This window comes from Citrobacter sp. Igbk 16 (assembly GCF_028069755.1).
In the GTDB taxonomy this organism is placed as follows: Bacteria; Pseudomonadota; Gammaproteobacteria; order Enterobacterales; family Enterobacteriaceae; genus Citrobacter.
Window position 1 is genome coordinate 1 of record NZ_JANEWJ010000019.1, and the last position, 57,671, is coordinate 57,671.

Below are 57,671 nucleotides of genomic sequence, written 5' to 3' on the forward strand. Positions count from 1 at the left end.
ATGTGATATTTGTTCGTTAATTTATTAACGAGTTTATAAAAATAATGATGGTATTTAAGTGAGGTTACGGTGAGCAAATTACTCGGTGTGATCAAAGCAATAATTGGACAGGTTTATGTTGTTGACGCAAGTGGCGCACAGCGACGTGTTCATGAAGGCGACAGAGTATATAGCGGTGAAGAAATTGTGACCGGTGCCAACGGTGCGGTAAGTCTCTCTTTACCGGACGGAAAAACGCTGGATGTTGGTCGCAACAGCCACTGGGGCGATCATGGGCTACAGGCCAACTCTACTCCGGAACGTGATGCTCAGGATATTGCCGCCGTACAAAAAGCGATTGCTGATGGGGCTGACCCGACGCAGATACTGGATGCGACCGCAGCGGGTAATGAAGAGCCGGTGCAGTTGGAGGGCGGTGGGGGTGGTCACACGCTGGTCCAGTTGGCCTTAACCGGACAAGTTGTTGATCCAACAGCCGGTTTTGACACGCAAGGGCTGGGGAGCCCGACCTGGGATATCAATCAGCCGGTAGGGGGAATGGACACAGGTACAGCCAGTGTGTTCCCACCCGAAGTGCAAATTACCGAGTTTGCGGGTAACGATGGCTACATTAATAACACTGAATTCCACCGGACCCATTTAAGCGGCACCAGTAACCAAAATCACGTCACGCTCACCTTCACCGATAGCCAAAAAAACACATTCACTGTAGATGTCCCGGTAAGTAACGGTCACTGGAATATCGATACCGATCTTGGCGGACTGGTACCGGGAAATGTAACCGTGGTGGCAATAGCGACCGATGTCTCGGGGCGGACCGCACAAACTTTCGACAATGCGTTGATTGATATTACCGGTCCACGTATCGATATTACGGTCGATAGCGTGACCCCAGATAACCTGATTAACCACCAGGAGTCTCTTCTGTCGCAAACCGTGATTCACGGGTCTGTCGGGGGAGATGCAAAGCCGGGTGATGTCGTGACGCTGGTTGTCGACGGTATAACGTATACCGGCACGGTCGACGATCCGGGAACGGGCATTTTGACTTACAACATCCCGGTCCTGACCCAAGGGCTGCTGAATGACCCGACGATTCATGCCTCCCTCACCTCTACCGATGATGCCGGCAACAGCACCACCGTTTCGACCGATCACTATGTCGATAACGATTTGTATGCACAGAATGCGGTGACCATCGGGACGGTGGCAAATGATGATGTCGTCAACGCTAACGAATCTCGCATGCCGACCATCATTTCTGGCGTAGCCAGCGGTGATGCCAAAGTGGGCGATCCGGTCACCTTGACGCTTCAGGGTAAAACATTCCATGGCACGGTGTTCGACGACCATGGTCAGCTGCGTTATGAAATTGTGGTGCCTTCCTCAACGCTGAAAGAAGGTGCAAATGATGCGCAGGTGACGCTGGTCAGCCATGACGCTGTCGGTAACGAAGCGATTGCCATTACGCACAAAACTGTGGTGCTGGATACCCAGGCACACAACACCCTGACGATTGACAATGTCACCGCCGATAACACCCTGAACTTCACTGAGCTGTCGGCGAATAAGCAGGTGATTATCGGGGAAGTGCGCGGGGAAGACGCGAAAGCGGGCGACCCGGTGCTGGTGGAGATCAACGGCCACCAGTATCACGGTCAGGTGATTGATATCGGGAAAAATACCCTCGGCTACCGCATTGAAGTCGACTCTGCTACTTTTTCTGACAACGTCGGTCAGGTGCTGAAAGAGGTGACGGTACACGTCAGCGTCACTTCCCACGATGCGGCAGGTAACCTGGCAATTGCCACCGAAACCCACAGCGTACATCTCGATAACTTCGCGGAAAACGCGGTGCATATTGATACCGTCGCGGGTGATGACCTTATTAATATCAAGGAATTTTTAGCCAACGGCGGGATCACGCAAATTACCGGTACCGTGACCGGCGTGGATGCGAAAGTGGGTGATGTGGTTACCCTGGAGCTGAAGGGGGGCGCGGTGATTCACAGTTCGGTTATCGCGCTGGCGGGCGGTGGGCTGGGCTATAGCATTCCGGTAAACAGCCATAAGCTGGTAACTCATCCAGAATTTAGGGTTTCTGTTACCTCTACGGACCCAGTGGGGAACAGCGTCACGCATTCTGAAACCAAAACCATCAGCGCCGACCTGTATACGCAGTCGCATATCACCATTGATGGTGTGACCGCTGATAACTTCATCAACATCAAGGAATCGACGGACAATAACGGCAAGACCACCATCAGTGGCACGGTAAGCGGCGATGCGAAAGAGCACGATACTGTTGAGCTGGTGATTAATGGTCAACACTATTCGGGTGAAGTGGAAAAGCTGGCAAACGGCAATCTGGTCTACCATATCCCCGTAGAGACTAAGGATCTGTTAGCCAACCCGCTTATCCATGCGAGCATTCACACCACGGACGAGCATGGCAACGAAATGACGGCGGTGACGAAACATGTCGTTGGGCTGGATCTTAACGCCAGCGCCTCTATCGGCGTTGATACCGTCGCCGGTGATGACATTATCAGTAAAGCCGAGTCCGAGCTGCATAAGGCAACCATCACAGGGCCCGTCGGCGGCGATGCGCAGAAAGATGATACCGTCACCTTAACCTTCAACGGTAAAACCTATACCAGCAAGGTTATTGAACTCGCTAACCACTCGCTGGGCTACCGCATTGAGGTCGACACAGACACACTGACGGATGGCAGCGACCAGAAGATCCATGTCTCCATCTCAACCGTTGACGAACACGGCAATACAGCAGCAGCAACGTCCGAGCATATGGTGCATATCGATCTGCACGCTGAGGCGAGCATTACGATTGATAAGGTGACTGCCGATAACACCCTGAACCATGCTGAACTGAATATGGCTAAGCAAATCATCAGCGGTAGCGTTGGTGGTGATGCGAAAGTTGACGATGAAGTCACCCTCGAAATTAATGGCTACAAGTTTACCGGTAAGGTCATTTCACTAGGTAATAACCATCTGGGTTACCGAATCCCGGTCGACTCGTCGGCATTCAGTGACAACCAGGGTGACCAGGATAAACATGTCAACATCAGGGCGACGGTTACCTCCTACGATGCGGCGGGCAACCTGGCGATTGCCACCTGCGACCATAACGTGCATATCGACAACTTTGCGGTAAACCAGGTGCATATCGATACCGTCGCGGGCGATGACGTTATTAATATCAAAGAGTTTTCCGCCAACGGTGGCATTACGCCAATCACCGGCACCGTGACTGGTGTTGATGCGAAAGTGGGTGATACGGTGATCCTGAAGCTGGATGGTGTTACGGTGATGCAAGGTGCCGTTATCACGCTGGCGGGCGGTGGGCTGGGGTACCGCTTCCCGATGAATACCCATATGTTGATGAGCCATCCGGAAATTACCGTGTCTGTTACCTCCACCGATGCAGAGGGGAACAGCGTCACGCATTCAGAGATGAAAACCATCAGTAGCGATATGTACACGCAGTCGCATATCACCATTGACGGCGTGACGGCTGATAACGTCATCAACATCAAGGAGTCGACGGACAATAACGGTAAGACCACCATCAGCGGCACAGTGAGCGGCGATGCGAAAGAGCACGATACCGTGGAGCTGGTGATTGATGGTCATCCGTACTCCGGTGCGGTGGTGAAGCTGGCGAACGGTGGTCTGGGCTACTATATCCCGGTTGACACCCAGAACCTGGTCAACGATCCGATGATTCACGCGAGTATTCACACCACAGATAATCATGGTAACGAAACCACCGCCATCGCAGAACGTACCGTTGGGCTGGATCTGAACGCCAGCGCCTCTATCGGCATCGATACCGTTGCAGGTGATGACATTATCAGTAAGGCAGAGTCTATTCTGCATAAGACGACTATCACGGGGTCGGTCGGCGGCGATGCGCGGGAAGGTAATGACGTCACCTTAACCTTTAATGGCAAGACCTACCACGGCCAGGTCAGTAAGCTGCCTGACGGCTCGCTGGGCTACAACATTGAAGTCAGCACCGACAACCTGAAAGACGGCAGTGACCAAAAGGTCCATGTCTCCATCTCAACTGTTGACGAACACGGCAACCCATCAACGGTAACGCATGACCATATGGTGCATATTGATCTGCACGCTGAGGCGACGATTACGATTGATAAGGTGACTGACGACAACATACTCAACCATTTAGAGTTAGATAAGACCTGGCAGTTGGTTAGCGGCGTTGTCGGTAAAGATGCCCAGGTTAACGATGATGTGAGTGTTGAGATTAACGGTCACACGTATACCGGTAAGGTTCTCGTTCTGGGTAACGGTCAGTTGGGGTATCAAATCCCGGTCCTTTCTTCAGATTTTAGCAACAACCAGGGCAACCAGGACAACGATGTCACCTTCAAGGCTAGCGTAACGTCGCATGATGCGGTGGGTAACGAAGTTGTCGTGTCTACGACGCATAAAGTGCAGATTGATAATCACGCCCTGGCTGGAATTACCATTGATACCGTGGCGGGCGACAATATGATTAACGGCGCCGAGTCCACAAAACATACCACCGAAGTGATGGGTACCGTTTCTGGTGATGTGCATATTGGCGATAAAGTGACCGTTACCGTCAATGGTCACCACTACGACGCAACGGTACAGAAACTCCCTGAGCACAATAATGCGCTGGGTTATAAGCTGGATGTGTTGACGGGCGATCTGGTTGCCGATCCACATATCGTTGCGCAGGTGGTTGGGGTAGATAGCGTTGGCAACCTGCAGAAAGCCGAAGACACGAAAGATATGACGGTAGATTTGCATGCGAGAGCGCTACTGACTATTGATCCTGTCACCGGCGACAATATGGTTAACGGCGATGAGTCCCGCCAGCCATTCACCTTTGTGACCGGAAAAGTCGGCGGCGATGTACACGTCAATGATACCGTTTACCTTACCGTAAATGGTCATACCCTGACCGGGAAAGTGACCGATCAGGGCGGGCATCTCGGGTATAGCATTAAAGTCAGTACCGCCGATTTGCTGTCCGACCCGCATTTAACGGCTACCGTCAGCACCACCGATGTTGCAGGCAACCCGGCAACGGCCAATGCGCAGACCACGGTAGTGATTGATACCCGCGTGGACGCGACGATTACGATTGACCCCGTTACGCCAGACAACACGCTGAATGATGTTGAACAGCATCAGACCACCACCGTTGTCACCGGCACCGTGACCGGCGAGGTTCACCCAGGCGATCCGCTGGTGATGACGATCAACGGCCATTCGTATCCTGGTTTTGTTGACGTGATTAGCGGCAACCAGTTGGGTTACAAGATAGTCGTATCGACGTCCGACCTGGTGGCTAGCCCGCATATCACCGTGTCGATGGATATCACTGATGCGGCGCAGAACCATGCCCATATTGTGGAGCATCGTGACGTTAATCTGGACAATCAGGCCCTTGCCGCGATCACCATCGATCGCGTGACGGGTGATGACGTTCTGAACGGCACTGAATTGCAGGCGCCTAAAACGACCATCAGTGGTACGGTGGGCGGCGATGCACAAAAGGGGAATATCGTTCATCTGCTGATTGACGGCCATACGGTCGATGCGACGGTTGTTGAACTGCCGAAGCTGGGGACGCTGGGCTATAGCGTTGAGGTTGATACCCAGTGGCTGCAAAACAATCCGCATATCACGGCAACCATTACCACCACCGATCCTTACGGCAATACCGCCAAGGCGGATGCGACAAGCACGGTGACAATTGACGATCGCGCCGAGGCTATCGTCCATATCGACCCGCTGGTGACGGATGATAATGATGCGGTTATCAACTACAAAGAGGCGCATAACCCGCTGACCACCGTGACCGGTAGCGTGGGCGGTGATGTGAAGGTGGGCGATATGGTTGAACTGACCATTAACCATCAGACCTACTATGCGCAGGTTCATGATGACCACGGTAAGCATGTATTTAGCACCGAGGTTTCAACGCTCGATCTGTTGATGGACCCGAATATCCATGCCGAGGTGACAGCAAAAGATGCGGCAGGCAACGTTGCGCACGGGCATGATGATATGCCGGTGGTGATTGATACCGTTGCTGATGCCGGGATAACTATTGATTCCGCCTCCAGTGGTCGACCACCAGGTAACCCTATTGCGAATAACCTACATCCAGGCAGCAGACCGGACTTTATCTCTGTAACCGGACATGTTGCTCCCGATGCGGTTGTAGGCGATACGGTGACGCTTACGGTAGGTCACGGATTTGTCCTGACCACTCAAGTCATTACACTTCCCGATGGTCAACTCGGCTATCAGACGGATATTGGCTCCGATAAATTCGAAGACTATGGCGATATTCTGGTTTCTATCACCACCCATGATAGTCATGGCAACACGGCGACAGCAACAGAGCATAAATTTATCGATCTACCGTGGTTGCACAATACACCCGTGATCGGTAATACGCCTTACGGGTTCACGACGCCGCCAGTGGTCACCCCGCCGACAACGGGTACGGGAACCACACAGCCGCAGAAGCCGCATGTCCATCTCACGGTCGATCCGGTAACGGGCGATGACGTTCTCAACGGCGCTGAAGCGCAAAAACCGACCACGCCGATTCGTGGCCGGGTGACCGGCGATGCCCACGTTGGCGATGACGTGACCGTTATCATCAATAATCAGTCTCACACTGGCAAAGTGTTTGAGATTCCGGGGCTGCCGGGGGAAATGGCCTGGCGGGTTGATGTTCCTTCGTCCGAGCTTAAGGCGCATCCGACGTTTGAGGTATCCATTACCGTCAATAACGCTGCGGGCAGCGACACCTCGAGCGTACCGAAAACTATTCAGGTCGATACCGATAACCCGGTCCATATCACCATAGACAAGGTTGCCGGCGATGACGTTATCAACGGCAAAGAAGCGCAAAGCGGTAAAACAACGATCAGCGGTACGGTCAGCGGTGAAGGCATTCATGACGGCAGCGTAGTCTCGCTGCTGGTGAATGGTAATACCTTAACCGCCGAGGTGCATGCCGATCACGGCCAATGGGTTTGGTCGAAGGAAGTCAGCATCAACGATCTGCGTAATACCTCGGATATTACCGCCTCGGTAAGCGCCACCGATGCTGCCGGGAATCCCGGCACCGGCTCGACGTCAAAGCACGTTGACGTCGATCTCAAAGCCGATGCGGGCGTCACGGTCGATGATATTACCGCCGACAACGTCCTGAACGCACAGGAAACAGGGCTGCCTACGATTGCGGTGAGCGGTTTTGTTTCGGGTGATGTCCACCAGGGGGAAAGCGTGACCCTGAAGGTTAACGGTCAAACTTATACCGCGACAATTGATGCGAGTAAGCACTACACCGTTGATGTCAATACATCAGACCTGGTGGCTGATCATACTATCGAGGCTACGGTGACTGGCCACGATAATCACGGCAACGTCCAGGATGCCAATATCACCAAAGCGTTTTCTGTTGATACCACCGCGACGGCTGCGGTAACGGTTAATACCGTGGGCGGCGATGATGTGATCAATGCTGATGAGATAAAAGCCGGTACGGTCGAAGTCAGCGGCACCGTGAATGGTGACGTACACAAAAACGATAAGGTTTATATCACTGTTAATGGCAATCCGGTTGAGGCGACGGTCATTGAACTGCCGCATATGAATGGGCAGTTGGGGTATAAAGCGATCGTCAGCACCGCGGATCTGCAGGCCGATCCTACCATTCACGTCAGCGTGACGGGTCATGATGCGGCAGGTAATAGCCAGCCTGCGACGTATGACAAAACCGTGGTCATTGACGATCACGTGGATGCGACGATTGTGCTGGATACCGTATCCAATGATGACGTGTTGAATAACGTTGAAGCCGGGAAGCCGACTACCACCATCACCGGTTCTGTGACCGGCGACGTTGAGGTTGGTGATTTGGTCACCGTCACCGTCAATGGTAAAGATCTGACGGCGAAAGTGACCGACAGCGGCGGCCATAAGGTGTTCCGTGTTGAAGCCAGTACGGTTGATCTGGTTCACGACCAGCATATTACCGCCCACGTTGTCGCCCATGATGATGCCGGTAACCGCCAGCAGATTGATACTGATAAGACGATCACAGTCGATCGCGCGGCTTCTGGCACCGTTAGCGTTGATAGCGTCACAGTGGATAACGTTCTCAACCACCAGGAATTATCGGGACAGAAGGTCACCATCACCGGCCATGTCGGCGGCGATGCGCAGCTTGACGATCCGGTGACCTTAACCATCGGCAGTACTTCGGTTAATGGCAAAGTCATTACGCTGAGCAACGGTGGTTTGGGTTATCAGATTGACGTGGATTCCGCCGTTCTGCGCGCCAACACATCAATTGATGTGAAGGTTACCGGGCATGACGCGCCGGGAAACCCGTTCACCGCAACATCGACGCATACCTATTCTGTTGATGAGCAGGCCAACGGCGCTATTACCATTAATGACCACATCGCAGGCGACAACGTCGTTAACCTGAATGAATCGAAGTCAGATACGGTGATTAAATTTACGGTTTCCGGCGATACGCACCCGACCGATGTCGTTGAAGTGAGTATCAACGGCAACAATATGAAGGCTACGTTGGTGCCGGGCTCCTCGACGGTTTATCAGGTTGCGGTTCCGGGAACGTACCTGAATGAGGGCGACAATAAGGTTGAGGTGAAAACGACGTTACACGATGGTGCAGGCAACACGTTAGAGGTGCACGATCAGAAAAACGTGGTGCTGGATACGCATGCTGACGGCACGATTACCCTCACTGATGGTATCGCGGGCGACAACGTTGTGAACCAGAAAGAATCGCTAACGGATACCGTGATTCGCGGGACGGTCACGGGCGATGCGCAGGCGGGTGGAACGGTCACGATCAGCGTTAATGGCCATGACACCATTGCTACGATAGTTGCCGATCCTGCGACCCATACACTGGGTTACCAGGCGGCGATATCGAATGCGTATCTGAACGAAGGCAACAACGACGTTCAGGTGAAGACGACGTTACGTGATGCGGCGGGCAATACGCGAGATGTAAGCGATCACAAAAATCTGATCCTCGATACTCACGCCGATGCCAGCATCGTGGTCGATAAAATCGCCGGCGATAACCATATTTCACGCGCTGAAGCACAGGATACCGTCACGCACATCACCGGTAGCGTAACGGGCGATGTGCATGACGGCGAGCACATCAACGCGCTGGTTAACGGTCATTTGTATGATGCAACGCTGCATCAGGTGAATAACGAACTGCATTATGACTTTGAGGTGGATACGTCGTCATTCCGTGCCGGGCATAACCGTGTGAACGTGCTGGTTGAGGCGAACGATAACCACGGCAATACCGCACACTATGCGCAAACGCTGAATGTCATCATGGACGATCCCACGCCGATCAAAGGTCAAGCGGTGGACAAGGGGCATCATGCGGCGGTTCAGCATGCCTTGCACGATTTGTTTGACGATAGTGCGCTGTCACTCTCCTATGCCTCTTCTACGAAGGTACATGGGACGAATGTGGCGCAGGGTGTTACAGACAAAGCGAAGAGCGCTCTCGATAACGTTGATCTCAGCGATTTGGCGCGTGAACTGCACGAAGGTGTGGACATCGCGAAATACATTCACAGCGGCGACGATCATCATCTGATTGCCAGCCCGGCGAAGGTCGCGCATGGGATTGATACAGCGCTGTCGGGTCACCCTGGCGGTGATTTACATTCCACGACGTATTCGCTGGATCACCTGATCGCTAAACCTGACCAAAATCACACTCACTAACGGATGCTCACTGCCCTGTGCCAACAGGGCAGTGCATCACGCAATATGTAAGGTTACAACATGAATTCTGTTCCACCAGATGCAAACGCTCATCCTGAAAAAGAAGGGGGGAGCAAAAGCGCGGAACTTGATAATCAACAGTTCCTGGCGATGCTGCAAAAGAGCGACCTTGAAATGGTGCGCGTACTGGACGACCTGATTTACCTGCTGATCCGTAAAGGGGTCATTGCCATTACCGATCTTCCGCCAATGGCACAGGTAAAACTGATGAATCGCGCGAACGCGCGCCAGGAGCTTGGTGGGTTAGAACAACTGCTGGGTAGCGATGACCGTATTTTTTAGCGTAGGTAGGCAGTCAGCGTGCAAGCCGGATAAGCGAAGCGCCATCCGGCAAACACAGTGCTAGTGTAATTGTGACAACGGTGCGGGCTCACCCAGTAGTTGCCCCATCGCGCCATCAATGCCTAATTCCTGCAATACCGTCAGCTCGCCCTGCGTTTCAACGCGTTCAGCGATTAATGGCAGGTCAATACTGCGCGTAGCGTTGCATAACACTTCAATAAACAACCGCTTATCGCTTTCCTGATCAATATTACGAATGTAGCTACTATCGATTTTCAGCCAGGCAAGCCCCCACTGGGACAGATGACCGATCATATCGAAGCGGCTGCCAAAGTGCTGCAGACCCAGCGAGCAGCGATGCTGGCTCACGGCTTTCACAAACGCCGCCATTTGGTTTGGCCCTGGCAACTGATTTTCATCCAGTTCCAGAATCAGTTGACTGGCTAATCGTGGTGAATATTTCAATGGATTCAACAGGTCCGCCACCGTGTTTGCACTGGCGACGGAACTGCCGGAAATGCTCAGAGCGAGTTTTCCTGGCGCAGTTTTCAGCTGATTTAACGTCAGTTTCAGCATCACCCGGTCCAGACGATGGCTCCAGCCAAAACGGTGGATCCACGGCAGGAATCGACCAGCGTTAATGGTGTTGCCCTGTTCATCAACAATGCGTGACAGCACTTTGTAATGCAGAATGTTGTGCGGGTGCTGGCAGTCCACAACGGGCTGATAAACCAACTGGAATTGCTGATTTTCCAGCGCGTGTTCAAGACGCACAAACCACAGGTGCTGATCTTCGGTCGCCGTCGCCACGTCGGTGGTGGGCACGACCTGATGCTCAGTGTGTGTTTCCACTTCCACCAACAGACGATCGGCCTGAATCAGCAATGTCTGTGCATTATCTCCGGCGCTGAATGGCACCATGCTGGTATAGGCGACGGGCTGTTGGTCTGACATCCCTGTGGCATAAAAGGCCATGAGCTTTTGGCTAAGTGAATTGCTCAGTTCCAGCATTTCGCCGTGCGTGACGCCGGGGCAGAGCAGAGCAAACTCGCCCCCGCGAATACGGGCGACGGTACTGTTGAGAGACGCATATTTTTCTTTCTGTGCTGTCAGCAGGTTGGCGATATTGAGCAGTAACTTGTCGGTATGCGGCCCACCAAAACGTTGGTTTAGCCCACCTAAGTCCTGCACGCGGATTAACATCAGATATCCTGGCGCAGTATCAGCATCGCTCAGGCGTGCCTGAAGCTGCATATCGAATGCCCGGCGGTTAGCGATTCCGGTCTGGCTGTCGAGATAGGCTTCGTTGTGCAAACGTTCACTGTAGATGGCCTGCTCTTCAAATAATGACTTGAGTTTGGTTGCCATCAGATTCATCGCCCCGATAACACGACGCAACTCCGGTGTTTTGGGGAGTTCTGACAGGGTCAGAAACTCACGGCGGGTAATAGCTTCTGACTGTTTCGCCAGGTAATTGAGCGGTTGCAGCAGTTTGCGCAGCAGCAAAACACCTGCCCCCAGGCAAATGAGGCTACAGGACAGCATCCATAACAGATTACCTAACGTATTGTCCCACAGGCGTTGCACAGCAAAGATAGGGTCACTGGTGACTTCAACACGTGCCGCCTGCTGCCAGCCACGCATGATCGTCGCTTCGCCGGTTTGCGCCGTGACATCTACCAGCTCAACAAACCAGGCGGGTACATTGGGGATCGATGCTGCCGCACTCCGCTCAAGGATGATTTTGCCGTTCTTCAGATCGACAATGCGGATTTTTTTGTAGTAACCGCTATCGAAAATGGAGCTGACCATTAGCTCAATCATCGCCGGATCGTTGACATTGGGGGTCAGCGAAACCCCTAACGCTGTTGCCGCATCCTGAGCATGCGAAAGGAGCTGATTGTTGGACTGATCGCGGGAGCTTTCCAGCGTCACAATAAAATTGCCGCTGAATACCACCAGCATAAAGAGAGAGATTGCCAGGAGTAACTGTTTGAAAAGAGACACAGGCGATTCCTATTTATCCATCGGGAAGCCCTCTTCCCGCATTTTTGTGAAAACTTGCTGCCAGCGAGAAAGTCTCTTGCTGTCGCCAACGCGTTTATTGTTCTGTGTGCCCGGGAGCCAGAGACCACTGTTGTTAAAGGAGTACACGGGTAATAAATCGGTACGCTGCGTGGCCGGTGAAAGGGTGTTCGTCAGGCTGTCGAGTACCAGCGGGACTGCGTCCGGCGCGGCATACCAGGTCAATACCATGTGCGCCCGGTTATAGCTCAGGGCTTTAACGTAGGTGATGCGCAGCTTCTCTTCGGGGACACCCAACTGCCGGAGCGTAAAATATTTGGCGATTGCGTAATCTTCACAATCGGCCTCACCTTTGCGCAAAGACTCTACCGGCGTTGCCCAGTAGTCCACGCTGTGCCAGACCTCGCTATCTTCGGCGTAATGTAATTGCGTGTTGAAAAACAGGTTTACGGCGCGTAATTGTGTTTGTTCGTCTGCATTTCGTAGTGTGATCAGCAACTGCTGCCAGGCATTGATTCGCTGTTGTGCGTCTGCGCGGGCAGGACCATACAGCGCATCGGATTTCTGCTGAATAGTGGCAAAGTCCCAGGCCGCACGCAGTGAGTTGACGGTGAGTACCAGCAGCAGTGCGCCTGATATCTGCCAGAAGCGAATGACTCGCTGAAGCGTACACGAACGGAAAATGTTCAATTGCTATGCTGGCAATGGACGGCGGGTTGATGATTTATATTTTTGCAGGAATCAGGCATCAGCCATTTTTTACGCAGCTGTGCATCAAGCGGTGAGGCAAAAATATTTTTCAGCGTACTGTTAACAAAGGCCACAAACTGCGGATCGTTCTTGCGCATCATAATGGCATAGTGCATATCACTGCCGATGGTCTCAGACGACACGCTAAATTGTTCGGGTTGTTCATCGTGGTTGATCAGCGGCCAGGACAGAACATCATCGAGGAATAATGCGGCGGATTCATTATGTGCCATTTTCTCGAACGCACCGTTGATGGTGGTGGTGGTAATCGTTGAGATATTGAGATGCTTCTCTCTGTTGACTTTATTAAACTCCAGGAGATCTTTTGAGCTTCCAGTCAGGCTCACTGTCCGTCCTTTTAAATCCTCAAGTGCGTCAATATTGTTTTTGCGCAACGAGATAATGCGCATTTTGGCGATGTAATAGTCAATAGAAAATGAAACGCTGGAGGTCCGCTCCGGCGCGTTAGCATTAACGCCACAATCCATATCTATTTTGCGGGTGTTTAATGCGGAGAAACGATCCGCAAAGTTCACGGGAATATAGTGAACGGTTAAGCTGTTGAGCTTCAGATACAGGCGTAGTTTATCGGCAATGATGTTGCACAGCGCTACGGTGTAACCCGTGACTTTGCCACTTTTATCGGTGAAAGAGAAAGGCGGTAGTTGACGATAGCCGATGTTTAACACGCTGCTGTACTGGATATGGTCAAGCGTAGCGGCGTTTTGCTGCGCTATCAGTGCAGGGGATGTCGCGACGCCAACCAGCAAGATCAGCCAATGCATCGCGCGCGTTATCCTTGTCATTTCATGATTAATTATATTTTTCATAATCAAAACTGATCTTCTTCTTAGCTGCGGTGAGTGCTTTCAGGTTATCTGACATGGGAATGTTTAAATTAATGGCGCCTGGCGGTATCGGAGACTGAAACCATTTAGTGTACAGCGCGGTAAACTCTTTGCTGGTCATGAGTGACGAGAGCGCACTATCAACAAATTCTTTAAATTCTTTATCGTGTAAAGGGAGCAACAGCCCGGCCGGAAGTGGGGCACTGAGGGCAATTTTTGACAGCGCATAATCTTCGGGATTGGTGGCCTGAGCAATCATCCCTTTCAATAATACCGTGCTGGAGATCAGGGCCGAATATTCGCCATTCTTGAGTTCATTGAAGGCGGCAACATTATTCGTATCAAGTTGAATGTTGATATCAAGGGCATTAGCGGTATTGATTTTTTGCAATTGTTCCACATAAATTGTGCCGCTTTTTACCAGCACGCTATGCCCGGAAAGTTCGCCTAAATGGTTACTGCTGTCATTTTTACGCATGACATAGCGGGTACTGGAAAAGTAAAAAGGCAGTGAGAATTCGCTAATGCTGTGGCGGCTTTTCGAATAAAAGGCAGGTATACACATGATGTCTGCCATATGATTTTTCATCAGTACAAACTGTGATGCCGAATTGGTCTTCACCCATTCAATGTTTAGCTTTTTAAGCTGTAGTTTTGTTTTGAGCGCGCTGACAATATTTTTGCAAATATCAATAGAATAGCCTGCGGGGTCATTACCGTTCTGCCAGGAGAAGGGAAACGCATCATCCTGATAGCCAAGGATGATGGTTTGTGTACTGGCAATCTTCTCCAGCGCATGTAACGACGGGGGAGATGCGGCCGTGCAACGTGTGCAAAAGGCGATCAGCAAAGAAAAGGCCAGCAATACGCGTGTTGTGATGCGTAAGAAGTCAGACATTGCACGCCTCCTCTGCAAAAATCGCTTCGCTAAAGGAGGACAACACGTCATGCTCGCGGAGTGGATAGCTGAAGAAATATCCCTGAACATGCTGGCACTCAATATCGCGCAGAATGTCCCGCTGATATTCGGTTTCCACCCCTTCTGCAGTAACCGACATATTGTATTTATGGGCGAACTGGATAAGCATTACGATCAAATACTGGCTGGCATTATCTTGCTTCAGCTTCTCGACCAGCGAGCGTGCGATCTTAATGCGGGTGAAAGGGTAGATCAGTAAATAATCCAGCGCCGCGTATCCGGTTCCTAAATCGTCCATTGCGATTTCGATGCCCAGAGAACGGATCTCTTGCAGTACGGGCAAGGCAATCGCCTTATCCAGTTTCTCCGATTCAGTGATCTCTATTTCCAGGCGTTCTGCTGACAGTTGGCTGTTACGTAATGCATCTTTAATCACGTCAACCAGGCCGGGGCTATGTAGCTGATAGGCCGAGATGTTGACGGCAACCCGGATGTGTTCCGGCCATTTGGCTGCGGATTCGCAGGACTGGCGAATAATCCACTCACCTAAACGGACAATTAGGCCGGAGCTTTCGGCAATATTGATAAAATAATCAGGGTAAATCAGGCCTTTGGTCGGATGGTTCCAGCGGATCAGCGATTCATAGCCATAAACCGTTTCATCATGCAGATTCATAATCGGCTGGTAGTGAAGTTCGAACTCCTCGTTATCAATACCGTCGATGATCTCCTGGTTAATGAACAGACCGTGGGTCTGCGTCATCACCATGCCGTCTTCGAAGAAATGGAAGCAACCGCGGCCATGATGCTTGGAGGCATACATGGCAAGGTCGGCATTGATCATCAATGTGGAGGTGTTATTGCCCTGCCAGGGGGCTGTTGTAATCCCGATGCTGCAGCTAATGGAGAATGTGTGAGTGCTCCAGGTGAAGGGGGTGCTCAATGCCCGAATGATACGTTTCGATAGGCGGTTTGCTTCTTTGACGGCGTTCTCGCTGACCTGTTGCAGGATCGCAAATTCATCACCGCCCAGTCGCGCTGCCATATCGTTAGGTCCCAGTAGCAATTGCAGACGCTGGGCCACGCTGATTAACACTTCATCACCTGCTTTATGACCGAAAGTGTCATTGACCGGTTTAAAGTTATCGAGGTCGATGAGCAGCAGGTTGAACTGCTTTTCTTCCTGATGGATTTCGCTGACGCGTTTATCCAGCTCAAGACCAAACGAAACGCGGTTAGGTAATCCGGTCAGCGAATCATGATGGGCCATATGCTCCATCTTTTGCGACATCTCATGCATGCGTTGCAGATAGCCGCGTTCTTTCATTGCCACACGCAGTTTTTCAATCGCACCGGCCAGATGGCCAATCTCATCGTCCTGGTCAAGGTAGGGCGTTATGCAGTCGGTCTCTTCATGGGCAATGCGGGTAATCGAATTAATCAGTAACGGAACCGGGCGGAATAACCGGCGCATGAACAAGGTACCCAGCGCCAACGTCACCAGCAAAATGAGAACAAAGATGATGCAGCTCTTTTTCAGCATCGCATCGTAGGCTGCGTACAGGTCGCTCTTTTTACCAATGCTGCTTATCAGGCTACCGAGGATTTCGCCAGATGGCGTCAAAATAGGGACTGCGCTAATAAAGCACTCTTCACCATTAATCTGGGCGAAACCGATGTAGTAATTGGCCAGCACGTCACGCGGCAGGTGTCCGGAGAAGGAGATAATGCCTTCGCCATCTTCCGATTTATTGTTGATGCCGACGTAGCCTTTCTCCGGCGTGTAAAGAAACAGCCAGGTAGGGCTGTGTGTTTGCACCGAAGCCAGCGCCAGGACGTCTACCGGGTTATAGCCGGTTTGCAGAATGGAGTCGGTATCGCCAATTTGTCGGTCGGAGACGATACGGGAGATTTGCCCTGAATCGCTGGTTTCAACCGACACGTTGGTATACACGCTTCTGATGATGTAGGTCATGATCTGTGCATTTGCTTCCGCCCGCTGAACCCACTGCTGCCAGGAGAAGTTGTCTATCAGGCTCCAGCTGGTAAAGGCGCCAGCGCCAAAAGCAATAACGATGCCCGCCAGCAAAAATTGCGTTATTTTGCCGGTGATCGAATGTTGCCACCCCTTTATAGCTCTAAGGGAAAACCGAGACGTTGCCACAGATTTTGTTAATTCCTGAAAAGATAGTGCTAATGCTGAATTGAATTTCTGCTATTACTTAATGGAATAGTATTAGATGACAAATTTGAAACGCCAAGCGTAACAAATAACTAACATTGAACAACGGTGAGTAATGACAAAAATAACGGTATGCGAATATAAATAATGCTGTTCTTTTCGTCAATAGGTAAATTTGTACACTAAAATACATTTTTCATTATCATTTTTACATTGTATTAAAGTTGACATTAACGGTGCCGGAGAATGTGTTTTTGCCTTCCGTAAGATTCGTAGAGTAATTATCATGGCTGTTTGTTTTTGTGTTGTAGATCAGATGGTTGTTGTTTTTATCTTGACGCAAGAAGTTGTCTTTTTATCTGCAAAATGTCCATTTTTATCTATATGCGGGTGTTTATTTCCTGACTTGATGTGAATAAAATACGCGCTTCCTCATAGATCATTACTTTATGTTCTCAGTGCGCGGTCAATGTTGACAATTTTGCTACGGTTAATCGGCTGACCCAAAAGGAACTGTTTGCGACATTAGAGTCTGGATTAAAGTCCTATTGGTATAGTGTGTAGCGGATAAATTGTTTTGGACGCGATAATAAATACAATCACTGCGAAAAGCATTCGAGAATGGTGCCTGCCTCTTTTTTTACCCAGTCTTTTTTATCCGTTGGCACAATATCTTAACGGACACTGTATTTTCAATAATAATATTTTAACAGTTTACGATCTTAAGCTGGCCGTTTTTTCGGGCGCACTTGTCCTGTTTGGTTTCCGGGTCCTGCCGGGGTTTATCCTGTTTCTTGTTCTTATGTTTGCTCTCGGTCCGCAAGGTGAACACCTGGATGCGCTGTGCCTGATTCTGGCATCGACCTTAAGCTATGCGATATACCGGAAAGTGACGGGCAGACGCAGCTCAAGTAGCTTTGGCCGGGTCAAAATTAGCCTCAATCGTATTGTCTGGCTGTGTGGTTACAACATTCTGCTGTACTTAGTATTCGGCAAGCTCTTCGCTGTATTCGTGATCCACGCTTACCGCCCCGATGTCGCCAATTACCCGGTGATGAGTCTGGAAATGCTGGTGCGTGTTCAAGGGATCGTCAACGGTTGCCTGACCGGGATCCCGTTCTTCTACAAGATATTCCGTATCACTCGCCGCCCGTCTTACTTGTTTACGTTTGCTAAGTCGGTCGTCGGGCAGTGCAAAGGTAATGTGAGTTCATACGGCGTGGTTGCCTGGTGCGTGTTGCTGCTGGGCCTGATGTTTTGTTTAACGTCGCCGCCTAACCCAAACATCTTTTTCTCGTTCTATAGTCTGATTCTTCTGTTCCCGCTCATGCTGTGGGGCGCGATAAAAATTGGCCATATGTTCACCATGCCCGTATGGGCTGTGGTCCTGATTATCCTGGGTAAACATAACGAAAGTTACATCGCCAACGATGTTAACTTCATGCTGCATCAGGCGCTGGTTTCTACGCTGATCTTTGTCTTTTCACTGACTATCGTGATTATGGGGGCATTGGCCAAATTTACCCGGCAGCGGTTTAACCAGGCGTTGCTGTTGGGGTTGACCGATCCCATGACGGGGATGGCAAATTTACGCGCGCTGAAGACCGAGCTGTTTACGACGAAGAACGCGACAGTCTGTCTGATTCAGATCCCCGAGCTGGAGCTTTTTTCTCGCCGCTATGGTTTTCATTTTCGCGCGCACTATCAAAAGATTCTGGCCGATCATCTCCAGCGGTATTTGGTTGAAAGCGAGAAAGTCTATTACCACGCAGGTTATGATCTGCTGATCCGCCTTGAAGATGGTTCCTATGAGCGGCTATGCGATTTGTACCATGCCGCTAACGGTTTTCGCCTCTTTCACAATAACCAGCGGTTGGGTTTTCGCACTGGTCTGGGCTACTGCCTGATTAACGATATCAGCGATGATATCTATCAACTGGTTGGCAAGCTTGCCATGGTTGCGGGTTTGTCGCTAACCAACGGCAGACCCGAAAACCTTGAAGCCCAGCATAGCCGGATCCTTGGTGACCATATTGCCGATAAAACAGATATTCGTACCGCGCTGCAAAACGCGCTGGATAACAATGCGTTTGTACTGATGGCCCAGCCGATCGTCAGTACCCGGGGGGAGGCGCTTTATCATGAAATCCTGATCCGGATGCTCAATGATAAAGGCGAATTTATTCCTCCAAACAGTTTCCTGCCAGTGGCGCATGAAGCGGGGTTAGCTCCGGATATTGATTTATGGGTAATCGAAAATACCTTCAAAGCGATGTCCGATCGCCCCCAACGATGCTTCTCCATTAACCTGACTCCTGTCACGGTGTGTCGCTCAAATATTGTCTCGAAGATCACCCAGCTATTGCAGGATTACGGTGTGGATCCGCAGCGCGTTATTTTTGAAATAACCGAGGCGGATACGCTGTCGGACAAAGAACAAACTGTAGAAGCGCTGCATTTAATTCGTCAACTGGGGTGCCGGGTTGCAATTGATGATTTTGGTACCGGGTTTGCGAGCTATGCGCGTTTGATGAACATCGAAGCGGACATTTTGAAAATCGATGGATCTTTTATTCGCCGGATCACGGAAAGTGAAATCAGCTACTACATCGTTGAATCATTCTGTCGCGTCGCTGCAATGAAAAATATGCAGGTTGTCGCCGAGTTTGTTGAGAACGCCAGCATTCAGGCGTGCCTTGAGCAAATGGGGGTGGGGTGGTTGCAAGGGTATCACATAGGTAAGCCAACGCCGCTGCTCATGCTGGAATAGCGTGTGCAAATTTAATTATGACCAACAAGCGTAATTTCTTCTCAGGTAGAGAACAAAAATCATGAGTGATGTTATTAAAGTGAAAGAACGGTCGGCTGTGGCGTCCTCTGAGGGGTCCGGTGCACGAATAATATCCTGGCTACACAATATCCATCCCGGCGTGGCAATGAAGCTCGGTATGATTCTGGTTATCTGCATTGCGACGTTGCTGATTGGTGCTTCGTTTATATTGTCGTCTTATCTGTCGAAAGAGCTGCAAGCCAATGCGCTGGAAATGATCAAGACCAATACGCGTATTTTCCATAACAGCATCTCTAATGAATTCCAGAGGGTGACCCGGGATGCGGAACATTACAGCAATGTTTATATTAACAATTATCAGAATGTTGCCAATAAACCACTGCACTCTATGGATGCCGCTGAATTAAAAGCGGTTCTAAGTAGCCCAACGACCAACTCGCATTTCACCGAATTAACCAGCGTATTTGCCAGTACTTTTGTACTGGAAGGTGAGCAGTTTGTGCGCGTCAGCAGTACGCTGTTAGCAAACTCTGGCAACACGGCGACGGCAACGGCATTGGGCCGTGATAATCCGGCATTGCCGCTTCTTCTGAAAAACAAGCCGTTTTCTGGTGTGGTCACGCTGTTTGGAAAACAGTTTATTAGCCACTACGAGCCGATTGCCGATAAGTATGGTCAGGTGGTGGGAGCCGTTGCGGTAGGATTCGATGTTAAACAGAGTCTGCAACCGATCATTCAGCGCTTGCTGAATGTGCGTATTGGGAAAGATGGCTACGCGTATGTATTGGATGCCGGATTTGAACCCGGGCGTATGCTGGTGCACCCGTCGCTCAGTAATCAGCAGGCGATCAATATCACCGATGCCAAGGGATACAAGCTGTTTGCCGATATCCTCGAGCATAAAAACGGTATTACCTATTACGATTGGGTGAGTGGCTATGGCACTGCACCCAAAACGAAAGTCGCCGTCTATGAATATGTTGACGGGATCAATTGGGTTATCGCGACAACCAGCAATGTTGATGATGTCGCCAGGAGCAGCAACCTGGTCCGTAATGGCCTGCTGCTGTTCACCGCTTTCCTGCTGCCCGTCATTTTACTGCTGATTGCGGTGGCCAGCCGCTTCCTGATTTCACGCCGTCTAAACCGCGTACTGGGTATTGCGCAGACCATTGCTGAAGGTGACTTAACGGTAGAGGTTCCAATCGACCATCATGATGAGATTGGCGAGCTACTTGGCGCGGTAGAGAAGATGCGCCAGCGTTTGCACTCACTGGTGGGGGATATGGTTTCTCACGCCAACTCGGTACATCAGGCGTCGATGCATATTACGGAAGCGGTCGATGGTCAGGCATCTACCAGCGTCGAGACCTCATCATCGGTTGCGGAAATCACCTCAACGATGGAGGAGTTGTCCGCCTCTTCCACACAGATCGCGGAGCACTCGCGGGCGGTTGTGGATATTGCCAACCAGACGCTCGAAGATTGCAATAAAGGCTCTGAGTCGATGTCGCAATTGCTGATGCGTATGACGGATATTGATACCGATAACCAGCAAAACATGCGTGAAATTATGATGCTGGGCAATAAGTCGACGGAAATCAGCCGCGTGATGGTGATCATTAACAGTGTTGCCGATCAAACCAAATTGATTGCCTTTAACGCAGCGCTGGAAGCGGCCAGTGCCGGAGAAGCCGGGAAACGCTTCTCGGTCGTGGCGGCGGAGATCCGTCGTCTGGCCGATTCCGTGACGGAATCAACGGTTGAGATCGAGAACAAGATCAGCGAGATCCAAAACGCCATCAATCGTCTGGTGCTGAATGCGGAAAAAGGTGGGGAGAGCATCAAAGCGGGTGCCAGGGCCTGTAAAGTGAGCGCCGAGCATCTGAACGACATTGTTGTCACCGCGGAGCAAACGTCCACGGCGGCGCTGCAAATCTCCCTGTCAACACAGCAGCAGAAAACGGCGAGTAATCAAGTTGTTATGGCGCTTCGTGAAATTGTTGTCGCCAGTAATTACACGTCGCAATCCATCAAAGACATTTTGATCGTGAGTCAGGATATGACGCAGCTGTCGAAAGCGCTGAAAGAGGCTTCGACGTCATTTACTTTGACGGATATGGATGCCTGACATGAATAGCGGCAACATTCGGGTGCTGATCCACGATCTGGGCAGCGTGTCGCGCAACGAGCTGGTCAGAAAACTGGAGGAGCACTCGCATATAAGGGTTGTGGGGCAAGCAGCCCACCGCAGGCAGGCGATTCGACTGTTACAACAGTTGATGCCTGACCTGTTGATCCTGACGCTGGATACGTCGACGGCAGATAACGTTGAGATCGTTGAAACCATTATGGCGACCAGCGCTATCCCAATTCTTGTTCTGCGCTATTTCCCTGAAAACCAGTGGGATGATGATTTCATTTCCCGCGGTGCGCTGGCGGTATTGCACCACAGCAGTGGCGCTCCGTTGTCGAGTGAAGTGCTGCATCGCAAAGTAGAATTGCTGGTTGGTGTAAAAGTGATTCGTCATATCAAGGGATTACGCTATCCCACAAAGCAACGCGTACCGGGAACTCACCCGGCAATGGATGCCGAAAAGACACCAGAGGACTGGCCTTTTGTGCTGGCGATAGCCTGTTCTACCGGCGGGCCACAGGCGCTGAGCAGGCTATTGCAGGCGTTGCCCGGTACGTTCCCGTGCCCGGTGTTGATTGCACAACACATTGCCGACGGTTTTGCCAAAAACATGGTGCACTGGCTGGACAGCGTGACTGAACTGAAGGTTCGACTGGCGCAGGAAGACGATCGTGTGGAAGCAGGGTATGTGTACATACTGCCGCCTGAACAGCATCTGATCGTCAAAACAAACCAACGGCTGGCCGCGATCCCGAGACAGGAAAGTGATGTGTATCACCCCAGCTGTAATCTGCTGCTGGAGTCGGTTGCTGAGGTTTTTCGTGAAAAAGCCGTTGGGCTGATTATGACGGGAATGGGCAGCGATGGCTGTCGTGGTATTGAACTGATTTTCCGGCGGGGAGGAAGGACGCTGGCGCAGGATGAAGAAAGTTCTGTTGTTTTCGGTATGAATAAGAACGCAATCGACAAACAGCTTATCCATCACACAATCCCGTTGGATGACCTTGCGAAGGTTCTGCTTTCGATGGCTTTTCACGGGCATGTTGAGAGTAAATTGCCATGATACCCAATCTCCCCGATTATGCGCGGTTGATCAAAGACCGGGTGGGTTTGCACTTTGATAATGCGATGGAAGCGTTGCTGGAATCTGCGCTGAGTCGGCGTATGGCCGAGCTGGGAATCAGCAATTACTATGAATACTATGAACGGCTGCGCATCTCTCAGGATGAGTTTGATAGCTTTGTTACGCTGATTACAATTAACGAAACGTATTTTTTTCGTGAAAGCGACACGCTGGATCTCATCTGCGACAAATGGGTGCCCCGCCTTCTGCAACAGCGTAGCGGCCCGGTGCGTATTCTGAGCGCGGGATGTTCATCCGGCGAAGAAGCCTACTCGCTGGCAATCAAGCTGCATGAAAAGTACCAGAACGGGATGGCGCAGCAGGTTGAAATCTACGGTTGTGATATTGACCCGGTGATTCTGGCAAAAGCCAGAAATGCCTGTTATTCCAGCTACTCGTTTCGTGGTGTCGATCCGCTGATTCAGCTGCGCTATTTTACCCGGACAGGTAATCTGTTCCGTCTGCATGATGAAATCCGCGAGAAAGTCTCATTTCATCGCACCAACATTATCAAAGAGCAGTTACTGCCTGAAGTTGACATTATTTTGCTGCGTAACGTGTCTATCTATTTCGATACGCCGACACGCCGCGAACTGCATGGCAACCTGCTTAAGATGCTGCAGCCGCAGGGAGCCTTGTTCTTTGGCAACGCGGAAACGCTGGCCAACAATTTCGATATTCTGAAGCTTGAGCAAGAAGAGGGCATTTTTTATTTCTGCCATCATCGAGAAGCCCCTAAAGTCGCTCCGGTGCCCCGCGTCGCGGTACGCGTTCCGCTTCCACGCGCCCCCGCGGTGTGTGAACCTCCCGCACCCACGGCGCAGCAATGTGATGACTGGTTGAAAAAGGCCCGTGCCTGCCTTGATGAGAAGTGTTTTTCCGAAGCTGAAGCGTGTATTGCCTGCGTATTACACAACGATCCGCGCAACCAGGATGCGCTGCTGATTCAGGGCGTGATTGCACTGGAGCAACGAGAGTTTTCCCAGACGGCCGGAAATGCGCAAAAGATCCTCGCGCAGGATGAATGGTCGGCAGAAGCAAAAATGCTGCTCGGTCTGGCGATGATGTGGCAACACCAAACGCAGCAGGCCATCGCCTGGTTTAAACAGGTGGTCTATCAGGAACCCGGCTACTGGCCTGCACACTATTATCTGGCTGAAATGTATCGGCAAAGCGAGCTTCGCCAGCCCGCTCAGCGTACGTACCGCGTGGTGATGCAATTACTTAACGACGAAATGAACAATCCTTCAACGGTTTGTCGTCTGCGTTTGCCCATGGTATTTCCTGGCAATACGTTTCGTTTTCTTTGTGAACATCAACTGGCGCAATTCGCCCATCAAAACGGGTAAAAAGAACGATTATGGCTATCGATCTGAAAAAATTCGTTCTGCGTTTTATTGATGAAGGGAGAGGTCATTTGCAGACGATCAGCGAGGGCGCGTTTTTGCTCTCCGCTGATGAACATACTGACGCATGGATTGGGGAAATGTTTCGGGCCGCGCATACGCTGAAAGGGGGCGCGAGGATGCTGAAACTGCAAAGCATTGCTGATGTCACGCACCACCTTGAGGACGTTCTTAGCGAACTGCGGGATAAGAAACTGACGCCTGACAGGGCGCTTGGCAATCTGATCCATGAGTCCGTGGAGTATCTTTCCGGTCAACTCACCCAGCTTTTTGTCAGTGACGGAGATAATCAACTCCCCCCGGCAGATGCGAGTTTATGTGAACGCCTTGCCAGCGCCAGCCGCGGGGAGGCTGTTACATTGGTTGTCGAGGCGGCGGGACCTGCGGAAAAACCGCTTTCTTCGACAGCGACTCCGGCACCCGTGCCGACGATCGCTGTGGATTCAGGTATAAAACAGGCTGATTCAGTACGGGTAAAGCTGAATAAACTTGACGACCTGATCGACATTCTCGGGGAAGTGCTTGCAGGTCATGACCGCCTGGAACAGCAGATACAAAACCTGAGCCAACTGGTGCCCCGGCTGTTAGGGCTTAGCGCAGAACAGTTGCGCCAGCAGATCCATGATTTCAGCGCTCAACTGAAAGCGAGCGTTCAGGTTCAGCATTTGCAGATGTATGAACTGTACGACGTGGCGGCGCGGATCCGTATGCTGCCGCTGTCCACCCTATTTGAGCCGATTTCACTGCAGGTCAGCGAACTGGCCTCCACGCTGAACAAACAGGTCGTTTGCCGCTTTGTAGGGGGCGAAGTGGAAATCGACCGACAGCTTATTGACCGGTTATCGGAGCCGCTGACGCACTTGCTGCGTAACGCGGTCGATCACGGTATTGGTGAAATTGATGAGCGGCTGGCGCTGGGAAAATCGACGCGCGGCACCATCACCATCAGTACGCAACAGGATGGAAGCGGAATACTACTGCGCGTCGAAGATGACGGGCGCGGCCTGAACTATGAGGCGATCAGCGCAAAAGCGGTCAGCAAAGGTTTGGTTCCGGCATCAATGGCCGGACAGCTCTCTGAACAAGAGTGTAATGAGCTGATTTTCCATCCCGGTTTTTCCACCAGCAAAATTGTCTCAGAGCTTTCCGGGCGTGGCGTAGGCCTTGATGTGGTGCGCAAAACGGTGGTCACCGACCTGCAGGGGGATTTGCAGGTACATAGCCGGCAGGGGGTCGGGACGTGCTTTAGCCTGCGTCTGCCCGTTTCGCTGGCAATGATGCGTATCCTGCAATTTGAAGAACAGGGCCACCTGTTCGGACTGGCCGCTCAGTATGTGGTTGAGGTGGTGGAATGCACCCCCGAAGGGATTAACGACATTGCCGGGCGACCCGCCATCATTTTGCATAACGAGTTTATTCCGGTGATTTGTGCCGGTGCTCTGCTAGGTATTCACGATCGTCAAAGCAGTGCCCCACCGGCAGGGCAACGATTAATCGTGGTGCAGAACCAGTACAGCAAAATGGCACTACGCGTTGATAAGCTGCTCGATGAACGCAAGATGATGATCAAGCCGTTGCCGAAGCATATGCAGCAGCAATCGCTGGTGTCCGGGATGGTACAGACCCCTGATAACCAACTGGTCAGTATTCTGCAGGTCCCGGCGCTGATGGCGATGGCGCAACAATCACGGCAAACCAGCACTCCTGTGCAGCCAGTCAGTGTCGCGCAAGATGCCTGGCACGTGCTGGTGGTCGATGACTCACTCAATACCCGCGAGATTGAAAAGAACGTGCTGGAAGCGCATGGCTATCAGGTCACGCTGGCAGAAGATGGGTTATCGGGTCTACAAAAAGCGAAATTGACCCAGTTTGATGCTGTGCTGACGGATGTCGAAATGCCGTTTATGGATGGTTTCACCTTCACCAAATCGCTGCGTGGAGAGAAAAACTATCAGCACACGCCAATTATCATCGTGACCTCCCGCGCGAAGGAAGAAGACCGGCGACGTGGCATTCAGGTGGGGGCGGATGCTTATATTGCCAAAGGCGACTTCGAGCAGGACAGCCTGATTAAAACATTAAAAATGCTTTTGTGCTGATAGCGCAAAATCGAGAGAGAAGATGCGAATTTTATTAGTTGATGATGATCTTTTTGCAGCTGAACTGGCATCCGTTTTTTTAGAAATGGATGGCTACGATGTGGTGATCGTGGAAAGTGCCATCTCCGCCTTAGCGTGCCTGGACTCGGATAACAATATCGACCTGGTGATCAGCGATCTGCATATGCCGGAGATTAGCGGTTTAGATTTACTGGCGCTATTACGCGCACAGGAGTGGTCTAAGCCCTTCATTTTGCTGAGCGCAAATGAGGTCACGGGCAGCGACGTTCCGTATGACCGTTGGGTGAAAAAAGATGAGAACCTGGCGGAAAATCTGGGGGCTGCAGTGAATGCGCTACTGCAACCATCTGCGGTTACTGAATAAGTCTACACGTACGATGAAACAAGAAAATAAGCACTTAGCGATGGCTGCCGCGCAGGAAAAAATAGCGCGTCTGCGACAGGGATTTTTACGCCGCATCCCCGACATGTTGGCCCAGTCGGAAAGATTACTCGTTCAACTGGTTGCAGAGCCCAGCGAGTCTTGCCGTAAACAACTGCACATACTGCTGCACAGCATTCACGGGTCTGCCGGTTCTTTTGGTTTTACGCCTCTGGCGAACGCAGCCGCAGAAGGGGAGAGTTTGCTCGCGGAGCTGGAAGTGGATCAAAGTAAGATTCATTACGATGAAATGCGGCGCATTATTCGGTGGCTGTATACCCTGACCCAGGAGCAGTTGAATCTTGAACACCGTATCAGCGATACGGACTTCAAATTACCGATCTCTTCCCCGCGCGCAGAAGAGGGATACGCTCGTCGGGCCGATAAGCCAATCTACCTGTGCGATGATGACATTGACCAGGTTGAGTTGCTCGCCACGCAACTACGCTGTTTCGGTTTTACCTGCCATGTGTTTGCTAACACGCAGGATTTTACCCAGGCGGTGCTTTCTCAGCCGCCTTCGGTGGTGATTATGGATGTCAGCTTTCCGGATAACGCCTACGGTGGCCCGCTGACAATGTCGGACCTCAAGCAGAAAGTCGGCACCGCTTTCCCGGTACTGTTTCTCTCCTGCCACAGCGATTTTAAAGCGCGGATCAACGCCATTAAATCCGGGTGTGATGGCTACTACGTCAAACCAGCCTCGATTACGGATTTAGTACAGGAACTGCATCGCTTAACCCAGCCGTCGCTGAAAAAACCCTATCAGGTGCTGCTGATCGATGACGAGCCGGCGGTGGCGCAATACAACGCGGAAATGCTGCGTATCGCCGGAATGGAAGTGCATGTACTGGAAAAACCACAGTATTTACTGCATGTGCTGAATGCCCACCCCATCGATCTGGTGCTGATGGATTACCACATGCCGGAATTTAGCGGGGCGGAGCTGACTAAGCTTATCCGCCAAATCCCGCAGCATATTGGCCTGCCTATCGCCTATCTCTCCAGCGAGACGAACAAGAGTGAGCAGCTTGGTGCGATGAGCATCGGCGCTGAGGATTTTATTCTTAAGCAGGCGAATCCAGAAGAGCTTATCCGTGCCGTCTCGATCCGAGCGGAAAGAATGCGAACCCTGCGCGCCCGCATGTCGCAGGACAGCCTGAGTGGGTTATACAACCACTCGACAACCACACATTTTCTCAAAAGTGCGATTGCCGAGTCGAACTACAGCGGTCACCCGTTTTGTCTGGTAATGGTCGATCTGGATCGCTTTAAAAGCATCAACGATACCTACGGCCATGCGGTTGGCGACCAGGTCATTGTCGGCATTTCACAGCTGTTTTCCCATCGCTTACGCAGTACCGACATCGTGGGGCGCTACGGCGGGGAGGAGTTTGTCATCATTATGCCTAACACTACGAGTGAGAAGGCTGCACGGGTGGTTGAGCGCTTGCGTAAGGATTACGAGCAGGTCGCATTTTCCGTTAATGATGCCAGTTTTCACAGTACCTTCAGCGCGGGTATCGCACAGTGGCAGTTTGGCGACAGGCTTGAAACGCTACGTGAACGTGCCGATCAGGCGCTATATGCCGCGAAGCAGAATGGCCGTAATACCTTCCGCATTGCCGAGTAAAAGGAGAAGAGATGAGCCAACAGCTGGAACAAATTCTCGCGCTGAATCATGGTGAAAAACCGGAGTGTGAAAGCGTTGATGAGCCGCAGCGTACGCTGGTGCTATTTCAACTGGCGGGTAATAACTTTGCATTCTACGGGGCACAGATAAAAGAGATCCTTGCGGAACGGCCTATTTCCTGGGTTCCCTGCTGTGCACCGATGCTCGAAGGTGTCATCAACTATCGTGGGCGAGTGGAGTCGGTGATGAGACTGGACAGCCTGATCGACAAACCTGCGGCTAACGCGGCAGGTAAACGCACGATTCTGATTGGCTGTTCAGAGAAAATGCAAAGCGGTATTCTGATCGACAAGCTTATTGATGTGCTGGATGTTGTCGAAAGCCAGATTCACTTGCCGGGGGATTCACTGCCTCCGGCGCTACAAACCATTGCGGTTGGGGTCGTGAACGTGGCGGAAACCTGGTTTACGCTGCTCGATCTGAATCTGGTTTTTGATCGCTATCAGGAGACCAGCGGGTATGACGCCTCCCATTAATCTGGCTGCGGTACGCATTCGCCTGGGAACGCAGGATTTTTATATTCCGGCCAGTCAGGTCGGGCGCTGTTTGCTGGTGACGCAAGCTGCGCCGGAGATCCCGCGTTTTAGCCGATGGCTTGGTATTGCTGATGAACCGCAGCAGGGCTGGCATTTGCATCTGTTTGTTCCAGCCAGCGGCGTAGAAACCGGCTGGTACTTATGGGGGCAACTGGAAAATGTCATGTTATCCAGCGACACCATTTTTGCCGTACCGCCGCTGTTGGCTCATGGCTGCCGTCTGCCGGCGCTACGCGCGCTGGTGGGGAGTGAGGCTTTTAGCCCGCTTTTAAGCTGGTGTTGATACTCATGCCGAGTGGCGCGGCGTTTTACAGCTGCATGATTTATTATATCTGTAAATCCTGTTTTTTATTATTTTTAATCCTGCTCACCTTCTCGTTGTGTTATTTACGCTTCATTACATAAGTAGTGATTTATTTAAAAGTCAACATGCTGACTTTATTTCATTGGCAAACTCTGATGCGTCACATTTTTAAATTATTCTGAGTAAATGACGCTGTCAGGATGATTTAAATCACTTTATTTATTCTTTGTTTATTCAAAATGGCCTGGCGATTCTCCACATTAACAAGGAAATGGATATGAGTTTACCTTCCCAGGATAATAAGGTAGGGCCGGGCGCTTATTTTGCTCTGGCATTCGCCGCAGTATTTTTCTCTGGATTACTTGGCGGAAAAGAGTGGTACGGCGTATTTGATTTCACCACCCTGAATGGTGCATTTGGCAAAGTGGTCAGTAAAGCGAGCCTGGAAGGCGATACGCTGACCACGGCGAGCAGCGCGTTTCGTGGCACCGGCGGTCACGGTGCGATGGACGGCTTCCTTTTCGCGTTGGGACTGATTCCTGCCGTTATGTTTGCTCTGGGCATGATCAATGTGCTGGAGCATTACGGCGCTCTGCGTGCGGCGCGTCGTCTGTTAACCCCTTTGTTGCGTCCGCTGATGGGGATCCCCGGGAATACCGGACTGGCGCTGATTGGCAGCTTGCAGAGTACAGACGTTGGAGCGTCGTTAACGCGTAACCTCGCTGATGAAGGCGAAATCACACAGAATGAGAAAGACATTTTTGCTATGTTCCAGTTTTCCGCTGGGGCCATGATCACCAACTTCTTCTCCTCTGGTGCAATCCTGTTCACGCTGATGGCCGTAGACGGCACCCCAGCCGTGCCTGCGTCTATTGGCGCATGCGTTGCTGTGATGTTCATTATGAAAATTGTTGGCGCCAACATGATGCGCCTGGTCCTGACGTTCACCAGTAAAAAAGCCGAATCAACTGTTGCGGGAGAAGCATCATGAGCGCACCAACTTCTAATCCTGTTATTACCGATGTGTTTGTCGAAGGTGCCCGCAAAGGTTGGAATATTGCGACAACCAGCACGCTGCCGAACGTTGTAATGGCCTTTATCATCATCAAAGCGCTGGAGATCACCGGTGCGTTGAAAGGGCTTGGCATGGTATTCGCACCGCTGATGGGGCTCTTTGGTCTGCCCGGCGAAGCTGCTGCGGTGTTGATTGGCGGATGGATGTCGATGGGCGGAGGAATCGGTGTCGCTATTGGTCTGTTTGATAAAGGTATTCTGACCGGTGAGCATCTGGCGATTCTGGCTCCGGCGATTTATCTGATGGGCTCGCAGGTACAGTATCTGGGCCGCATTCTCGGGGTGATTGGCACTAATGCTAAACGTATTCCCCTGATGATTATTATCTCCGTTCTGAACGCTTTTTTAGCGATGCTGCTGATGCGCATTATTCTCTGATAAGGAAATACCATGGATTTGGAAAAGTACATTGATGAACTGCAAACGCTGGTCAACATTGACTGCGGAACGCAAACGGTCGCAGGTGTTGCCCATGTTGCTGCGGTGATGCGCGAGCTCTGGCAGCAGGAAGGCTGGCAAACAGAGATGGTTGATTTAGGCTGTGCGGTTGGGCCAGCGCTACTGGCGACCAATAAACCTCATGCGACAGAATATGATGTGCTGCTGGTCGGCCATCTGGATACCGTTTTCCCGGCGGGAACCGTGGCTGAACGGCCGATGAGCCGTGATGAAAATCGCCTGTACGGACCAGGCGTCTCCGATATGAAAAGTGGTTTGCTGAACATCGTCTGGGCCATGCGTACCTTGCCCGCGGAGCATCAGGCACGCTTATCTATCGCCGTCGCCATGAACCCGGATGAAGAGACCGGTAGCGTTCACTCCAGCGAATGGATTGGTGGACTGGCGAAACGTGCGCGTTGCGTGCTGGTGTGTGAGGCTGCCCGGGCAGACGGTTCGCTGGTGAAAGCGCGCAAAGGCGTGGGCGGCTATCAACTGACCTTTGAGGGGGGAGCGGCGCATGCCGGTAATGAACCGGAAAAAGGGCGCTCTGCCATAACCGCTTTTGCTCATAGCGTCCTGGCGATTAACGCGTTGGCTGACATAGCGCGTGGCACCACGCTGAACGTGGGCGTGGTGCAGGGCGGAAGTGCGGCGAACGTAGTGGCGGCGAAGCTGCATGCGGAACTGGATGTGCGTTTCTGGGAAAACGAAGAATATGATCGTGTGCATCAGGCGCTTCAGTCTCTTTGTCAGCAAGGTTTCCTTGAGGGTGTGACGACTACGCTTACCCGCGTAAGTCATAAACCTGCGATGGCGGCGAGCGAAGACACGCAACACCTGATGACTCTGGTTGAACGCGCCGGGCAGGAAGAGGGAATTGCGGTAACCTGGCAGGCTGTTGGTGGTGGCAGCGATGCGAACCTCACGGCGGCGTTAGGCATACCGACACTGGACGGACTGGGACCCATCGGTGCAGGTTTTCATAGTGCAGATGAGTGGCTGGATATTGCCTCCATCGAACCGCGAATTCGTTTATTAAAACGTATCATCACGATGTTGTAATCTACGGCTAATATAGCCTCCTGCAGGAGGCTATATTAATGCCATGGTTATTTATCAACGTCAGAAATATTAGCTAGCATACTATTAAATGTTATTTATGCATCATGCGACTGAAGCTGGCTTTCTGAATGACGATCGCGCAGCGTTGAATAAATAAAGGTGATGACAAACAGCAAGGAAAATAAAACGACAATCGTCGGCGCGGGGGCACTGTCGATGAAAAATGACAGGTATACACCCAGAAATGACGTTGCAACCGATATGGCGGTAGCCAGTAATAATGCCTGGGCGAACCTGCGTGTCATTAAAATCGCAATCGCACCGGGGGCAATTAACAAGGAGATCGACAAAATAATACCTACCGACTTTAGCGTCGCGACGATAGTCAGGGCGATCATACACAGCAGACCATAATGCAGCAGTGTGGTGTTAAGACCGCTGGCCTTTGCCTGGTGCGGATCGAATGCATGCAGTAGCAGATCTTTCCATTTGAGCCCGATGATAAGCGCTATCCCCAAAGCGATAACCGCAGTCTGCGCAATATCGCCCAGCGAAACGCCCAGCATGTCACCGAACAAAATATGGTCCAGATGAATTTCAGACTGGATTGACACATACAGCACCAGCCCGGCGCCAAACATACCGGAAAAGACGATCCCCATCAGGGTATCGCGCTTGATACGGCTGTTATCGTCAAGATACCCGGTTGCTACTGCGCAGAACAATCCGGCGACAAAAGCGCCAATCGCCAGCGGAATACCTGCAATCCAGGCCAGTACAATCCCCGGAAAGACCGCATGGCTCATGGCATCACCCATTAGCGCCCAACCTTTCAACACCAAAAAGACCGACAGCAGTGCGCAGGGTACGGCGACGATAACTGAGATGGTCAGCGCATTGACCATAAAGCTGAACTGAAAGGGTTCCAGTAATGTGGTTAAGAACATGAGGACTCCTTGTTCACCCGTCGGGCGCGGCGGCGATTTGCCAGCAGACCATGTTTGGGCGCAAACACGAACGCCAGCAGGAATAACAGCGTTTGCAGAACCACAATAATTCCTCCGGTTGCGCCGTCCAGCCAGTAGCTTAGCCAGGCACCAAAAAAGCTGGTCAGGCTACCGATAGCGACTGCGATAGTAAGCAGGCGTGGAAAACGATCCGTCAGCAACCAGGCGGTCGCGCCAGGCGTGACCACCAGGCAAATGACCAGAAATGCGCCGACGGTTTGCAGTGCGGCAACGGTGGAAACGGAGAGCAGCGTAAAAAATAGCAGCTTCAGCCGACCAGGATTCAGACCGATCGAGCGGGCATGGTTTTCATCGAAAAAGACCACCATCAGGTCTTTCCATTTCAGCAGCAGGATGGTCAGTGAGATAACACCGATGATCGCCAGTTGCAAAATGTCTTCCGGCGCAATCGCCAGCACGTTACCGAGAATAATGGTCTGGATGTTCACCGACATCGGATTGAGCGACACCATAAACAGCCCGATACCGAAGAAAGAGGAAAATATCAGCCCGATGATGGCATCTTCTTTCAGACGTGATCGCTGATTGAGAAACAGCATACTGCCCGCAGCCAGTCCCCCGGAAAGAAATGCCCCCAGCGCGAAGGGAAGCCCTAACATATAGGCCCCGGCAACACCGGGCACGATGGAATGCGATAGTGCATCGCCAATAAGCGACCAGCCTTTGAGCATCAGGTAGCACGAGAGGAACGCGCACAAGCCGCCGACCATCGCCGAAACCCACATGGCGTTGAGCATGTACTGGTAACCAAAGGGTTCTGTCAGCCAGTTCATGACTATTCCCCCTCGCGTGCCGCGCGACGCGAAATAAACGGGCGCTCATTATCGGTAATCACATGCTGCTCACCCCCGCTCAATGCGACATGACGCAGAACGCCGCTAAATGCCTGTTCAAGGTTCTCGGTGGTAAAGGTGGTATCAGTTGGGCCGCTTGCCAGCACGGTGCCTTTAATCATTACCGTGTAATCACAAAACTCGGTGACCGAGCCCAGGTTATGGGTGGAGACCAGCATGGTTCGGCCCTCATCGCGCAATTCGCGCAGCAGACCGATGATACGGGCCTCGGTTTTTACATCTACGCCGGTGAAGGGTTCATCCAGCAAAATGACCTGCCCATCTTGTGCAATGGCCCTTGCCAGGAAAACGCGTTTTTTCTGCCCACCGGAAAGTTCACCAATCTGGCGATGGCGGTATTCCAGCATATCGACCCGCGCCAGAGCAGCATCCACGCAGGCGTGATCGTGCGCCTTTGGCCGGCGCAGCCAGCCCATATGGCCAAAACGTCCCATCATGACCACATCTTCGACCAGCACCGGAAATGACCAGTCCACCTCTTCAGACTGGGGCACATACGCAATCAGATTCTGTTTTAGCGCCTTGCTGACCGGCTGTTGCAGGATAGAGATTTCCCCCTGTGCCAGCCGGACAAACCCCATCAACGCCTTAAACAGTGTTGATTTCCCGGAACCATTTACACCAACCAGCGCGGCAATCGAGCCGCCCGGAACCTGAAACGTGGCATCCCGCAGTGCGGTGTGGCCGTTGCGATACGTCACCGTAACCTGATTCACGGTAATCGCAGATTGACTCATGGTTGACCCCCAAGGCCGTTGTTGATGCCGTTAACAATGGTTTGTGTGGTGACGCGCAGTAGATCCAAATAGGTCGGGACCGGGCCGTCGGCAGCGCTGAGTGAATCGACGTACAGCACGCCGCCATAATGTGCGCCAGACTCTCGGGCTACCTGACGCGCGGGTTTGTCGGACACGGTACTTTCGCTAAATACCGTGGGGATCTGATGCGCTCGTAGGGTATCGATCACCTTGCGTACCTGTTTCGGCGTACTTTGTTGATCGGCGTTGATCGGCCATAAGTACAGTTCTTTCAGATCGTTATCGCGTGCCAGATAAGAGAACGCCCCTTCGCTAGTGACCAGCCAGCGTTTATCGGCAGGAATTTTGGCAAGTTCAGCTTGTAGCGGCGCGAGCGTTTGTTTAATTTCCGCTTTATAACGCTCGGCATTCTTCTGGTAGGTCGCCGCGTTTTCCGGGTTATATTTCATTAATGCATCGCGAATGTTATCCACGTAAATCAGTGCGTTGTCTGCTGACATCCAGGCATGTGGATTGGGTTTTCCATTGTATGGCCCTTCGCTGATGCCCATCGGTTGTACGCCGTTTGAGACCATCACTTCCGGTACGCCGGACAGATGTTGGTAGAAGCGGGCGAACCAGAGTTCCAGATTGAGACCATTTGAGAGAATTAACTGCGCACCCTGCGCCCGCTTAATGTCGCCTGGTGTGGGCTGGTATTCGTGAATTTCTGCTCCGGGCTTGGTAATTGAACTGACGTCTGCCGCATCGCCTGCCACATTGCTAGCCATATCAGCAATGATCGTAAACGTCGTGATGACCTTAAACTTTTCTTTCGCCCAGGCTGGTGACAGCGTAAGTGCCGTCAACAGGCTGGCAAGGAGAACTGATTTCAGACGAGGCAGATGCGGCATAGTATCCCTCACAATAAAGTGGTTAATTAATCATCGAATATAGCCTTTGCTATGTTATATAGCACATGGCATAAGTAAATGAAAATAATTCTTATTTGCGTAGGGTGCTAAGGATGTATCACCTTCAGGTAATAGTGCTGCGTATTTTTAAGGTGTATTATTTATGCAACTTAATTGTGGAGGTCTCATGTCCGGCAAACGTATTGCTCGTGAAAAAATGACGATCCAAAAAATGATCTCGCTGTACGAAAGCCAGTGTCCGGAAGCTTCAGATGAGCAGGGGCATTACGATGCGTTGTTTGCTTATGCGCAAAAGCGCCTGGATAAGTGCGTGTTTGGCGAGGAAAAACCGGCCTGCAAACAGTGCCCGGTACACTGCTATCAGCCAGCCAAACGGGAAGAGATGAGGCAAATTATGCGTTGGGCCGGGCCGAGAATGCTCTGGCGTCACCCGATTCTGACCATTCGCCATCTGATTGATGACAAGCGTCCAGTCCCGGAATTACCTGAGAAATATCAGCGCAAGAAGTAATCTGGTTATTTTGTGCCGGATGGCGGCGATGCCTTATCCGGCCTACAAGAGCAAGTGCACCGTCGCGTAGGCCCGATGAGCGTAGCGCCATCGGGCAATTTAACTATCCGGTACCGGATGGCGGTTACGCTTTGGTGGCAATAAGAATGGCCGAGGCTTTGATCAGCGCGATGACCCGGCTTCCCTGGCTCAGTTTCATCTCTTGCTGACTTTCGTTCGTCACGACCGCGACAATGTCAAAACCGGCATCAGTTTTGATGTGTACGGTGGCGTTAACGGCGCCTTCAGTTACCTGTGAAACGCTACCGGCAAATTGGTTACGGGCAGAGAATTTCAGGCCACAGTCTTCAGTTGCCAGTGTAACCCACGGCGCTTTGATCAGCGCAATGGCTTCTTTTCCTTTCGCCAGACCCAGCGCCTGCTGGCTGCTATGGGTCACAATCGCGACCAGTTTTGCGCCGCCAGCCAGCGTCAGTTCAACTTCATCATTCACTGCGCCAGTGGCAACTGCACTGACTGTACCGGTTAATTGATTACGTGCTGATACCGCCATACTGCCTCCTTTCGTTGAGTTATCACCCAGTATAGCCACAATGGCTAAACCAGCGCATCCTTATCAATACCTAATCGCTTCATCCGCGACAACAACGTGGTTCGTTTTAGCCCCAGCCGCTGCGCAGCACCTTTAGGACCGGCGACAACGCCATTGGTCTCTTTCAGTACCCGCATAATCAACTGGTATTCATCTTCGCCATCCTGTGCGACTTCGGTTGCAACCGGAGGGGGGGGCGGTACCTGCGTGGTGATATCCGGTAGGGATAATTGCAGTACGTTGCCTCGGGTCAGCAGAACGGCGCGTTCCACCACGTTTTCCAGTTCGCGGACGTTACCCGGCCACTCCATGCTGCTCAGGGTACGAAGCGCTTCGGCAGGAATACTGTCGATATTGCGCCCCATCCGGCGAGCGATTTTAAAGGTAAAGGCTTTCACCAGCAGTGGGATGTCTTCTGGACGCTCGCGCAGCGGAGGTAAATGGATCGGGAAAACGTTCAGCCGGTAATACAGATCGTTACGGAATTCCCGATCGGCAACCATCTTTTTTAGATCGCGGTTGGTGGCGGCGATCAACCGAACGTCGGTTTGGATCAGTTTGTTGCTGCCCAGGCGTTCAAATTCCTGCTCCTGAAGTACACGCAGTAACTTCGGCTGGAGTTCCAGCGGCATGTCACCGACTTCGTCGAGGAACAGGGAGCTTTTATCCGCCAGTTCGAAACGCCCAATTCGCTGTGTGCTGGCCCCGGTAAAGGCACCGCGCTCGTGACCAAACAGGTCGCTTTCCAGTAATCCGGCAGGCATTGCTGCGCAGTTCATCTTCACCATCCGACGGGCATTACGTCCACTCAGATTATGAATTGCTCTGGCGATCAGCTCTTTACCCGTACCTGTCTCACCCAGAATCAATACGGTACTGTCGCTTTGCGCCACCATTTCGACCTGTTTGAGTACGCTGTACATGGCTTCGCTGCGACCGATAATTTCACCGAACTCACTGTCCACATTGTTCAGTTGCTCGGTCAGCGCCAGGTTTTCATCGACCAGACGTTCTTTCAGGCGGTGTATCTCCTGATAGGCAAGCGCGTTATCTACCGCAATGGCTACGCGTTCGGCAATCTGGCGCAACAGTTTCAGGTTGGCGGTGGTGAAAACTTTTTCTTCACACTGCGCCAGTTTGAGCACGCCAAGCATCGTATTGCCGGACATCAGCGGCAGCAGGCACAGCGTTTGTAACTGGTTACCCCAGGTTTCGAACAGCATGCGTTCATACGGCGCAAGGGTATCGCGTTCGCTCAGGTTAATCAGCAGCATCTCTTTGCTGCGGAACACCCGCTCGGAAAGCGTGCCAGCTTCATCCACTTCACTTTGTTCGTGAGCTGGATGATTCTCATCCAGATAGTGGGTGGAGTAGATACTCAACTTATTTTTGCGATCGCTGCGTAATACGATGCTGATGGCATCAATATCGAAATAGTGGTGGATCTCTTTGGCGACTTCGCTGACCAGTTCGTCAATATCCAGTCGGGAGAGTACTGCATTGGTGATAGCGACGAGGATACGAAAGTTGTCACGTTCGCGACACAGCAAATCGTAATCCACGTTGTTGCTGACCCTGCTCTGAATTTGTTCCGCAACGACGCCGACTATTTGGGTGAAGGTCTGTAGCCGGTTGTACTCTTTTTCACTCCACGGGCGATCCTCGTTGCGGATAAATTCGCAGCCGCCAAAGATGCGTCCGTCCGCCGCCAGCGGCAGCAAACAGTAGTGACCAAATTCAGAATACAATCCGCCAGAGGCCAACTGTGGCCAGGTTTCTGAAAATTCATGATAGTTACAGTGCAGCGCATCGGGGCGAGACAGAATACGACGTACCGGACCGTGTGCCAGTACCGTTTCGTCTTCATAGTCGATGGGTTTACCATTTTCACGCGTCGCAAAATAACGCGCACGCTGCGTCTGTGCCTGCCATAACACAATAGCCGCGCAGTCAGCCAGCGCTGAACGCTTGACCAGCTGCGAAAGCGCCTCACTAAGAGACTGAAGATCGGGCTGCTGTAATAATGTACGAGTAATATCGAACAGGCCTTGCTGTCCGAGGTCACTCATCGGTGTATACGACATATTGCTTTTCCAGGGAAAACACCGCAGAACGGTGCGAAAACGGTAAATGAATTATAGGTATAAGTCGTAAATTATTGCCGGATGGGTCGGGTATTCAAACCATAGGCCTGATAAGCAAAGCGCCATCAGGCAGTAATACAGTGTTAATGCCGGATAACGACCCAAACGTGGTTTATCCGGCCAGGAACAGATTGCCAACCGGCTGCTAGCATATACGAGGTAATGGTTCGGCGTGTGGTAAATCGAGGGTCCGTTTCACGCCGTAAAGTCCGGCAAGACGTACACCTTTACGTTCAACCACTTCACCAATTAGCGCGGCATCGCGTCCTAAAGGATGGGCGTGGAGTGCGGCGAGTACGGCTTCAGCAGCCTGACGTTCAACGGCAATCACCAGCTTGCCTTCGTTGGCAAAGTTGAGTGCGTCCAGACCCAGCAGTTCGCAAACGCCACGCACGGCAGGTTTCACCGGCAGTGCCGCTTCAGACAGCTCAATGCCAAATCCGCAAGAGGCCGCAAATTCATGTGTTACCGCATTTACGCCGCCGCGGGTGGCATCACGCAGCGCTTTCACGCCAGGAATATCGCGTAGCGTCTGGATAAGCGGCGTTAACACCGCACAGTCGCTGACCAGTTCGCCATCAAGCCCCAACTGTTCGCGCAGGTTGAGGATAGTCGCACCGTGATCGCCAAGTGTACCACTCACCAGCAGCACATCACCCACGCTCAGGGTTTGCGCACCCCAGTGAATATTGGCGGGAATTGCGCCCATACCGGCGGTGTTGATGAACAGTTTGTCCGCAGCGCCGCGCTGCACAACTTTGGTATCGCCGGTTACGATAGCAATACCCGCTTCACGGGCGGTTGCTGCCATGCTGTTCACGACGGTTTTCAGCGTGTCCATTGGCAGACCCTCTTCGAGGATAAAACCGCAGGAGAGGTAGCGCGGTATCGCGCCGCTGACCGCGACATCGTTAGCCGTACCGCAGATTGCCAGCTTGCCAATGTTGCCGCCGGGGAAGAACAGTGGGTCGATAACGTAGCTGTCCGTTGAAAACGCCAGACGATCGCCTTCTGCGACCAGTTGTGCCAGTTCCAGGCGCGCCTGATCCTCCTGTTCAGCCAGCCACGGGTTAGCAAAAGCTTCCATAAACAGACTGTTGATCAACTGCTGCATAGCCTGACCGCCGCTACCGTGGGCGAGTTGTACGCTGTTCATGCTTCACACTCCTGCTGACGATACTGATACCAGGCGGCACATGCGCCTTCAGAGGAGACCATCAGGGCACCAAATGCGGTCTCCGGGTTACAGGTTTTACCAAATAATGGGCACTGATGCGGTTTGCATCGGCCAGTCAGCACCTCCCCGCAACGTGCGCGCGGATCGTCATAGACCTGCTGCGGCGCTGGCTGGAAATGTGCTTCGGCGTCAAAGCGCTGATAGTCAGGCGTCAGGTGAACGCCGGATGATTCAATCACGCCCAGCCCCCGCCATTCGCTGTCACCGTTAACACTGAACACGTCGGCGATAGCCTGCTGGGCTAACGCGTTACCGGCATCCGGTACCACGCGGCGGTACTGGTTTTCAACCTGGCTTTGGGCCGCTATTTTCTGCTCGATCAGCATCACGACGCCTTGCAGCAGATCAAGCGGCTCGAAGCCGGCGACCACCAGCGGGCGATGGAAATCTGAGGCAATGAAATTATAGGCGTCAGTGCCAATCACCATACTGACGTGACCTGGCGCCAAAAAGGCGTCGATACCGTTGTCCGGCTGTTCCAGCAGGCTGCGCAGCGTTGGGATCAAGGTGATGTGCTGGCAGAAAAAGTAAAAGTTCTGCACATCGCGCTGTTTGGCCTGCTGCAGAGTGATGGCGGTTGTCGGCATGGTGGTTTCAAAACCCAGGCCAAAGAACACCACTTTGCGCGTTGGGTTTTCTTCGGCCAGCTTCAGCGCATCCATCGGGGAATAGACGATACGGACATCCGCGCCGCGTGCTTTGGCCTGTAGCAGTGAGCCCTGTTTTCCCGGGACGCGCATCGCATCACCAAAGGTGCAGAAAATCACTTCCGGGTGGCTGGCGATTTCGACACAACTGTCAATTCTGCCCATCGGCAGAACGCACACCGGGCAGCCTGGACCGTGAATAAACTCCACGTTTGCGGGCAGAAGCTGATCGAGGCCGAATTTAAAGATAGCGTGGGTATGACCACCGCAAACTTCCATAATGCGCAGTGGGCGTTCAGCGGTGTAGGAGAGGTGAGCGGCACGCTCGCACAGATGCTCTATCAACTGCATCACCTGTTCTGGTGCGCGATATTCGTCAACAAAACGCATTTATTTTTCCTCGCCATACAGCAACGCGCCGACATCCGGCTCAACGTCAAACATGTTTTGTAGCGCGTCGAGCGTATCGCGCGCTTCAGCTTCATTAATGATGCTCATGGCGAAACCGACGTGAACCAGTACCCACTGGCCCAGACGCGGCTCACCCTTTTCATCACAGCTCCCGACCAGCGTCAGATCGACGTCGCGCTGAATACCGCAAACATCGACCTTAGCCTGGTTGCCATCAATGGTGCGGATTTGACCCGGAACACCTATGCACATCGCTGATTCTCCAGCCATGACAGCCATTGATCCATCCCTTCGCCGCTGGTGGCGGAAATCAGGATGATTTCAATGTCCGGGTTCACTTCCCGGGCGCTGGCGATGCACTTTTCAACATCAAAATTGAGGTAAGGCAGCAGATCCACTTTGTTGAGCAGCATCAGTGATGCAGCAGCAAACATGTGCGGGTACTTCAGCGGCTTATCTTCGCCTTCGGTAACAGAGAGCACGGCGACTTTATGACGCTCGCCGAGGTCAAAGCTGGCTGGGCAGACCAGGTTACCAACGTTCTCAATGAACAGAATGCCATTGTCATCAAGCGGCAGACGTGGCGCGGCATCGGCAATCATTTGCGCATCGAGGTGACAACCTTTACCGGTGTTGACCTGGATTGCGGGGGTGCCGGTGGCGCGAATACGGGCGGCATCGTTAACCGTCTGCTGGTCGCCTTCAATGACGGCACATGGCACACTGTCTTTCAGCTTCATCAGCGTTTCGGTCAGCAGCGTCGTTTTACCGGAGCCAGGGCTTGAGACAAGGTTCAGTACCAGATGCTGACGGGCAGCAAAGCGGGCGCGGTTGCGCTCGGCCAGACGATTGTTTTTGTCCAGCACGTCTATTTCGACTTCCAGCATGCGGCGCTGGCTCATACCTGGCGCGTGAGTGCCTGCTTCACCGTGACCATAGTGCAGATCGCCTTCAGCGGTCTGGCTCGGTGCGAAACTGGAGGTTTTCACACCGGTAATATTCAGTGCCGGGCGAGCCGCCGGGGCAAATGGCGCGCTGCGGAACGCCGAGTGGGGGTTATGTTCATCACCCTCTATATATAGGTTGCCTTCAGCGCAACCACATGTCGTACACATCGCTCACTCCTGATCTTTATCTTGCGGTATATCTGTTGCCGGATGGCAGTTTTGCCTTATCCGGCCTACCAGAGGTGTCACCGGAATTAGTCTTCGGCGTCGCCTATTTCAATTCTTCGAATCTGTAAGCCGTCGTCGGCCACAATTCTCAGCATATCGCTATTGCATTGCGGACATCGACGCACGCGCTGCGTCAGCAACGTGACGTATTGCTGACAAGATTCGCACCAACATTCGGCTTCTTGTTCTTCGAGGTGGAGTTTACAACCTTCTGCAAGGGTGCCACGGCATACCAGATCAAAACAAAAGGCGAGAGCGCTGGTTTCTACGCAAGAAAATGCGCCAATTTTGAGCCAGACCCCAGTTACCCGCTTTGCGCCGTGTTGGGTGGCCTGTTGTTCAATCAATTCCAGTGCCCGTTGGCAGAGGGTTATTTCGTGCATACCGCCTCCTATGAAGTTGCCGTATTAAAAGCAATAAACATGCCAGGTTGAATTTTCACGTTCGTGACAATGTCGACGATGACGAAATGACATGTCGTCATCGCGTCATAAATCAATAACCATTTGAAAATAAACAAAATTAATTTTGGCATGAAATGTGCTTAAGGCTGTTCATCTCTGCTAAACGGGTAACCTGACATGACTATTTGGGAAATAAGCGAAAAAGCCGATTACATCGCTGAACGGCATCGTCGCCTACAGGACCAGTGGCGTATCTACTGCAACTCGCTGGTTCAGGGGATCACCCTGTCAAAAGCGCGTTTGCATCATGCGATGAGCTGCGCGCCGGACAAGGATTTGTGCTTTGTCCTTTTTGAACACTTCACTATCTACGTCACGCTGGCGGACGGCTTTAACAGCCACACCATCGAGTACTACGTAGAAACGAAAGACGGTGATGATAAGCAACTGATTGCACAGGCAGAGTTGACCCTCGACGGTAAAGTCGATGAGCGCATCAGCAACCGCGATCGCGAGCAGGTGCTGGAGCACTATCTCGAAAAAATCGCCAGCGTCTACGACAGCCTGTACACCGCGGTTGAAAATAATATGCCGGTGAATTTAAGCCAGCTGGTTGAAGGACATAACCCGGCTTAAGCCTCGGGTGTTGCCCACTTGAGTCATGATGCGGTTTGTTCTGCATCACGACGGTTTAGGGAATGGGCATGTCGAAAAATGTCGAAATGACATTTTACAGACATGTTTTCGTCAAAAATGACTATCACCTGAGGAATGCCTGGTGAATCGTTTTGTAATTGCTGACTCCACTCTTTGCATTGGCTGCCACACCTGTGAGGCCGCCTGCTCAGAGACACATCGCCAGCATGGCCTGCAGTCAATGCCGCGCCTGAAAGTGATGTTAAATGAAAAAGAATCTGCACCGCAGCTTTGCCACCAGTGTGAAGATGCGCCTTGTGCCACAGTTTGCCCGGTTAATGCCATTAACCGTGTCGATGGCGCCGTACAGCTGAATGAAAGTCTGTGCGTCAGCTGCAAATTGTGCGGGATCGCCTGTCCGTTCGGTGCGATTGAGTTTTCCGGCAGCCGTCCGCTGCACATCCCGGCGAACGCCAATACGCCAAAAGCGCCCCCGGCTCCGCCGGCTCCTGCGCGTGTGAGCACGCTGCTAGACTGGGTACCGGGCGTTCGTGCCATCGCGGTGAAATGCGATCTGTGTAGTTTTGACGAGCAAGGTCCGGCCTGCATACGCATGTGCCCGACCAAAGCCCTGCACCTGGTGAGTAACATCGATATCGCACGCGCCAGTAAACGTAAGCGTGAGCTGACTTTCAATACCGATTTCGGCGATCTCACCTTGTTTCAGCAGGCTCAGAGTGGAGATGCAAAATGAGCGCAATTTCACTGATTAACAGCGGCGTAGCCTGGTTTACAGCGGCTGCGGTTCTGGCATTTCTGTTTTCATTTCATAAATCGCTGAGCGGCTGGATTGCTGGGGTTGGCGGTGCGGTAGGCAGCCTGTGTACCGCAGCCGCCGGTTTTACCGTTCTGACCAATGCGCTGGCGGTGAGCGGCGTGATGCCGTTTATTGGCCACAGTCTGCAAATTACTCCGCTGAATGCTATCTGGCTGATTACGCTGGGTCTGTGCGGCCTGTTTGTCAGCCTGTACAACATTGACTGGCATCGTCATCCGCAGGTGAAGGCTAACGGCCTGCTGGTGAATCTGCTGATGGCCGCGGCCGTGTGCGCAGTGGTTGCCAGCAACCTCGGTACGCTGGTGGTGATGGCAGAAATCATGGCGCTGTGCGCGGTGTTCCTGACTGGCTGCAGCAAAGAAGGCAAGCTGTGGTTTGCGCTGGGGCGTATCGGTACGCTGATGTTGGCGCTCGCGTGTTATCTGGTGTGGCAACGCTACGGCACCCTGGAACTGCGCCTGCTTGACCTGCGTACCCAGGAGCTGCCGCTTGGCTCCGACATCTGGCTGCTGGGTGTGGCTGGCTTTGGCTTGTTGGCAGGGATTATCCCGCTGCATGGTTGGGTGCCTCAGGCGCACGCTAACGCCAGCGCACCGGCTGCGGCATTGTTCTCTACCGTGGTCATGAAAGTCGGTTTGCTGGGTATTCTCTCCCTGTCGCTGCTGGGCGGTAACGCGCCGCTGTGGTGGGGCGTTACGCTGCTGGTGTTAGGCATGATCACCGCGTTTGTCGGTGGTTTGTATGCGCTGATGGAACATAACATCCAGCGTCTGCTGGCGTACCACACGCTGGAAAACATCGGCATTATTCTGCTGGGGCTGGGTGCTGGCGTGACCGGGATTTCCCTCAATCAACCAGCGCTGATTGCGCTGGGTTTGACTGGCGGTCTGTATCATCTGGTTAACCACAGTTTGTTCAAAAGCGTCTTGTTCCTGGGCGCAGGCAGCATCTGGTTCCGTACCGGTCATCGTGATATCGAAAAACTGGGCGGGATCGGTAAACGCATGCCGGTGATTTCTCTGGCGATGCTGGTTGGGCTGATGGCGATGGCTGCACTGCCGCCGCTGAACGGCTTTGCCGGTGAGTGGGTTATCTATCAATCCTTCTTTAAGCTCGGAAACAGTGGCGCCTTTGTCGGCAGTTTGTTAGGACCGTTGCTGGCGGTCGGACTGGCGATTACCGGCGCACTGGCGGTGATGTGTATGGCGAAAGTTTATGGCGTTACGTTCCTTGGCGCACCGCGCACGAAGGAAGCTGAAAATGCCTGTTGTGCACCCATCCTGATGGGCGTGAGCGTGGTTGCGCTGGCTATCTGCTGTGTGATTGGCGGTGTTGCTGCACCGTGGCTGCTGCCGCTTCTCTCCTCGGCTGTTCCACTGCCGCTGGAAACGGCGAATACCACCGTCTCGCAGCCAATGATCACGCTACTGCTGATTGCGTGTCCGCTGCTGCCGTTCATCATCATGGCTATTTTCAAAGGCAACCGTCTGCCGTCGCGTTCACGTGGTGCGGCATGGGTGTGTGGCTACGATCACGAGCAGTCAATGGTGATCACCGCGCACGGCTTTGCTATGCCGGTGAAAGAAGCTTTTGCGCCGGTGCTTAAACTGCGTAAATGGCTGAATCCGGTCTCACTGGTTCCGGGCTGGCAGAATGCAGCTGCACCCGCGCTGTTCCGCCGTCTGGCTCTGATTGAGTTGGCGGTGCTGGTGGTGATTGTGGTTTCACGAGGAGCCTGAGAATGAGTGTTTTATATCCGTTAATTCAGGCGCTGGTACTGTTTGCCGTTGCGCCGCTGCTGTCCGGTATTACCCGCGTGGCGCGTGCGCGTTTGCACAACCGCCGCGGTCCAGGCGTTTTGCAGGAATACCGCGACATTATCAAACTGCTGGGCCGCCAGAGCATTGCGCCTGCTGATTCCAGCTGGGTTTTTCGTCTGACGCCGTTTGTGATGGTTGGCGTGATGCTAACTATCGCCACCGCGTTGCCAGTTGTGACCGTGGGTTCGCCGCTGCCGCAACTGGGTGATTTGATAACCTTAATCTACCTGTTCGCCATTGCCCGCTTCTTCTTTTCAATCTCGGGTCTGGATACCGGTAGCCCGTTCACCGCAATCGGTGCCAGCCGTGAAGCGATGCTTGGCGTACTGGTTGAGCCCATCCTGCTGCTGGGGCTGTGGGTTGCGGCGCAGGTTGCAGGTTCAACGCATATCAGCAACATCGCTGACACCATTTATCACTGGCCTGCGGCTCGCAGTATCCCGCTGATTCTGGCGCTGTGCGCCTGTGCCTTCGCCACCTTTATCGAAATGGGCAAACTGCCGTTCGACCTGGCTGAAGCTGAACAGGAACTGCAGGAAGGTCCACTGACCGAATACAGCGGCAGCGGTTTTGCGGTGCTGAAGTGGGGCATTAGCCTCAAACAGTTGGTGGTTCTGCAAATGTTCGTCGGCGTATTCCTGCCGTGGGGACAGATGGAAACCTTCACCGCGGGTGGGTTGCTGCTGGCGCTGGTGATTGCCATCGTCAAGCTGGTCCTCGGCGTGCTGGTCATCGCCCTGTTCGAAAACAGCATGGCGCGTCTGCGTTTTTGCGCCACTTCACGCGTGACCTGGGCCGGTTTTGGGTTTGCGTTTTTAGCGTTCGTCTCCTTGCTGGTGGCGTGATTTAAGAGAGTTTGAGCATGTCTGAAGAAAAATTAGGTCAACACTATCTCGCCGCACTGCACCAGGCCTTTCCGGGTGTGGTGTTGGATGAAGCCTGGCAGACCAAAGATCAGCTGACAATTACCGTCAAAGTGAACTACCTGCCGGAAGTGGTGGAGTTCCTGTACTACAAACAGGGCGGTTGGTTGTCCGTACTGTTTGGTAACGACGAACGCCAGTTGTGCGGTCATTACGCCGTTTACTACGTGATGTCGATGGAGCAGGGTACCAAGTGCTGGATAACCGTCCGCGTTGAAGTCGATGCCAATAAACTGGAATTCCCATCCGTTACGCCTCGCGTACCCGCAGCCGTCTGGGGTGAGCGTGAAGTGCGTGATATGTACGGTTTGATCCCTGTGGGTCTGCCGGATGAACGTCGTCTGGTCCTGCCGGATGACTGGCCGGACGAACTTTATCCGCTGCGTAAAGACAGCATGGATTATCGTCAGCGCCCGGCACCGACTACCGATGCCGAAACCTACGAGTTCATCAACGAACTGGGCGATAAGAAAAATAACGTGGTGCCGATTGGCCCACTGCATGTGACCTCCGATGAACCGGGGCATTTCCGTCTGTTTGTTGATGGTGAGAACATCATCGACGCCGACTACCGCCTGTTCTATGTCCATCGTGGCATGGAAAAGCTGGCAGAAACCCGTATGGGTTATAACGAAGTGACATTCCTGTCGGACCGTGTTTGTGGCATCTGTGGTTTTGCCCACAGTACTGCGTATACCACGTCCGTTGAGAATGCGATGGGCATCGTGGTGCCGGAACGTGCACAGATGATCCGCGCCATTCTGCTGGAAGTTGAACGTCTGCACTCGCACCTGCTGAACCTCGGCCTTGCCTGTCACTTTACCGGTTTCGATTCCGGCTTCATGCAATTCTTCCGTGTACGCGAAACGTCCATGAAAATGGCGGAAATTCTCACCGGGGCGCGTAAAACGTACGGTCTGAACCTGATCGGCGGTATTCGTCGCGACCTGCTGAAAGAGGATATGATCCAGACCCGCCAACTGGCGCAGCAAATGCGTCGTGATGTTCAGGAACTGGTCGACATGCTGCTCAGCACGCCGAACATGGAACAGCGTACCGTTGGTATTGGTCGTCTTGATCCGGAAATTGCCCGTGACTTCAGTAACGTCGGCCCGATGGTTCGCGCCAGCGGTCACGCGCGTGACACCCGCGCCGATCACCCGTTCGTAGGCTACGGTCTGCTGCCGATGGAAGTCCACAGCGAGCAAGGTTGTGACGTCATTTCTCGTCTGAAAGTCCGTATCAATGAAGTCTATACCGCACTGAACATGATCGACTTTGGTCTGGATAACCTGCCGGGCGGTCCGCTGGCGGTGGAAGGCTTTACCTATATTCCTCACCGCTTCGCGCTGGGCTTTGCCGAAGCGCCACGTGGGGATGATATCCACTGGAGCATGACTGGCGACAACCAGAAACTGTACCGCTGGCGCTGCCGTGCAGCCACTTATGCTAACTGGCCGACGCTGCGTTACATGCTGCGTGGTAACACCGTTTCCGATGCTCCGCTGATTATCGGTAGCCTCGATCCTTGCTATTCCTGTACTGACCGTATGACCGTGGTCGATGTGCGTAAGAAGAAGAGCAAAGTCGTACCGTACAAAGAACTTGAGCGCTACAGCATCGAGCGTAAAAACTCGCCGCTGAAATAAGGAATCGCCATGTTTACCTTTATCAAAAAAGTCATCAAAACTGGGGCGCCGACGTCGTCGTATCCACTGGAACCGATTGCGGTCGATAAAAACTTTCGTGGTAAGCCGGAACACAATCCGCAGCAGTGCATTGGCTGCGCAGCCTGCGTTAATGCCTGTCCGTCCAATGCGCTGACGGTTGAAACCGATTTGGCCACCAATGAGTTGGCGTGGCAGTTCAATCTCGGACGCTGCATTTTCTGTGCTCGCTGCGAAGAAGTTTGCCCGACGGCGGCAATCAAGCTGTCGCAGGAGTATGAATTGGCAGTGTGGAAGAAAGAGGATTTCCTGCAGCAGTCTCGCTTTGCGCTGTGCAATTGCCGCGTCTGTAACCGCCCTTTTGCGGTACAAAAAGAGATTGATTACGCCATTGCGCTGCTGAAGCACAACGGCGACACCCGTGCGGAAAATCACCGTGAAAGCTTTGAGACCTGCCCGGACTGTAAGCGCCAGAAATGTCTGGTGCCGTCTGACCGTATTGAACTGACTCGCCATATGAAAGAGGCCAGCTGATGAGCAATTTATTAGGCCCACGTGATGCCAACGGTATTCCGGTACCGATGACGGTGGATGAATCCATTGCCAGCATGAAAGCGTCGCTGCTGAAAAGTATCAAGCGTTCAGCGTATGTTTACCGTGTAGACTGCGGGGGTTGCAATGGTTGCGAAATCGAAATCTTTGCGACGCTTTCCCCACTGTTTGATGCTGAACGTTTCGGTATCAAAGTCGTCCCATCACCGCGTCATGCGGATATTCTGCTGTTTACTGGCGCGGTAACCCGTGCGATGCGCTCTCCGGCACTGCGCGCCTGGCAGTCTGCGCCAGACCCGAAGATTTGCATCTCCTACGGAGCCTGCGGTAACAGCGGTGGTATTTTTCACGACCTATACTGCGTATGGGGCGGCACCGACAAAATTGTACCGGTGGATGTGTATATTCCGGGCTGTCCCCCGACGCCTGCGGCAACACTGTACGGTTTTGCGATGGCGCTTGGCCTGTTGGAACAGAAAATTCATGCACGTGCGCCGGGCGAACTGGACGAACAACCTGCTGAAATTCTGCATCCGGATATGGTTCAACCGCTGCGCGTGAAGGTGGATCGCGAAGCGCGTCGTCTGGCAGGTTATCGCTATGGCCGCCAGATTGCAGATGATTATATGTTGCAGTTAGGTCAGGGTGAGCAGCAGGTGGCGCGCTGGCTGGAGACGGAAAACGATCCGCGTCTGACTGAGATCGTCACCCATCTTAACCATGTAGTCGAAGAGGCGCGTATCCGATGAGTGAAACGGTGGTGTTCAGTCAACTGAGCCGTAAGTTTATTGATGAGAACGATGCAACGCCCGCCGAGGCGCAGCAGGTTGTCTATTACAGCCTGGCGATTGGTCACCACCTGGGGGTCATCGATTGCCTGGAGGCGGCGTTAACCTGTCCATGGGATGAGTATCTGGCGTGGATTGCCACACTAGCCGAAGGCAGCGAAGCCCGACGTAAAATGGAAGGTGTGCCGAAGTACGGTGAAATCGTCATCGATTTTAACCATGTGCAAATGCTGGCGCGCGCGTTTGACGATGCACGCGCCGTGCAGACGCCGCAGCAACAGGAATGGAGCAAGCTGATGCTGAGTATGCTTCATGACATTCACCAGGAAAGCGCTATCTATCTGATGGTGAGGAGACACCGTGACTGACGTTTTATTATGTGTGGGTAACAGCATGATGGGCGATGACGGCGCAGGTCCGCTGTTGGCGGAAATGTGTGCCGCAAATCCTCAGGGTAACTGGGTTGTCATTGATGGCGGCAGCGCGCCGGAGAACGATATTGTCGCGATCCGTGAACTGCGCCCTGAGCGTCTGTTGATTGTGGATGCCACCGATATGGGGTTAAACCCCGGCGAGATCCGTATTATCGATCCTGATGATATTGCCGAAATGTTCATGATGACCACGCACAACATGCCGCTGAACTACCTGGTCGATCAGCTGAAAGATGATGTTGGTGAGGTGATTTTCCTCGGTATTCAGCCGGATATCGTCGGCTTTTACTACCCTATGACACAGCCAATCAAAGAGGCGGTTGAAACCGTGTATCAGCGATTAGCTGGGTGGGAAGGCCACGGTGGATTCTCTGAGTTAGAAGCGCTGGAAGATTAAACCGTATCAGTGCCGGATGTGAGTGACATCCGGCCTGTTTCCTTGCGTATCCTCGTCACTCAGTCGCCAGCTCAATAATTAATTTCCCCTGCATCACTGACACATTCACGGCCGTGCCGGTAGGAAAGCCTGCTTGTTCCAGCCAGTCGCCGTTCAGCGTGAGTGAAGCGTGCCGACTGATTCGTCGCGTGTAACCCGTTTTGGGATCTTCATGGCGTTTTCTGACATAGCTGACTTTCAAACGACGCATGGGTTTGGTGATAGCTACTGCTATTTTGCCATTTTTATCAGACATGCCTTCTTCCTTGTAGTGAACGGCCAGAATTAAAAACTACTGAATAAAATGCCAGTAAAAAAGTATGGAGGCAAACCTGAAACTGGAAGGGGGATTCCACATTGAGAATGCAATTAATGAAATGAAAGTGTTTTGCGGGTAGATTTCATGGGCGATTTGCGTCGCGATTCGACGTCTTATCTTTATGCCGGGAGGTGGGGTTTTTACGTCGCCAAAAAGTTTCACCGGCGAGTTGATTGATCGCGACGCCATTGCTCCGTCAGTTTCACGTTGACCGCCGTCATTAGTCATCGTCACTAGTGACGATGACACCCCATACAGCACCAGCATAAAATAAAAATCCTTAAATAACAGTTAATTAAATTCTGGCACGATTTGTGTATGTTTCGGCAGATAATCTGTCATTGCTGGAGAATTTGATGAACCGTTTCATCATTGCAGACGCCAATAAATGCATTGGTTGCCGTACCTGTGAAGTGGCCTGCGTGGTATCCCATCAGGATAACCAGGACTGCGCATCGCTGACCCCTGAAACCTTTTTACCCCGCATTCACGTGATCAAAGGTGTTAATGTTTCCACGGCGACGCTGTGTCGTCAGTGTGAAGATGCGCCGTGCGCTAACGTCTGTCCGAATGGTGCAATCAGCCGTGATAAAGGCTTTGTCCATGTGATGCAGGAACGCTGCATTGGTTGTAAAACCTGCGTTGTGGCTTGCCCTTACGGTGCGATGGAAGTGGTTGTACGTCCGGTTGTGCGTAACAGCGGTGCGGGTCTGAATGTCCGTGCAGAAAAAGCCGAAGCCAATAAATGCGACCTGTGCCACCACCGCGAAGCGGGACCTGCCTGCATGGAAGTGTGCCCAACTCACGCGCTGATTTATGTGGATCGCAATAAACTCGAGCAACTGAGCGCCGAAAAACGTCGCCGAGCCGCGCTGGACTCTACCGCATCTTTGCTGTTCTGATATCTGAAAATCCGCGTAAAATACGTGCCTGATGGCGCGCAGCTTATCAGGCCTACAAGGGCGTCATGTAGGCCGGATAAGGCGAAGCCGCCATCCGGCAAACGGACATTTCAGGGATACAATACCGCGGGAATTCATCATGACAATAAACCACCACTCCGGCGTACAACTGCGTATTCGCGGCAAGGTTCAGGGCGTCGGATTTCGCCCCTTTGTCTGGCAACTGGCGCAGCGCCTGCACCTACACGGCGACGTGTGTAACGACGGTGACGGTGTGGTTGTGCGCTTACAGGAAGATCCGGCGGAGTTTATTGCGCAGTTGCATCAACACTGTCCACCGTTGGCGCGCATTGACAGCGTTGAGAGAGAACCATTCGCCTGGACGAAGCAGCCTGCTGATTTCTCGATTCGACAGAGCGCGGGCGGAACGATGAATACGCAAATTGTCCCCGATGCCGCGACCTGTCCTGAATGCCTTGTTGAAATGAACACGCCCGGCGAACGTCGCTATCGCTATCCCTTTATCAACTGCACCCACTGTGGCCCACGTTTTACGATTATCCGCGCGATGCCGTATGACCGTCCGTTGACCGTCATGGCGTCTTTCCCGCTCTGTCCACAGTGCGACAAAGAGTATCGCGATCCGTATGACCGTCGCTTCCACGCCCAGCCCGTTGCTTGCCCGGCATGCGGCCCGCATCTGGAATGGATCGGTACTGGCGTGCGTGCTGAAAAAGAAGATGCACTGCTGGCGGCGGTGGCACAGCTGAAAGCGGGCGGCATTGTGGCGGTGAAAGGCATTGGTGGGTTTCATCTGGTCTGCGATGCCCGTAACGATAATGCCGTGGCCCGACTCAGGCAGCGCAAACACCGTCCGGCTAAGCCTCTGGCGGTGATGTTGCCCGATGATAACGGATTGCCTGAGGCCGCTCGTCGTCTGCTGACAACGCCCGCCGCGCCTATCGTGTTAGTGAATAAACACGATGTGGTTGCGCTCAGTGAGGAGATTGCGCCCGGGCTGACGGAAATTGGGATAATGCTACCTGCTAATCCATTACAGCACCTGCTGTTACAGGCACTGAACTGCCCACTGGTGATGACCTCCGGCAATCTCAGCGGCAGGCCACCGGCCATTACCAATGCGCAGGCTCTGGATGATTTGCGTGAGATTGTAGATGGGTTCCTGCTACACAACCGTGAAATTGTGCAGCGTATGGATGACTCCGTGGTACGTCAAAGCGGGGAAATGCTACGCCGCTCCCGGGGCTACGTGCCGGATGCGGTTGCGCTACCGCCGGGCTTTCGCGATGTGCCGCCGATGTTGTGTTTAGGCGCAGATTTAAAAAATACTTTCTGTCTGGTGCGTGGTGAGCAGGCGGTTATCAGCCAGCATTTGGGCGATCTTAGCGACGATGGTATTCAACATCAGTGGCGTGACGCGTTGCGCCTGATCCAGAATATTTATGACTTTACACCGCAGCGTATCGTCCATGACGCGCACCCTGGTTATGTTTCCAGCCAGTGGGCCAGCGAGATGAATCTGCCGACTGAAACGGTGCTGCATCATCATGCGCATGCTGCTGCGTGTCTGGCCGAGCACGGCTGGCCGCTGGACGGTGGCGATGTGATTGCCCTGACGCTAGACGGTATTGGCATGGGCGAAAACGGTGCGCTGTGGGGCGGCGAGTGTTTGCGGGTCAATTATCGTGAATGCGAACACCTCGGTGGCTTACCTGCCGTGGCACTGGCCGGCGGCGATTTGGCGGCAAAACAGCCGTGGCGCAATCTGTTGGCGCAGTGCCTGCGTTTTGTTCCTGACTGGCAGCGTTACCCGGAAACGTCAGCGCTGCAACAGCAAAACTGGCCAGTGTTGGCTCGCGCCATCGAGCGAGGAATCAATACTCCGCAGGCCTCATCGTGCGGACGGTTGTTTGATGCCGTTGCAGCCGCACTCCAGTGCGCGCCGGAATCGCTGAGTTACGAGGGCGAAGCGGCCTGTGCCCTGGAGACGATGGCATCGCAATGTGCTGGCGTTGATCATCCTGTCACGGTGCCGCTTGATGGCAACCATCTGGACTTAGCGGCTTTTTGGCACCAATGGCTGAACTGGCAGGCCAAATCTACAGAAAGAGCGTGGGCGTTTCACGATGCGCTGGCGCGTGGGTTTGCCACCCTGATGCGGGAACAGGCCGAAGCGCGCAGGATTAAGACATTAGTATTCAGCGGCGGTGTAATGCATAACCGTTTGTTGTCAGCCCGACTGGCATTTTACCTGGCCGATTTTACGTTATTGTTCCCGCAGCGTTTACCGGCGGGCGACGGTGGATTGTCATTGGGACAGGGTGTGATTGCCGCCGCGCGAGCGTTGGGGCAAAAATAAAAAAAAAGCCCCGGGACTGGCGGGGCAAGAAAAACATGTCGGGGCATACCGACAAGTGGCAACGCACATCCATGTGCGTGAGGTTAATAAATCAGTAGCCGCGTTGCTGGATAAGGTTGTAGGTCGGATAAGGCGCAGCCGCCATCCGGCATCACAGATTTACACGGGCAACGTTTTCAGCAGCGCGAAGGCTTCTTTCATCCGGTCTTCACTGACGACGAAGGCACACAATTGACCTTCGTCGTTCATCCCTCGGGCGACCATCCCTTGCGCTTCGGCGGCAATATGCCAGTTCAGATCGCGGCGCTGGGTTTCCCCTGCCAGGTGTAACGGCAGTTCCGGCGTTTTGACTTTTACCAGCATGGCGGGCAGTTTCAATGGCGCATTGCCGCCGAGCAGGTTTTTCGCCAGATACATGGCGCTCAGCTGAATCGGCTGCAGGAACGGGAGCACCTGACCGTTAATCTCCGCACAGTCGCCGAGAGCATAAATGTCCGGACGACTGGTTTGCAGGTAGCTGTCGACGCAAACGCCCCGATTGATGTTCAGTCCGGCGCGACGCGCCAGTGCGGTTTCCGGACGCAGACCGGTTGCGGCGATTACCGCATCAACGTCGACACTACGGTGACGATCGAGCGTGGCGCGGATACCGGTGCTGGTTTTCTCCAGACTCTGCAGTTGCGATTTCAACAGCAGATGCACACCCATATCGGTCAGACGATGCTGCAAACGGCTGCTGACTTCCGGCGGCATTAACGAGGCCAGAATGCTGGCGGCGTTATCGATAAGCGTCACCGCTTTGCCGGCACGACAGAAATCCATCGCCAGTTCACTGCCAATCAAACCGCCGCCGACAATCAGTACCCGCCGGGCATCACGCAGCTGAGTTTCACAAGCGCGGTACTCTTGCTGGCTATTCAGAGTAAGCATTAACTCACGCCCGGAAACAGGTGGCACAAAAGCTGAGGCACCCGTTGCCAGTACCAGCTTGTCGTACTCCCACTGCTGCTCCTGGCTTTTCACCACGTGAGCATCCGCGTCGATATCAGTAACCCAGGTATGCGGAAACAGGCGTAAGTTAAACTGTTCGGCAAACTCCCCCGCCGACTGGCGGGTGAGGTCGTCTGCGCGCTGTGCCTGACTGATCACGTGGCTGAGATCGGGCTTGTTGTACTCATCCATGCTGTCAGCGGCAATCAGGGTCAACGGAACCGTTGCATCCTGTTTACGGATATTTTTGACTAACTGGCGGGCGGCAAAGCCCGAACCAATAATGACAATTCCGCGGCTCATTTTGCCTCCGTTGCCAGTACGTCAAAGACGTCTTTACCTAATGAACATTCCGGGCACAGGAAGTTGTCCGGCACGTCGCTCCATGGTGTACCCGGTGCGACATCCTGCAGCGGCTCACCTTTTGCTGGATCGTAGATCCACTGGCAAACGCTGCACTGCATGCTTGGGCCGAGGTCCGCGGCAGCCGCAGCGGCACAGGCGCAGGCTTCTTCCTGGGCGACGGCTTTCACCTGGGTTTCCGGCAGCGGAGCAAGTGCCCACTGACGTGCAATTTCTCGACCGTGCTGGCGGCACAGTTCCAGCGCATCCAGATCAGGACGCCATTTTGCTTTCAGGCTCAGTGACATTTCAAAACCTGCATCCTGCAGGCGAGTGGACAAACGGTCTACCGCACCGCCACTCCAGCCATGTGAACCGAAGGCGCTGGCGCGTTTGTTACGAAAACGCAGGCCGGTCATTTCTTCCACCAGACCCGCGATTTTCGGCATCATCACGTTATTCATGGTCGAAGTCCCTACCAGCACGCCTTTAGAGCGAAAGACGTTAGTCAGTACTTCGTTTTTATCGCTGCGGGCAACGTTGAAGATTTTCACCGCGACGTTCGGGTCCACTTCGTTGATGCCCTGGGCAATCGCATCGGCCATCATGCGGGTGTTGTTCGACATGGTGTCGTAGAAAATGGTGATGCGGTCTTCCTGGTAATCCGCCGCCCATTTCAGGTACATCTCTACGATTTGTGTTGGGTTGTCGCGCCATACCACACCGTGGGAGGTGGCAATCATATCGACCGGCAGGTTGAAGCCGAGGATCTCCGTGATTTTCGGTGTGACCAGACGGCTGAACGGGGTCAGGATATTGGCGTAGTAGCGCTGACACTGTTCGAACAACTCAGTCTGATCCACTTCGTCGTTGAATAAGCGTTCGTCACAATAGTGCTGGCCAAAGGCGTCGTTACTGAACAGTACCGCATCACCGGTCATGTAGGTCATCATGCTGTCCGGCCAGTGCAGCATGGGTGTTTCCACGAAGATCAGCTGTTTGCCGTTACCAATATCCAGCGAGTCGCCAGTTTTCACTACGTTAAAGTTCCATTCCGGGTGATGGTGGTGACCGTTGATGGAGTCAATGGCGTTGGCTGTGCAGTAAATCGGGGTATCCGGGATGCAGGACATCAGCTCGGTCAGCGCCCCGGCGTGGTCTTCTTCCGCATGGTTAATGACGATGTAATCGATATCTGCCAGGTCGATTTCACTGCGCAGGTTCTGCACGAATTCACGGCTAAACTTGTGGTCTACTGTATCGATCAGGACATTTTTTTCTTCACGGATAAGATAGCTGTTGTAGCTGCTGCCGCGCAGCGTTTTGTATTCGGTTCCGTGGAAATCACGAACTTCCCAGTCACGTTGGCCAACCCAATGAATGTTATTTTTAACCAGAATAGACATAGCAACCTCAGTAATTAATTTCGCGTTTTTCTAAAAAAGATGTTTTGCTTATTGCAGGTTGCGTGCCAACTTTTTATTTGTTTGATTTATAACGATTTAATATTTATTGCCTACAAAGTGGTAGTCAAAATGACTATTCATTTCATTGTCAATATGACAATATGAATTGTCAAAATGACAATGAGGTGGTCATGAGTTTTTCTGTAGACGTGCTGGCGGGCATCGCCATTGAATTACAAAGCGGTATTGGGCATCAGGACCGTTTTCAACGCCTGATCACGACGTTACGTCAGGTGCTGGAGTGCGATGCGTCGGCATTGTTGCGCTATGAATCCCGACAATTTATTCCGCTGGCGATCGATGGACTGACGCAGGATGTTCTCGGCAGGCGCTTTACGCTGGAGGGGCACCCACGGCTGGAGGCGATTGCCCGTGCCGGGGATGTGGTGCGTTTCCCCGCCGACAGCGATTTGCCCGATCCTTATGATGGGTTGATCCCCGGTCAGGAGAGCCTGAAGGTGCATGCCTGTATCGGATTGCCGCTGTTTGCCG

General features: G+C 52.8%; 46 protein-coding genes (1 of these 46 running past the window's edge). 27 read left to right on the forward strand and 19 right to left on the reverse strand.

Annotated elements, in window-relative coordinates; genetic code table 11:
• Positions 1–69: 69 nt before the first annotated feature.
• The gene (locus NNO03_RS13750) at positions 70–9,837 is read left to right on the forward strand and encodes a retention module-containing protein (RefSeq protein WP_271449772.1); all 9,768 of its coding nucleotides are present in this window, start codon (positions 70–72) and stop codon (positions 9,835–9,837) included.
• 60 nt (positions 9,838–9,897) lie between these two features.
• Entirely contained in the window at positions 9,898–10,179 is a 282-nt protein-coding gene (locus NNO03_RS13755) for a hypothetical protein (protein WP_271442603.1), read from the forward strand.
• 60 nt (positions 10,180–10,239) lie between these two features.
• Here NNO03_RS13755 and NNO03_RS13760 read toward each other — a convergent pair whose 3' ends face one another.
• Genes NNO03_RS13760 through NNO03_RS13780 form a run of 5 tightly spaced genes read right to left on the reverse strand, consistent with a single transcriptional unit; the run spans position 10,240 to position 16,885 of the window.
• Positions 10,240–12,186, reverse strand: coding sequence for an EAL domain-containing protein (locus tag NNO03_RS13760; protein ID WP_271449773.1), 1,947 nt, complete (start codon positions 12,184–12,186; stop codon positions 10,240–10,242).
• Positions 12,187–12,195: 9 nt separating this feature from the next.
• Positions 12,196–12,858 carry a cysteine protease LapG gene (gene lapG, locus NNO03_RS13765; protein ID WP_271449810.1) on the reverse strand — a complete coding sequence of 221 codons (663 nt, stop codon included), beginning with the start codon at positions 12,856–12,858 and terminating at the stop codon, positions 12,196–12,198.
• Between the two features lie 32 nt (positions 12,859–12,890).
• Positions 12,891–13,739: a transporter substrate-binding domain-containing protein gene (locus NNO03_RS13770; protein ID WP_271449774.1), complete on the reverse strand. Its 849-nt coding sequence runs from the start codon at positions 13,737–13,739 to the stop codon at positions 12,891–12,893.
• A gap of 28 nt (positions 13,740–13,767) precedes the next feature.
• Complete coding sequence (locus tag NNO03_RS13775; RefSeq protein WP_271449775.1) at positions 13,768–14,790, reverse strand: transporter substrate-binding domain-containing protein; 1,023 nt, start codon at positions 14,788–14,790, stop codon at positions 13,768–13,770.
• Complete coding sequence (locus tag NNO03_RS13780) at positions 14,693–16,885, reverse strand: bifunctional diguanylate cyclase/phosphodiesterase (RefSeq protein ID WP_271449776.1); 2,193 nt, start codon at positions 16,883–16,885, stop codon at positions 14,693–14,695. Before NNO03_RS13780 ends, NNO03_RS13775 begins: the two co-directional genes overlap by 98 nt.
• Before the next feature lie 820 nt (positions 16,886–17,705).
• Between NNO03_RS13780 and NNO03_RS13785 the strand changes: the two genes are divergently transcribed.
• The 12 genes from NNO03_RS13785 (at position 17,706) to NNO03_RS13840 (ending at position 32,011) form a co-directional block, all read left to right on the forward strand.
• On the forward strand, positions 17,706–19,673 hold the full coding sequence (locus tag NNO03_RS13785) for an EAL domain-containing protein (protein WP_271449777.1): 1,968 nt from the start codon (positions 17,706–17,708) through the stop codon (positions 19,671–19,673).
• A 61-nt stretch (positions 19,674–19,734) separates the two neighbouring features.
• Entirely contained in the window at positions 19,735–21,825 is a 2,091-nt protein-coding gene (locus tag NNO03_RS13790; protein ID WP_271449778.1) for a Cache 3/Cache 2 fusion domain-containing protein, read from the forward strand.
• 1 nt (position 21,826) lies between these two features.
• The gene (locus NNO03_RS13795) at positions 21,827–22,894 is read left to right on the forward strand and encodes a chemotaxis protein CheB (protein ID WP_271449779.1); all 1,068 of its coding nucleotides are present in this window, start codon (positions 21,827–21,829) and stop codon (positions 22,892–22,894) included.
• Positions 22,891–24,303, forward strand: coding sequence for a CheR family methyltransferase (locus NNO03_RS13800; RefSeq protein ID WP_271449780.1), 1,413 nt, complete (start codon positions 22,891–22,893; stop codon positions 24,301–24,303). The genes NNO03_RS13795 and NNO03_RS13800 overlap by 4 nt, the downstream gene beginning before the upstream one ends.
• Before the next feature lie 11 nt (positions 24,304–24,314).
• Positions 24,315–26,459: a response regulator gene (locus NNO03_RS13805; protein ID WP_271449781.1), complete on the forward strand. Its 2,145-nt coding sequence runs from the start codon at positions 24,315–24,317 to the stop codon at positions 26,457–26,459.
• Between the two features lie 22 nt (positions 26,460–26,481).
• Positions 26,482–26,844 (forward strand): response regulator, encoded by a 363-nt coding sequence (locus tag NNO03_RS13810; RefSeq protein ID WP_271442637.1) that lies wholly within the window; start codon positions 26,482–26,484, stop codon positions 26,842–26,844.
• Positions 26,810–28,534, forward strand: a complete 1,725-nt coding sequence (locus NNO03_RS13815; RefSeq protein ID WP_271449782.1) for a diguanylate cyclase — start codon at positions 26,810–26,812, stop codon at positions 28,532–28,534. The genes NNO03_RS13810 and NNO03_RS13815 overlap by 35 nt, the downstream gene beginning before the upstream one ends.
• An 11-nt stretch (positions 28,535–28,545) precedes the next feature.
• A complete protein-coding gene (locus NNO03_RS13820; protein WP_271442635.1) occupies positions 28,546–29,070 on the forward strand; it encodes a chemotaxis protein CheW in 525 nt (174 codons plus the stop codon).
• Positions 29,054–29,413 carry a hypothetical protein gene (locus NNO03_RS13825; RefSeq protein WP_271442634.1) on the forward strand — a complete coding sequence of 120 codons (360 nt, stop codon included), beginning with the start codon at positions 29,054–29,056 and terminating at the stop codon, positions 29,411–29,413. Before NNO03_RS13820 ends, NNO03_RS13825 begins: the two co-directional genes overlap by 17 nt.
• A 292-nt stretch (positions 29,414–29,705) precedes the next feature.
• Entirely contained in the window at positions 29,706–30,425 is a 720-nt protein-coding gene (locus tag NNO03_RS13830; protein WP_271449783.1) for a nucleoside recognition domain-containing protein, read from the forward strand.
• Positions 30,422–30,886: a YjiG family protein gene (locus NNO03_RS13835; protein WP_271442632.1), complete on the forward strand. Its 465-nt coding sequence runs from the start codon at positions 30,422–30,424 to the stop codon at positions 30,884–30,886. The genes NNO03_RS13830 and NNO03_RS13835 overlap by 4 nt, the downstream gene beginning before the upstream one ends.
• 12 nt (positions 30,887–30,898) lie before the next feature.
• Positions 30,899–32,011 carry a M20 family metallopeptidase gene (locus NNO03_RS13840; RefSeq protein WP_271449784.1) on the forward strand — a complete coding sequence of 371 codons (1,113 nt, stop codon included), beginning with the start codon at positions 30,899–30,901 and terminating at the stop codon, positions 32,009–32,011.
• A gap of 95 nt (positions 32,012–32,106) precedes the next feature.
• Here the strand turns inward: NNO03_RS13840 and sitD are convergent, their stop codons facing one another.
• The 4 genes from sitD to NNO03_RS13860 are packed head-to-tail and all read right to left on the reverse strand — an operon-like array spanning position 32,107 to position 35,544.
• Positions 32,107–32,958: an iron/manganese ABC transporter permease subunit SitD gene (gene sitD, locus NNO03_RS13845; RefSeq protein ID WP_271449785.1), complete on the reverse strand. Its 852-nt coding sequence runs from the start codon at positions 32,956–32,958 to the stop codon at positions 32,107–32,109.
• Positions 32,949–33,812 (reverse strand): iron/manganese ABC transporter permease subunit SitC, encoded by an 864-nt coding sequence (sitC, locus tag NNO03_RS13850; protein ID WP_202037915.1) that lies wholly within the window; start codon positions 33,810–33,812, stop codon positions 32,949–32,951. The genes sitD and sitC overlap by 10 nt, the downstream gene beginning before the upstream one ends.
• A 2-nt stretch (positions 33,813–33,814) precedes the next feature.
• On the reverse strand, positions 33,815–34,630 hold the full coding sequence (sitB, locus tag NNO03_RS13855) for an iron/manganese ABC transporter ATP-binding protein SitB (RefSeq protein ID WP_271449786.1): 816 nt from the start codon (positions 34,628–34,630) through the stop codon (positions 33,815–33,817).
• On the reverse strand, positions 34,627–35,544 hold the full coding sequence (locus NNO03_RS13860) for a metal ABC transporter substrate-binding protein (protein WP_271449787.1): 918 nt from the start codon (positions 35,542–35,544) through the stop codon (positions 34,627–34,629). The genes sitB and NNO03_RS13860 overlap by 4 nt, the downstream gene beginning before the upstream one ends.
• Positions 35,545–35,731: 187 nt before the next feature.
• On the opposite strand from NNO03_RS13860, the gene NNO03_RS13865 reads away from it, so the two are divergent.
• On the forward strand, positions 35,732–36,076 hold the full coding sequence (locus tag NNO03_RS13865) for a nitrous oxide-stimulated promoter family protein (protein WP_271441804.1): 345 nt from the start codon (positions 35,732–35,734) through the stop codon (positions 36,074–36,076).
• A 124-nt stretch (positions 36,077–36,200) separates the two neighbouring features.
• Here NNO03_RS13865 and NNO03_RS13870 read toward each other — a convergent pair whose 3' ends face one another.
• From NNO03_RS13870 to hypA, 7 genes are all read right to left on the reverse strand, one after another.
• Complete coding sequence (locus tag NNO03_RS13870; protein ID WP_003037421.1) at positions 36,201–36,629, reverse strand: molybdopterin-binding protein; 429 nt, start codon at positions 36,627–36,629, stop codon at positions 36,201–36,203.
• A gap of 44 nt (positions 36,630–36,673) precedes the next feature.
• The gene (flhA, locus tag NNO03_RS13875) at positions 36,674–38,752 is read right to left on the reverse strand and encodes a formate hydrogenlyase transcriptional activator FlhA (RefSeq protein WP_271449788.1); all 2,079 of its coding nucleotides are present in this window, start codon (positions 38,750–38,752) and stop codon (positions 36,674–36,676) included.
• A 205-nt stretch (positions 38,753–38,957) separates the two neighbouring features.
• Positions 38,958–39,968 (reverse strand): hydrogenase maturation carbamoyl dehydratase HypE, encoded by a 1,011-nt coding sequence (gene hypE / locus NNO03_RS13880; RefSeq protein ID WP_061068461.1) that lies wholly within the window; start codon positions 39,966–39,968, stop codon positions 38,958–38,960.
• A complete protein-coding gene (hypD, locus tag NNO03_RS13885; RefSeq protein ID WP_137382771.1) occupies positions 39,965–41,086 on the reverse strand; it encodes a hydrogenase formation protein HypD in 1,122 nt (373 codons plus the stop codon). The genes hypE and hypD overlap by 4 nt, the downstream gene beginning before the upstream one ends.
• Positions 41,087–41,359, reverse strand: a complete 273-nt coding sequence (hypC, locus tag NNO03_RS13890) for a hydrogenase 3 maturation protein HypC (RefSeq protein ID WP_061068460.1) — start codon at positions 41,357–41,359, stop codon at positions 41,087–41,089.
• A complete protein-coding gene (gene hypB, locus NNO03_RS13895; protein ID WP_124020831.1) occupies positions 41,350–42,222 on the reverse strand; it encodes a hydrogenase nickel incorporation protein HypB in 873 nt (290 codons plus the stop codon). Before hypB ends, hypC begins: the two co-directional genes overlap by 10 nt.
• 86 nt (positions 42,223–42,308) lie before the next feature.
• Positions 42,309–42,665 carry a hydrogenase maturation nickel metallochaperone HypA gene (gene hypA, locus NNO03_RS13900; protein WP_101741655.1) on the reverse strand — a complete coding sequence of 119 codons (357 nt, stop codon included), beginning with the start codon at positions 42,663–42,665 and terminating at the stop codon, positions 42,309–42,311.
• A gap of 198 nt (positions 42,666–42,863) precedes the next feature.
• Here hypA and hycA point away from each other — a divergent pair, with 198 nt between their 5' ends.
• The 9 genes from hycA (at position 42,864) to hycI (ending at position 50,741) form a co-directional block, all read left to right on the forward strand.
• The gene (gene hycA / locus NNO03_RS13905; RefSeq protein WP_048213032.1) at positions 42,864–43,322 is read left to right on the forward strand and encodes a formate hydrogenlyase regulator HycA; all 459 of its coding nucleotides are present in this window, start codon (positions 42,864–42,866) and stop codon (positions 43,320–43,322) included.
• 142 nt (positions 43,323–43,464) lie between these two features.
• On the forward strand, positions 43,465–44,076 hold the full coding sequence (gene hycB, locus NNO03_RS13910; RefSeq protein ID WP_271449789.1) for a formate hydrogenlyase subunit HycB: 612 nt from the start codon (positions 43,465–43,467) through the stop codon (positions 44,074–44,076).
• On the forward strand, positions 44,073–45,899 hold the full coding sequence (gene hycC / locus NNO03_RS13915) for a formate hydrogenlyase subunit 3 (RefSeq protein WP_271449790.1): 1,827 nt from the start codon (positions 44,073–44,075) through the stop codon (positions 45,897–45,899). Before hycB ends, hycC begins: the two co-directional genes overlap by 4 nt.
• A 2-nt stretch (positions 45,900–45,901) precedes the next feature.
• Positions 45,902–46,825, forward strand: a complete 924-nt coding sequence (locus tag NNO03_RS13920) for a respiratory chain complex I subunit 1 family protein (protein ID WP_271449791.1) — start codon at positions 45,902–45,904, stop codon at positions 46,823–46,825.
• Positions 46,826–46,842: 17 nt separating this feature from the next.
• Entirely contained in the window at positions 46,843–48,552 is a 1,710-nt protein-coding gene (gene hycE / locus NNO03_RS13925; protein ID WP_202037928.1) for a formate hydrogenlyase subunit HycE, read from the forward strand.
• 9 nt (positions 48,553–48,561) lie between these two features.
• Entirely contained in the window at positions 48,562–49,104 is a 543-nt protein-coding gene (gene hycF, locus NNO03_RS13930) for a formate hydrogenlyase subunit HycF (protein ID WP_271449792.1), read from the forward strand.
• The gene (gene hycG, locus NNO03_RS13935; RefSeq protein WP_271449793.1) at positions 49,104–49,871 is read left to right on the forward strand and encodes a formate hydrogenlyase subunit HycG; all 768 of its coding nucleotides are present in this window, start codon (positions 49,104–49,106) and stop codon (positions 49,869–49,871) included. The genes hycF and hycG overlap by 1 nt, the downstream gene beginning before the upstream one ends.
• A complete protein-coding gene (locus NNO03_RS13940) occupies positions 49,868–50,278 on the forward strand; it encodes a formate hydrogenlyase maturation HycH family protein (protein ID WP_069324564.1) in 411 nt (136 codons plus the stop codon). The genes hycG and NNO03_RS13940 overlap by 4 nt, the downstream gene beginning before the upstream one ends.
• On the forward strand, positions 50,271–50,741 hold the full coding sequence (hycI, locus tag NNO03_RS13945) for a hydrogenase maturation peptidase HycI (RefSeq protein ID WP_271449794.1): 471 nt from the start codon (positions 50,271–50,273) through the stop codon (positions 50,739–50,741). The genes NNO03_RS13940 and hycI overlap by 8 nt, the downstream gene beginning before the upstream one ends.
• A 55-nt stretch (positions 50,742–50,796) precedes the next feature.
• On the opposite strand, the gene NNO03_RS13950 is transcribed toward hycI, so the two are convergent.
• On the reverse strand, positions 50,797–51,036 hold the full coding sequence (locus NNO03_RS13950) for a SymE family type I addiction module toxin (protein ID WP_271449795.1): 240 nt from the start codon (positions 51,034–51,036) through the stop codon (positions 50,797–50,799).
• A gap of 419 nt (positions 51,037–51,455) precedes the next feature.
• Here NNO03_RS13950 and hydN point away from each other — a divergent pair, with 419 nt between their 5' ends.
• Both hydN and hypF read left to right on the forward strand, forming a co-directional pair.
• A complete protein-coding gene (gene hydN / locus NNO03_RS13955; RefSeq protein ID WP_003037366.1) occupies positions 51,456–52,001 on the forward strand; it encodes an electron transport protein HydN in 546 nt (181 codons plus the stop codon).
• Positions 52,002–52,140: 139 nt separating this feature from the next.
• Positions 52,141–54,381 (forward strand): carbamoyltransferase HypF, encoded by a 2,241-nt coding sequence (gene hypF, locus NNO03_RS13960; RefSeq protein ID WP_271449796.1) that lies wholly within the window; start codon positions 52,141–52,143, stop codon positions 54,379–54,381.
• 159 nt (positions 54,382–54,540) lie between these two features.
• Here hypF and norW read toward each other — a convergent pair whose 3' ends face one another.
• Together norW and norV are read right to left on the reverse strand one after the other, a co-directional pair.
• Positions 54,541–55,674 carry an NADH:flavorubredoxin reductase NorW gene (gene norW / locus NNO03_RS13965; protein WP_271449797.1) on the reverse strand — a complete coding sequence of 378 codons (1,134 nt, stop codon included), beginning with the start codon at positions 55,672–55,674 and terminating at the stop codon, positions 54,541–54,543.
• Positions 55,671–57,119: an anaerobic nitric oxide reductase flavorubredoxin gene (norV, locus tag NNO03_RS13970; RefSeq protein WP_271449798.1), complete on the reverse strand. Its 1,449-nt coding sequence runs from the start codon at positions 57,117–57,119 to the stop codon at positions 55,671–55,673. The genes norW and norV overlap by 4 nt, the downstream gene beginning before the upstream one ends.
• Before the next feature lie 191 nt (positions 57,120–57,310).
• Here norV and norR point away from each other — a divergent pair, with 191 nt between their 5' ends.
• A protein-coding gene (gene norR, locus NNO03_RS13975; protein ID WP_271449799.1) for a nitric oxide reductase transcriptional regulator NorR crosses the window boundary here: on the forward strand, positions 57,311–57,671 show its 5' portion. 1,157 nt of this gene lie beyond the right edge of the window; only the first 361 of its 1,518 coding nucleotides appear in the window; it begins with the start codon at positions 57,311–57,313; the stop codon falls past the right edge of the window.

What these genes read in the sequence shown, in the direction of transcription:
- hypF (WP_271449796.1), top strand. Translation starts at nt 52,141, where the DNA reads ATGACAATAAACCACCACTCCGGCGTACAACTGCGTATTCGCGGCAAG.
- NNO03_RS13810 (WP_271442637.1), top strand. Translation starts at nt 26,482, where the DNA reads ATGCGAATTTTATTAGTTGATGATGATCTTTTTGCAGCTGAACTGGCA.
- hypD (WP_137382771.1), bottom strand. Translation starts at nt 41,086, where the DNA reads ATGCGTTTTGTTGACGAATATCGCGCACCAGAACAGGTGATGCAGTTG.
- flhA (WP_271449788.1), bottom strand. Translation starts at nt 38,752, where the DNA reads ATGTCGTATACACCGATGAGTGACCTCGGACAGCAAGGCCTGTTCGAT.
- NNO03_RS13920 (WP_271449791.1), top strand. Translation starts at nt 45,902, where the DNA reads ATGAGTGTTTTATATCCGTTAATTCAGGCGCTGGTACTGTTTGCCGTT.
- hycG (WP_271449793.1), top strand. Translation starts at nt 49,104, where the DNA reads ATGAGCAATTTATTAGGCCCACGTGATGCCAACGGTATTCCGGTACCG.
- hydN (WP_003037366.1), top strand. Translation starts at nt 51,456, where the DNA reads ATGAACCGTTTCATCATTGCAGACGCCAATAAATGCATTGGTTGCCGT.
- NNO03_RS13815 (WP_271449782.1), top strand. Translation starts at nt 26,810, where the DNA reads ATGCGCTACTGCAACCATCTGCGGTTACTGAATAAGTCTACACGTACG.
- hycA (WP_048213032.1), top strand. Translation starts at nt 42,864, where the DNA reads ATGACTATTTGGGAAATAAGCGAAAAAGCCGATTACATCGCTGAACGG.
- NNO03_RS13870 (WP_003037421.1), bottom strand. Translation starts at nt 36,629, where the DNA reads ATGGCGGTATCAGCACGTAATCAATTAACCGGTACAGTCAGTGCAGTT.
- NNO03_RS13950 (WP_271449795.1), bottom strand. Translation starts at nt 51,036, where the DNA reads ATGTCTGATAAAAATGGCAAAATAGCAGTAGCTATCACCAAACCCATG.
- sitD (WP_271449785.1), bottom strand. Translation starts at nt 32,958, where the DNA reads ATGTTCTTAACCACATTACTGGAACCCTTTCAGTTCAGCTTTATGGTC.
- norW (WP_271449797.1), bottom strand. Translation starts at nt 55,674, where the DNA reads ATGAGCCGCGGAATTGTCATTATTGGTTCGGGCTTTGCCGCCCGCCAG.
- NNO03_RS13940 (WP_069324564.1), top strand. Translation starts at nt 49,868, where the DNA reads ATGAGTGAAACGGTGGTGTTCAGTCAACTGAGCCGTAAGTTTATTGAT.
- NNO03_RS13800 (WP_271449780.1), top strand. Translation starts at nt 22,891, where the DNA reads ATGATACCCAATCTCCCCGATTATGCGCGGTTGATCAAAGACCGGGTG.
- NNO03_RS13835 (WP_271442632.1), top strand. Translation starts at nt 30,422, where the DNA reads ATGAGCGCACCAACTTCTAATCCTGTTATTACCGATGTGTTTGTCGAA.
- hycC (WP_271449790.1), top strand. Translation starts at nt 44,073, where the DNA reads ATGAGCGCAATTTCACTGATTAACAGCGGCGTAGCCTGGTTTACAGCG.
- hycE (WP_202037928.1), top strand. Translation starts at nt 46,843, where the DNA reads ATGTCTGAAGAAAAATTAGGTCAACACTATCTCGCCGCACTGCACCAG.
- NNO03_RS13775 (WP_271449775.1), bottom strand. Translation starts at nt 14,790, where the DNA reads ATGTTCAGGGATATTTCTTCAGCTATCCACTCCGCGAGCATGACGTGT.
- NNO03_RS13785 (WP_271449777.1), top strand. Translation starts at nt 17,706, where the DNA reads ATGTTTGCTCTCGGTCCGCAAGGTGAACACCTGGATGCGCTGTGCCTG.
- NNO03_RS13860 (WP_271449787.1), bottom strand. Translation starts at nt 35,544, where the DNA reads ATGCCGCATCTGCCTCGTCTGAAATCAGTTCTCCTTGCCAGCCTGTTG.
- sitC (WP_202037915.1), bottom strand. Translation starts at nt 33,812, where the DNA reads ATGAACTGGCTGACAGAACCCTTTGGTTACCAGTACATGCTCAACGCC.
- NNO03_RS13865 (WP_271441804.1), top strand. Translation starts at nt 35,732, where the DNA reads ATGTCCGGCAAACGTATTGCTCGTGAAAAAATGACGATCCAAAAAATG.
- NNO03_RS13770 (WP_271449774.1), bottom strand. Translation starts at nt 13,739, where the DNA reads ATGCATTGGCTGATCTTGCTGGTTGGCGTCGCGACATCCCCTGCACTG.
- hypC (WP_061068460.1), bottom strand. Translation starts at nt 41,359, where the DNA reads ATGTGCATAGGTGTTCCGGGTCAAATCCGCACCATTGATGGCAACCAG.
- NNO03_RS13840 (WP_271449784.1), top strand. Translation starts at nt 30,899, where the DNA reads ATGGATTTGGAAAAGTACATTGATGAACTGCAAACGCTGGTCAACATT.
- hycF (WP_271449792.1), top strand. Translation starts at nt 48,562, where the DNA reads ATGTTTACCTTTATCAAAAAAGTCATCAAAACTGGGGCGCCGACGTCG.
- NNO03_RS13820 (WP_271442635.1), top strand. Translation starts at nt 28,546, where the DNA reads ATGAGCCAACAGCTGGAACAAATTCTCGCGCTGAATCATGGTGAAAAA.
- hypE (WP_061068461.1), bottom strand. Translation starts at nt 39,968, where the DNA reads ATGAACAGCGTACAACTCGCCCACGGTAGCGGCGGTCAGGCTATGCAG.
- NNO03_RS13795 (WP_271449779.1), top strand. Translation starts at nt 21,827, where the DNA reads ATGAATAGCGGCAACATTCGGGTGCTGATCCACGATCTGGGCAGCGTG.
- sitB (WP_271449786.1), bottom strand. Translation starts at nt 34,630, where the DNA reads ATGAGTCAATCTGCGATTACCGTGAATCAGGTTACGGTGACGTATCGC.
- NNO03_RS13825 (WP_271442634.1), top strand. Translation starts at nt 29,054, where the DNA reads ATGACGCCTCCCATTAATCTGGCTGCGGTACGCATTCGCCTGGGAACG.
- NNO03_RS13830 (WP_271449783.1), top strand. Translation starts at nt 29,706, where the DNA reads ATGGATATGAGTTTACCTTCCCAGGATAATAAGGTAGGGCCGGGCGCT.
- NNO03_RS13805 (WP_271449781.1), top strand. Translation starts at nt 24,315, where the DNA reads ATGGCTATCGATCTGAAAAAATTCGTTCTGCGTTTTATTGATGAAGGG.
- NNO03_RS13790 (WP_271449778.1), top strand. Translation starts at nt 19,735, where the DNA reads ATGAGTGATGTTATTAAAGTGAAAGAACGGTCGGCTGTGGCGTCCTCT.
- hypB (WP_124020831.1), bottom strand. Translation starts at nt 42,222, where the DNA reads ATGTGTACGACATGTGGTTGCGCTGAAGGCAACCTATATATAGAGGGT.
- norV (WP_271449798.1), bottom strand. Translation starts at nt 57,119, where the DNA reads ATGTCTATTCTGGTTAAAAATAACATTCATTGGGTTGGCCAACGTGAC.
- NNO03_RS13755 (WP_271442603.1), top strand. Translation starts at nt 9,898, where the DNA reads ATGAATTCTGTTCCACCAGATGCAAACGCTCATCCTGAAAAAGAAGGG.
- hypA (WP_101741655.1), bottom strand. Translation starts at nt 42,665, where the DNA reads ATGCACGAAATAACCCTCTGCCAACGGGCACTGGAATTGATTGAACAA.